Here is a 55,800-nt window from a genome sequence, read left to right as displayed (position 1 = left end):
GCACAGGTCTGCGCAGCGGTCGCGGCGCGTCCTCCGTGCGGAGACTGATCGAGGGCTGACGGCGCCCCGTCCCACCGTCTACGGTGCGCCTATGTCCCGCGTGAGTCCCGAGCACGTCGCGAACGTCCGCGTCGTCACCGCCGCCGCCGTCCTCGCCGAGGAGTGCGACCTGGCGGCGTACCCGCACCGGCACCTGGCGATGGTCGCCCACGCCGGCTTTCACGGTGAGAACCTGGCTCAGCTACTTGCCGCCGCCGACCTGCTCGCCGAGCACGGCTGGGACCTGCTCACCGTCAGCCAGCTCGGCGGCGGCCTGCACGCGTTCCTGCGCCGGCGCGAGGGCATGCCAGGTCCCCGTACGCCGGCCTGATCAGTCGAGAGTGCGGCGGGCGGCGGCGAGGACCTCGGGGTCGACGCAGCCGGCGGCGTAGCCGGCGATGCGTCGGCGGATGTCCCGGCGCAGCAGCCACGTCCCGACCCGGTCGGCGAGCGGACGCAGGTACGCCGGCCGGCAGCGGAAGCTGTACCGCCAGGTGGCCACGGTGTGGCCCGGTTCCGCGGCGGGCGCGAACCGCCACCCGCCGGCGAACATCTCGAAGAACCACGGCCCGCGCACCATCTTCATGCCGACGTTGGTGGGAGGCGCGTACGAGACGTACTCGCTGATCATGATCAGCCCGTGTCGGGATCGGGTGAAGGTGCGGACACCCTTGCCGGGACGGGTCGCCCCACCGGTGAAGTGCTGCTCGCGGACGAACGGATCCCACCGGTAGCGGACCGGCGCCGTCGTCTGGGACACGGCGAAGGCCACGTCCGGGGGGACCGGAACGGTGACCGCCGCCTCGACGACCGGCATCAGCGGCGGGGGGTGACGGTGGCGAGCAGTTCCGGTTGGCGACGGTCGAGGACGTCTCCGGCGAGGTACGCGCCGAGCAGCGCCGCACCCAGCCCGTACGCCGCGCCGACCGGCAGGGCCAGCCACAGCCACAGGTCGCCGAGCAGCGCGGCGGCCACCACCATCGGCACCGCCGCGACGGCCGAGGCGAGCATCGACAGCAGGGTGAGGAAGCTGCGGGCCACCCCGGCGCCGGAGTTCATGGCGAACGGGTTGCTCGTCTCCGGCAGGGAGTACGCGCCGAGCACCGACAGGAAGGTGTTCACCGCCAGCCCCGCGCCGTACGTGGCGAGCAGGCTGCCGGCGGTCAGCCCGATCCAGCCCGGCTCGCCGAGGATCAGGGCGAGCGCCAGCGAGATCGCCACCACCAGCGGCAGCACGTAGAGGGAGAACGCGGCCATCCGGGCGCGCAGCTCCACCTGGCCCGGTACGCCCGCGACCACGTTCGCCGCGTACGCGCTGCCGTCGAAGCCGAACTGGTTGGCCAGGGTGACGGCCGCGAGCACGCCGACGAAGACCATCGAGAGGCTGACCAGCACGGGCGACGACTCGCCGGTGGTGGTGAAGCCCTGCTCGTCGACGGTGAAGCCGGAGCCACCGAAGTTGACCATCGCGGGGACGAAGAGCCCGACCACCGCGAGCGTGATGAGGTTGGCCCGTCGCCGTGCGTCCCGCCACCAGTAGCGGGTCTCCCGGGCGACCAGCGCGCCGAAGCGGTCCCGCCGCAGCCAGCCCACCGCGCGGGGGAAGAGCTGGGCGACGGGGCCGCCGGTGGCCGTCCGGGCGGCCGGGGCCGGACCCGAGGTGGCCGCGCCGACCATCGCCGACTCCAGGGACCGGGACCACCAGGCGAGCAGTGCCACGATCGCCGCCACGGTGATCAGCAGCTTGACCGGGGCGGCCCAGACCCGGCCCTGGGCCAGGTCGATGCCGGCGGTCCACGGTGCGCCGAAGGGCGTCCACCCGATCACCTCGGCGACGGGGGTCAACCGGTCCCAGTCGGTCTCCTGCATCGCGGCCACGCCCGCCAGCTGCAACGGCCCGAGCAGCGCGGCGAGCACGGCCAGCAGGACGGCGGCCAGGTCACGGACCCGGCGGGACCGCAGCATGCTCGCCAACGCGCTGGTGACCGCCCGCGCGGCGGCCACGCAGAGCAACAGCCCGGCCACCACCCCGACCGCCTGCACTCCGGCCGCGGACCAGCCGCCGAGCGCCCCGGCGGTGACCACCAGGCCGGCGAGCGCCAGCAGCACCGCCACCGTCGGCACGCTCACCAGAGCCGCCGCGAACAGGCCGGTCACCAGCGTTCGGCGGGACAGGGGCAGCAGCGCGAACCGGGCCGGATCGAGCGTCTCGTCCACGCCGAAGAAGACCAGCGGTAGCAGCAGCCAGCCCAGCACGATCAGCCCGCCGCCGAAGGCGGCGACCAGCTGCGCGGACACCTCCCCGTCGGTCAGCCCCGGCAGGGCGAAGAGGAGGAACCCGACGGCGGCGAACTGCAACCCGACCAGCGAGCCGACCACGAACATCGCGATCCGCCACCCCTGGCCGCGGAAGTTGTTGCCCAGCACCCGCAGCTTCAGTCGGACGAAGTGCCGGGCCGAGACCGGGCGGGTCGTCTCGGCCGGCGCGTTCACCGTGACAGCCACGCCAGCTCCTCGCCGGTCGCCGTACGGCCTCCGACCACCTCGACGAAGACCTGCTCCAGCGAGCGGTCCCCGCGTACCTCGGTCAGGGTGCCGACCCGCTTGATGGTGCCGGCGGCGAGGATCGCCACGTGCGTGCAGAGCCGCTCCACCACCTCCATCACGTGGCTGGAGAAGACCACCGTGCCGCCACCCGCCACGTACCGCTGGAGGATGTCGCGGATCAGCGCGCCGGACACCGGGTCGACCGCCTCGAACGGCTCGTCCAGCACGAGCAGCCGGGGGCCGTGCAGCAGCGCGCACGCCAGGCCGATCTTCTTCTTCATGCCCGCCGAGTAGTCGACCACCAGGGTCCGCCCGGCGTCACCGAGCGCGAGCACGTCGAGCAGCTCCGCCGCCCGCCGGTCGACGACCGCCGGGTCCATGCCGCGCAACAGACCGTGGTACGCCAGCAGCTCCGCGCCGCTCAGCCGGTCGAAGAGGCGTACGCCGTCCGGCATCACGCCGAGCAGCTGCTTCGCCCGTACCGGATCCGCCCACACGTCGTGACCGAGCACCGTGGCGGAGCCGGCGTCCGGCCGGAGCAGGCCCACCGCCATCGACAGGGTGGTGGTCTTGCCGGCCCCGTTCGGGCCCAGCAGCCCGTAGAAGGAACCGGCCGGCACGTCCAGGTCGACGCCGGCCACGGCCACCTTGCTGTCGAAGCGCTTCGCCAGGCCCCGTAGCGCCAGGGCGGGGTGCTCACCAGTCATGTGTCAGACCGTATCCGGCGACGACCACCCTTCGATCCGGCCGGGGGATGATCCGCCGTCATCCTCGCGGCGTACCGACGACCGACCGCGGACATGATCGACTCGACTTCATTGAAGTCGGGGTGTCCGCCTCACGTTTTCAGCCCGACTTCAATGACATCGAGTGGATCTACCGCCCGATGACCGGATGCGGCCGACCATTCTCCTTCTCCCACTCGGCGAACGCCCGGTCCCGGTCCGGGTCGTCGGTGAGCAGCCGCCAGTACTGCTCCACGACCCTCTGCGTCTCCCGGAGGGTGTAGTGGGCCTTCAGCACGTCGCGCCAGAGGTTCTGGAGGTCGACGCCCTCGGCGCTCAGCTCGGCGGCCCAGGCGTTGCCCTCCCAGCTCTCTGCCTCCTTGCGACCGTTGGCGATGTCGTCCAGGTCCGCCAACAGATCGAGACAGAAGTGGTGGTCTGTCTGGATGTCACCCACCAGCCACATGCCGAGGCAGTCGAGGCGATCCTCGCCAGTCCGGTACTCGGCCCTGCCACGCTCGGTCCAGTAGAACTCGATCGTCACGCTCAGCGCCCGACGACCGGATGCGGCCGACCGTTTTCCTTCTCCCACTCGGCGAACGCCCGGTCCCGGTCCGGGTCGTCGGTGAGCAGCCGCCAGTACTGCTCCACGACCCTCTGCGTCTCCCGGAGCGGGTAGTGGGCCTTCAGGTCGTCCACGTAGAGGTTCTGGAGTTCGACGCCCTGGGCGCTCAGCTCGGCGGCCCAGGCGTTGCCCTCCCAGCTTTCGTGTTCCTTGCGGCCAATCGCGATGTCGTGCAGGTCGGCCAGCAAATCAAGACAGAGTTCGTGCACGACCTGGACGTCTCCGGTCATCCACATACCCAGGCACTTGAGCCGGGGCTCTGCACGAAAGGCGGCGTAGCCCTCGCTGTCCCGGTAGAAGTCGATGCCCTTCACCGTCGCCCCCATCAGTCCTTCAGTACGGGATAGCCATGCCGCAGTTTGTCGGTGTCAGGATCGTAGAACCCTTCCACCCTGATACCTCTGAACCGGCCGATCCAACGTCGCTCGTCCGGGATCTTGACCACGTCGGATGAGTGGTACGCGCGAGTGATTGCATTGTCCACCTGGGCCGGCGTCCAGTCGTCGGGGAAGAAGGTGCTAGCGCCGCGCTTCTCACGCCACTCGCCGGTGCGGCGGTTCTGCATCGCTACCCGCGCGTTGTAGACGCCGGTGCGCCGGTCGCGCCGGATCACCTTGATGACCTTTGCGCCGGGTGGGTCGATGCCGCCGGGCCGGTGGTGCCAGCCGGACGCGCGGCCATCCCGCTCGCCGACCATGGTGTGCCGTAGTCGTTCCGGAGTCATCGCGTCGCGCCGCTGCCCGGTCCTGGCCCGCCTCTTCTGCTGCCGCAGGTAGGACATCGCGGTCCGGATGACGCCGCTGCGGGCCCGCCTACCCATCGAGCAGCATGGTGATCACCTGGTCGATCAGCAGACCGACGATCTCCCGGGTGATCATCTGGAAGACGGGGATCTCGGCGAGGGTGGCTCCGAAGCTCACGGCGGCGGTCGCCACCGCCTGGGCGATCTGGATCGCCAGGATGGCCAGCTGCACGATCACCTGGATCTTCAGCGCCAGCACGATCGCCCCGGTGATCATGAGGCCGGTGCCGGCCAGGACGGCCGCGAGGGCCCCGTCCTCCAGCACGGGGATGGGCCCTTCGTGCTCCGTCCAGTAGCCCTGGAACGCGTCGATGTCGGCACCGGCGTTACCGGCGGTGACCTGCGCCGCCGCCTGCTGGGCCTGCGCGGTCAACGTCTGCATGGTCCCGCTGAACTCCAGCCAGCGTTGCCCCATCTCGAACAGTGCCGTCTCGTCCGAGCGCGGCCAGTCGTACCCGATCATGCCGAGCACGGTGATCAGCTCTCCCGGCAGTTGCAGCCCCACGTCAGCTCACCCCAGCCCCTGGCCGAGCCCGGTGAACCCCTCGGCGATCGCCTGCTCGTTCACCTCGTGGAGGTACGCCATCCGGTTCAGGTCGACGCCGACCACGCCCAGTTCCTCCATCACCGACTCGAAGCACTCCGCCGCGTACGCGGTGACCTCCTCGCACGCCGCGCCGATCAGCCCGCCGATCTCGTCGTCACCCCAGGGGGCGCCCAAGGCGGACAGGTCGGCCAGGAACGTCCGCAGCTCGGTGAGGAACTGGTCGGAGACGTCCTGCAGGCTGGTGCCGGCGGCGCGCAACCCGTCCGGGTCGATGGCGCGCACCACGTCAGGGCCGCCGACCGGAGGCAAGCCGTTCCTGCACGCCGGTCAGCGCGTCGATGAAGCCCTGCAACTGCGGTACGGCGGTGCGCTGCACCTCCTGGAGCTGGGCGAGCACGGCCGCCGTGTCCGGCGGCGTGACCGCACCGGCCAGCGCCGTACGCAGGTCGGCGAGCGCGGCGTTGGTGGCGAGCCGGATCTCCTCGGCGAGGGTCTCCGACGGCGTACGCATGAGGCGCGGGTCGATCCACAGGCTCTCGACCTCGCCACCGGGCACCGCCACGACCCGGACCATGCCGTCCGCCGCCTCGCCCACACCGCGCACCTCGGCCGAGGGCTCGGGAGCAGCTCCAGGGCCGTCCACGGTGGAACGCCCGAGCGCGGCCAGCATGTCGCTGATCGATCTGTTGAGTTCGGAGGGGTGCGTCACGCCCGGGAGTGTAGCCATCGCCTCACACTTCGTTCAGCCCCTGAGCGGTCCCCTGTGGATGCAACCGGTCACGCCGGTCGGGGGTGACAGGGGCAGGATCCGATCGGGGGAGGGCCGTTGGACACAGACGACGGGTTCGGGGAGTTCTACCGGACCAGCAGGCACCGCACCGTGACGGTGCTCTACGCGCTCGGCGGTGACCTGGGGGACGCCCAGGATGCAACGCAGGAGGCGTACGCGCGAGCCTGGCAGCGCTGGTCGACGATCAGCACGTACGGCGACCCGGAGGCGTGGGTCCGCACCGTCGCCTACCGCCTTCTGGCCAACCGTTGGCGCAAGATCCGCAACGGGCTCGTCGCGTACCGCCGGCACGGGGCCGACCCGCACGCCGGCCCACTGCGCCGGCACCGACGCCTGCTGACGAGTGTTAACCAGGGGCCCTTCCTCTACCGGAGGCGTTAAGAAGGTGCCCTTCCTTGCAGGCGGAGGGCTTCGGGGGCGTGCAGGCGGAGCATCGTGGGGCCGACGTCGGACGGGACGCGGCGGCGGGTCACCATCGACACCGCCACCATCACGGTGAACGCCAGGGGCACCGTCCAGGCGGCCGGCTGCGTGGTCAGTGTGGCCGGCCACCCGGACAGCGGTGGCCCCAGCACCGTCACCAGCACGGCCCCGACCGCGGCGCCGCCGCCGACCAGCACCCCGGCGGCGGCGCCGAGGTCGGTCAGACCCCGCCACCAGATCCCGAGCACCAGCAACGGGCAGAAGCTGGACGCGGCGACGGCGAAGGCCAGGCCGACGACCTGCGAGACGTCCAGGCCCGAGACGTTCAGCGCGAGGACCGCCGGCACCAACCCGGCGATCACGGTGGCCAGCCGGAAGCCCCGCACCGAGCCGCGCCCGAGCACGTCCGTGGAGATCACCCCGGCGACGCTGGTGAGCAGCCCGGACGAGGTGGACATGAAGGCGGCGAACGCACCGGCCGCGACCAGCGCGGCGAGCAGCCGACCGGTGGTGCCGTCGCCGAGGGCCGCGCCCGGCAGGAGCACCACCACCGCGTCGGTCTGCCCGGTGACGAGCAGTTGCGGGGTGTAGATCCGGCCGAGCACCCCGTAGATGGTGGGCAGCAGGTAGAAGGCGCCGACCAGGGCGAGCACGACCAGCGTGGTCCGGCGGGCGGCGGCGCCGTCCGGGTTGGTGTAGAAGCGTACGAGCACGTGGGGAAGGCCCATCGTGCCGAGGAACGTCGCCAGGATGAGCGAGTACGTGGCGAAGAGCCCCCGGTCGTCGTCCCCCACGGTGCTGGGCAGCAGCCAGTCGGCGGCGTCGGTCGCCACGCCGGAGACCTCCGGCACCGGTTCCCCGGCGGCGAAGGACACCTCGTCGCCGGGGCGTACCTCCTGGACCCGGCCGTCGGGCAGGGTGAGGGTCGCGCGGTCGGAGACCACGACGGTGGTCGCGGTCCGGAACGTCGGCCCGTCGGGCGGGGTCACCGCCGGGCGGGCGTCGGCCTGCCACTGCAATGCCAGGAAGATCGCCGGTACGGCGAGCGCGGTCAGCTTCAGCCAGTACTGGAACGCCTGGACGAAGGTGATCGCCCGCATGCCGCCGAGCGCCACGTTCGCGGTCACCACGGCGGCCACCACCAGGGCACCCACCGGGTACGCGGCCCCGGTCAGCGTGGCCAGCGTCAGTCCCGCCCCCTGGAGCTGCGGCACCAGGTACAGCCAGCCGATGAAGATCACGAAGACGGTGGCCAGGGTGCGCAGCCGCCGCGAGCCGAGCCGCAGCTCGCAGAAGTCGGGCAGGGTGAACGCGCCGGAGCGGCGCAGCGGTGCGGCCACGAACAGCAGCAGCGCCAGGTAGCCGGCGGCGAAACCGACCGGGTACCAGAGGACGTCGACGCCGTACTTGAGGATCAGGCCGGCGACGCCGAGGAAGCTCGCCGCCGACAGGTACTCCCCGCCGATCGCGGCGGCGTTCCATGTCGGGCTGACCGTCCGGGAGGCGACCAGGAAGTCCGACGTGGTGCGGGCCAGTCGTAGACCGTAGAAGCCGATGCCGACCGTGACGAGGGTGACCGCCACGATCGCCGGGACGACGTACTCGTTGTCCATCTCAGCGTTCCGGCCGCTGGACCAGGTCGGTGAAGTCCTGCTCGTTGCGCTCGGCCCACCGCACGTACGCCCACCCCACGAGGACGAGGAACGGGAAGGACACCACCCCGAGCAGCAGCCACGGCAGGTTCACCCCGAGCACGGTGACCCGGCCGACCGAGGGCGCGATGGCGAAGAGCCAGGGCAGCCCACCGAGACCGATCAGCACCACCAGCGACAGCCGCAACGCGAGCGCCAGTTGCGCGCGGACCAGTCCCCGGACCAGCGTCTCGCCGATCCGGGTCTGCTCCGCCAGTTCGGCGCGGGTGCGTTCCGCCCGGTCCTGCCGTCGGGACACCTCGGCCAGCACCACCCGCGTCCTCGTGACCGCCTCGTCCCGGTGCGGCCGTCGCTGGTCCGGCGCTCCCGGGCGGTCTGCCGCGCGGGGCGCCCGGACGGGATCGTCGGCGGCGGCCACCCCGGCAGTCTCGCCCGACCAGCGCGATTGTCAAGGGCGGGGCGCCGTCACCAGCGCGGGTACGGGCAGGTGACCACGTTCCCCCGCGGTGGCTCGGCGGCGAGCAGCGCCCGCGCCCGTGCCCGCCCCAGGTTCCACGTCCGGATCCCGTCGTCGGGCAACTCCCCGGCGATCTCCCGCAGGGCGCACGAGCGCAGCGGCTCGGGCAGCCGGTCCAGGGCGGGCACGGCGTCGGCGGAGAGCCCGGCCAGGTAGCCGGCGTCGACCCGGCCGGTCTCCCGGTGCCGGTCGACGTTGCGCTCGGCGATCAGGTGGTCCGGGTTCACCACCGCGAGGCCCAGCAGGGCGAGCACCGCCGTGCCCAGCACCAGCCGGGGAAGCCACCCCGCCCGGAGCCGGAGCACCGCCACCCCGACCAGCACGAAGAGCAGGCCGAGCCAGAGTTCCACCGCCGCCACCACCAGTCGCAGCCGCGTCGCGCCGTACGCGTCGGCGTAGACGTTCATCCGGTAGAGCGCCGATGCCACGATCACGAGGCTGAGCAGCGTGAGCCCACCCAGCAGGACCCGGATGAGGGTTCGGTCGGCGGTGCGGTCGCGCGGTGCCCAGCGGACCGCCCCGCCGATCACCAGCAGGGTGAGGGCGGAGACCGTCAGCAGTTGCCAGAACCCGCTGCGGGCGTACTGGGCGTAGGTGGGCCCCGCTGCGCCCAGCACGTGGTCCGAGCCGCCGAACAGCACGGTGATCTGCACCAGCACGAACGCGGCGAAGAGCGCGTCGAGAAGCGCCAACGGCAGCACCCACTCCGTCCGCCGGACCGGCCGGGCCGGCGCCGCCCGCAGGCCGCCGAGGTCCGGTGGCCGGGCCAGCAGGTACGCGCCACCGAGCAGGCCCGCCCCGATGACCAGGAACCGGAAGGCCCACGCCACCACAGCGGGCGGGGAGACGTCCGGCAGCACGTCGGCGACCAGGTCGGCGAAGACCGCGTCGGCCGAGGAGAACAGCAACCCGAACAGGACCAGCAGGCCGAGTGACACGGCAACGCTGGCCAGGCTCCGGGCCACACCGCCCCCGCCGCCCGTGCCGGCCCGCCGGTCGGCGAGCCCCCGCGCCGCCCAGGGCAGTGCGCGGAACGCCGCCACCGGTGGCAGCAACGCCGCCATCAGCATGCCGAGTGGCGTACGTCCACCGCTGACCGCGAGCGTGGCCGTCGCCGCCGCGGCCAGCAGGCAGAGGACGAACAACCAGCCGGCTGACCGGACCGTACCGACGGAGACCAGCGCGACCGTGGCGAGAGCCCACACCAGCCGTGCCGTCCGCCCCGGTGCCCCCGTGGCACCGGGACGGACGGCCGGTCCGGAGGCCGGCCGGTCCACCTCGACCCGTGGCGGGTCCAGCACCGCCGTGGACCCGCCCGCGCCGGTCGGGGTGGGTCCGGTCGGCCGGGTGCCGGCGTCGGTGCCGTCCGGCGTGGCTGCCGGCCGGCCCGGAGCGGCAACGGCGTCCGGACCGGACCGGGTGGCGGGCCGGGCGGTCGGCTGGGTGGCGGGCGTGGGCCGGGCGGCGGCCACCGTGAGGAGGGCGCCCGCACAGGCCAGGGCGGCGATCGTCCACCCGAGACCGGGGCGGGTCGGGGGCACCGCCGAAGCGGCGACGACCGCTCCGGCGGTGAGCGCGCCGAGGACGAGTGGCCGGGGTGCGCCGACCGGGCCCGGCCAGCGCCCACCGAACAGCGGGGGCGGTGGAGAGGCGGGCGGCCCGGGGTACGGTCGCCCCGGCGGCGGCACCGGTCGACCCGGGCCGACCGCGCCGGCGTACGCGGGCCGGGGTGGCGGCGGCGTGACGACGGCGACGGGCGCGGCCGGGCCCACCGTGCCGGCGGCCTGGGCCGCGGGGTTCGGGGTCGCGGTGGCGGGCTGGGTGGCGGTGGGTGTGGGCGTGGCGGCGCGCGGAGCCGGTGCCGGCGCGGCCGGTGTCTCGTGGTCGGACGGGTCCGGCTGCTCAGCCGGGGTGGGGGCGGTCATGCGGTCACGTCTCCGATCGGTGTGGTCCGGGGCAGCGACACCCGGATGCGGCAGCCAGGGGCGGGGGTGAACTGGTCGAGCACCTCGATGCGGCCGCCGTGCAGTTCGACGACCCAGCGGGCGATGGCCAGGCCGAGACCGGTACCGCCGCCGGCCGCCCGGTCACCCCGGGTGAACCGCTCGAAGACCCGGAACCGTTCGGCCGCAGGGATGCCCTCGCCCTCGTCGGTGACTTCGAAGCGGAGCTGGCCGGCGTGCTGTTCGGCGGAGACGCGGACGGTGCCGCCGGCCGGGCTGTGCCGGGCGGCGTTGTCGAGCAGGTTCGCGAAGACCTGGTGCAGCCGCCCGGGGTCGGCGTGCACGTCGAGCCCGGCGGGCAGCTCGTCGAGGTGGAAACGGACGTCCAGCCCGGCCCCCGCCGCCGTCACCGTGGCCTGCTCCACGACCTCGTCGAGGAAGTCCGGTACGTCGATGTGGACGCGGCGCAGCGGTACCACCCCGGCGTCCAGGCGGGACAGGTCGAGCAGGTCGGCGACCAGGTGACCGAGCCGCTCGGTCTGGGCGAGTGCCGCGCGCAGCGTCGCCGGCTCCGGATCCGCCACCCCGTCGACCATGTTCTCCAGCACGCCCTGCAGGGCGGTGATGGGCGTGCGCAACTCGTGCGAGACGTTCGCGATCAGTTCCCGCCGGCGCAGGTCGGCGGCGTGCAGGTCGGCGGCCATCTTGTTGAACGCCTGGGCCAGTTCACCGACCTCGTCGCGGGAGGTGGCGCGGACCCGGCGGGTGTAGTCGCCCCGTGCCATCGCGCCGGCCGCCGCGGTCATCTCGCGCAGCGGTGACGTCATTCCGTGCGCCAGGACCTGGGAGGTCAGCAGCGCCAGGAAGATCGCCGTACCGGCGGTCCTCGGGGGGAACCACCCGATGGCGTACCAGAAGTAGGCCAGGCCGGCGCTGCCCGAGGCGACCAGCAGGACGCCCAGCTTCACCTTGATGGACCGGACCGGGTCCAGCGGCCGGGGCAGCAGTTCCAGGACCCGGTCGACGCGGGTGAGCAGGGTGGTGGTCACGCCGGCACCTCCAGCGCGTACCCGACACCGTGCACCGTGCGGATGAGATCCGCGCCGAGCTTGCGGCGCAGCGCCTTGACGTGGCTGTCGACCGTACGGGTGCCGGACCCCTCGGCCCAGCCCCACACGTCGGCGAGCAGGCGCTCCCGGGGCAGCACCGTGCGCGGCCGGCCGGCGAGGTGCACCAGCAGGTCGAACTCCGTGGGCGTCAGGTGCACGTCCGCGCCGCCCTGTCGGACCCGCCGTTCGGCCTGGTTGATCTCGATGTCACCGAGCCGCAGCGTGGCTGTGGCGGCCACGGCGGCCCTGTCGACCCGGCGGAGCAGGACGTGCACCCGTGCCGCCAACTCCCGCATGGAGAACGGCTTGGTCAGGTAGTCGTCGGCGCCGACCGCCAGGCCGACGAGCAGGTCGGTCTCGTCGTCCCGGGCGGTCAGCATGAGCACCGGCACCGGCCGCTCGGCCTGGATCCGTCGGCAGACCTCCAGGCCGTCGAAGCCGGGCAGCATCACGTCCAGCACGACCAGGTCCGGCTGCCCGCTGCGGAACCGTTCCACGGCGCTCGGGCCGTCCCCGGCCACGTCGACGGTGAAGCCCTCGGCGCGCAGCCGGGCGGCCACCGACTCGGCGATGGTCCGCTCGTCCTCGACGACCAGTACGCGACGTTCCCTCATGCGGCCTGACTGTAGGGACCGGGCGTGGAGATCGGTGGGGCGCGTTGTGAACAACCTGTGGAGAACTGCTCAGGCCTGTGGATAACTCACTCCCGGACCGATCCGCTCCGGGCGGGCGGAGGCGGAGCCGAGCCAGGTGTGCGGGTTGCCCCACCAGCACCAGCCCAACTTGGGGGCGCCCTGGCTGATCCACAGCGCCGGCACCCGCTTGTCCCCACAACGGGAGCCGACCAGCGAGAAGCACCGGTTGGTGGCGAGGGCGGCCGGATAGAGGGTGACGAGGGCGAGGCCCTCGTCGATGCTGATCGGCAACCGGTCCCGGCCGGTGATGATCTCCATCGCCGCCGACGGGGCGAGGTTGCACAGATCCGCACCCCGATCGACGTCGAAGAGCAGGTACGCCGGGCCGGCCGGCACGTCCAGTTCCTTGATCGGGTCGAACCGGCCGAGGTCGCCCTCGGCGTAGTGCCGGTCGACGATCCCGGTCTTCCGCTTGCCCGCGAGGGTGGTCAGCGCCACCCGTTCCTCCACGGACACCAGCTCACGCGTGATCACCAGCAGGAACGGCACGCGCCCCTCGGTCGGCGCGGGCAGGCCGGACGCCCCGGTGACGGCCGCCGCGCGCAGCGGGGCCACCAGGTCGCGGAAGTCGTCCTCGGAACGGCCGGCGAGGGCCGGGTAGCCCAGTTTCACCAGGGTGTCGACCTGGCTGTCGAACTCGGCGGCGGGGTCGAAGGGTACGGTCACGGCGGCCTCCAGCTCTCGTACGGTCTACCGTACAGCGTACGGTTCAACGGGTCTATTCCCGGATCGCCGGGCTTTCTCCGCGCGGCCCTCCGGGCGGGCGGGCCACGGCTACCATCCGGCCCGTGCTGCTCCCCCTCGTGGTCCTCGCCGCCCTCGCCGGGGCCGGATGGGGACTCCTGGTCCCCGGGCTGGTCGACCGGTACGCCGTCGAGTGGCCCGACGGCACACCGCAACCACCCTGGCGGGCCGCGTGCCCGCACTGCCATGCGGACCGTGCGGCCTGGTGGCGGGCCACGCCGAACTGCGCCGGCTGCGGTGACCGCCCCCGGCCGGGTCGCCTGCTGACGGTGCCGCTGTCGGCCGCCGCCTGCGGACTGGTGGCGTACGCGATCGGCCCGGACCCGGTGCTTCCGGCGTTCCTGCTGCTCGCCGGGATCGCCGTCCCGCTCGCCCTGGTCGACCTGCGGGTGCTGCGGCTGCCCGACCCGCTGGTGGGTGCGGCGTTCCTCGGCGGGGTGGTGCTGCTGGTGGTCGCGACGGCCGCCGCGCAGTCCGTCACGTCCCTGGCACGTGCCGGCGCGGCGGGCCTGGCCTGCGGCGCCAGCTATCTGACCCTGGCTCTCCTGCCCCGCTCGCAGCTCGGCTTCGGCGACGTGAAGCTCGGCGCGGTGCTCGGGCTCTACCTCGGTTGGCTCGGCTGGCCGGTCGTGGTGACCGGCGTTCTGCTCGCCCCGCTGGTCAACCTGCCGCTGGTCGTCGGCCTGCTGATAGTCCGGCGGGCGGGCCGGCGAACGCTCGTGCCGTACGGCCCGGCGATGCTCGCTGCCGCCGTCGCCGCGGTGGTCGTCGGCGCGGTGCGATAGCCCCGGCCGTCGCAACCGTTCGGCGCGGGGGCTGGTACCGCGGTCAGCGGCTCCAGTCCTGCTTGGCTGCCCGGACCAGCTTGTCCTTCAACTCCCGGGTGTGCCGCCGGCTCACCGGCAGTTCGGTCGCGTCGACCACCACCACGTAGCCGGAGTTGACCAGCCGCAGCTCGGCGATGAGCTTCAACTGCACCAGGTACGACCGGTGGATCCGGACGAACCCGGCGTCCGCCCAGCGCTCGGCCAGGGTCGCCAGCGACACCCGCACCAGGTGCGAGCCGTCGGCCGTGTGCAGCCGCGCGTAGTCGCCCTGTGCCTCCACCCACCGCACCGCCGAACGGGGCAGCATCCGCGTGGTGCCGGCCAGCTCCACCGGGATGGTCGGGTCCTCCTCCGCCCGGGCCAGCGCCGCCGGATGCGCCGGCACCACCCGCGAGCCGATCACCCGGCGCAGCGACTCGGCCAGACGATCGGCCCGCACCGGCTTGCGCACGTAGTCGGTGGCACCCAGGTCGAACGCGTCCACGGCGCCGTCGTCGTAGGCGGTGACGAACACGATCGCCGGGGGCCGGGCGAAGCGGCGCAGCACCCGGGCCAGCTCCATGCCGTCCAGGCCGGGCATCCGGATGTCGAGGAAGACCACGTCCACGTCGTCGTCGCGGAGCACCCGCAGCGCCTCGGTGGCGTCGCCCGCCGTGTGCAGCCGGGCCACCCGCGGGTCGGCCCGCAGGTGGTACGCCAGCTCGTCCAGCGCCGGCAGCTCGTCGTCCACCGCCAGCACCCGCAGGAACCCGCTGCTGATGAGCCCGCTCCGCTCGCTCATGAACCCGCCCGTACGCCCGGGTGGAACTTCGGCACCCGCATGCTCACCTTCGTGCCGGCGCCGAGGCCGGTCTCGACGACCAGGCCGAAGCCGTCGCCGAACACCGACCGGAGCCGCTCGTCGACGTTGGAGAGCCCGACGTGCCCGCCCGGGTCGTCGCCCGGGTCGCCGGTGGCACCCGCCAGCTCGGCGATGCCGGCGGTCAGCGCGGTCGGATCCATCCCCACCCCGTCGTCCTCCACCGTGATGTGGCACTCGGTGCCCGCGTCCCGGGCCTCGATGCTCACCATGCCTGTGCCCGGCTTCCGGGACAACCCGTGCCGGACCGCGTTCTCCACCAGCGGTTGCAGGCAGAGGAACGGCAGGGTCACCGGCAGCACCTCCGGGGCGATCTGCAACCGCACCTGGAGCCGGTCGCCGAAGCGGGCCCGCTCGATCGTCAGGTACCGGTCGATCGAACGCAGCTCCTCGGCCAACGTGGTGAATTCGCCGTGCGCCCGGAACGAGTAGCGGGTGAACTCGGCGAACTCCAGGATCAGCTCCCGCGCCCGGTCCGGGTCGGTCCGGACGAACGAGCCGATCGCCGTCAACGCGTTGTAGATGAAGTGCGGGCTGATCTGGGCTCGCAGCGCGCGTACCTCGGCGCGGGCCAGGCGTTCCCGGGAGGAGTCCAGCTCGGCCAGGGCGAGCTGGTTGCCGGCCCAGTGGGCCGTCTCCAGGGTCGCCTGCACCAGCCCCGGAGCCGGCGGGCCGTCGGCGACCGCGATCAGTGCCCCGGTCGCCCGGCCGTGCGGCCCGTCCAGCGGGGCGACGACCGCGCCGCGTACCGGGCAGTCCACCCGGTCGCACTGCAGCTCCGACTCGCCGAGCACCGTCGAGCGGCCGGTCGCCACCGCCCGCCGGGCCGCCGCGACCAGTTGCGCGTCGTGGTGGGCCCCGCGCCCGTCCAGGGCCAGCAGCCGGTCGGTGTCGGTGAGCGCCAGCCCGGCCGACCCCACGAGGGCCCGTAGATGGCGTACGGCCTTCGCCGCGTGCGTGGCGGTCAGCCCGGCGCGCAGCGGCTCGGCCGCGAGTCCGGCGGTGTGCAGCACCTCGTACGTGGCCCGTTGGGTGGCCGTGGCGATGCCCCGCCGGCCACGCAGGCGCGCCACCGCGTACAGGGCCGCGGCCAGCGCGGTGACCAGTGAGACGACGCCGAACACGGCGGAGAGGTTGCCACCCACGCAGCGATCCTGACGGGTGGCCGCCCGGTGCGCTAGTACGCGCCCTTGCGGGCGAGCACCACCCCGACGGTCCGCCACAGGATGCTGAGGTCGTACGCGAGCGACCAGTTGTCGACGTAGTAGAGGTCCAGCCGGACCGCCTCGTCCCAGGACAGGTCGGAGCGGCCGGACACCTGCCAGAGGCCGGTCATGCCCGGCTTGACCAGCAGCCGCCGCCGGACGTCGCCGAGGAAGTCGCCGTCGTCGGCGGGCAGCGGGCGGGGCCCCACCAGCGACATCTCGCCCTTGAAGACGTTGATCAGCTGCGGCAGCTCGTCCAGCGACGAGGCACGCAGGAAGCGGCCCACCGGGAAGACCCGGGGGTCCTGCTTCATCTTGAACAGCATGCCGTCGGTCTCGTTCTGGTCGACCAGGCCGGCCAGGCGGTCCTCGGCGTCGACGTACATCGTCCGGAACTTCCACACCCGGAACGTCCGCCCCTCGTGCCCCACGCGGGGCTGGCGGAAGAAGACCGGGCCGGCGTCGGAGAACCGGATCGCGATCGCGATGACCAGGAAGAGGGGAACCAGCAGCAGCAGGCCCAGCCCGGCGGCGAACCGGTCGAGGAGGTTCTTCGCCAGCAGCGCCGGCCCGGAGAGGGTCGGCTCCTCGACGTGGAGCAGCGGCAGACCCTCGATCGGCCGGATGTGCACGCGGGGGCCGGCGATGTCGGTGAGCTGCGGGGCGACGACCAGGTCGACGCCGGAGCCCTCCAGCTGCCAGGCCAGCCGGCGCAGCTCGCCCGGTTCGGCGCTGGCCGAGCCGCAGACCGCGATCGTGTCGCCGCCGACCTCCCGGACCAGGGCGAGGACGTCACGGCCGGCGTACACCGGGACCGGGGTCTCCATGCCCCGCACCGCGGCGTAGCCGTCGGTGATGTGGATCGCGACCGGGACCAGGCCCGCGGACGGGCTCCGGGTGACCGAGCGGTACACCTCCAGGCACTCGGGCAGGGTGCCCACGAGCACCATCCGGTGCCCGGCCTGACCCACGTTGCGCCGGATCACGTGCAGCACGAACCGGGCCAGGATGCGGCCCAGCAGGACCAGCAGGAGGGCGCCGAGCAGCGCGGTGCCGACGGTGTAGCGGGACAGGTCGGTCTTGGTGGCGAAGGCCAGGAACGAGACCGTCGCGGCCACCGCCACACCGGATCGCATGACACGCTTGTACTCGTCCGGCCCCAGGCCGAGGTAGCGCCGGTCGTAGGCCCGGTTGAACCAGAGGCTGATCACCCAGCCCAGTGGCAGGAGTATGAACGCCACCGTGTAGAACCAGGTCGGGTCCTCGTCGGCCTTGTAGAACCCGGACCGCGCCTGGTCGAAGGTGTGGATCGCCGTGAAGCTGGCGAACGCCGCCGCCGCGAAGTCCAGCAGCAGCAGAACGACGGTGTAGGGCCGGTGCCAGCGCGACACCCGGCGCCGGGCGCGGGCCCACGCCGACCGGGGCACGCCGTTGTGGGATGGCGACGTCGGCGGCTGGATCTCGAAGCTGTCGACGTGCCGCACGAGTTTGCTCCGGCCTGTGTTGGTTACCGGGCGCTGGAGGCTTGCCGTCACCTCACCCATGTCCTCCCGCATGACTCGCGCCGCTCACTCACCGTGAGGGCCCAAGTCGCCCACCGTTCCAGTCTCCCACGCGGCCACCGGACGGGTGCGCGGACCCGAAGGACCTTTGCGTACGACCGGTGTCGCCTGGCAACTGGCCGGCTCCGAGCCAATTCGGAAGCCGGGGACCGAGCCACTATACCGATGGATGGCGACCAGGGTAGAGCCGCGACTCTGACGTTCGGCGCAGGCCGGCCGATTCCTCCCTGTAATCGAGAGCGACGTCACTCACCGTACCAATCGGGACAACCGTCGGTCAGCGAGCGGTTTGCCGCCGGTCTGGCAGGTCGGGCAGTACTGCAGGCTGGAGTCGGCGAACGACACCTCCCGGACCGTGTCGCCGCAGACCGGGCAGGGCAACCCGGTCCGGGCATGCACCTTCAGGCCGGACCGCTTCTCGCCCTTCAGTTCGGCGGCCCGCTGGCCCAGCGACCGGGTCACCGCGTCTCCGAGCACCTGCCGGGTCGCCGCGTGCAGCGTCGCCACCTGGTCGTCGGTCAGCTTGTTGGTCAGCGCGAACGGCGACAGCTTCGCCGCGTGCAGGATCTCGTCGGAGTACGCGTTGCCCACCCCGGACAGCACGGTCTGGTCCGTGAGCACCCCCTTGACCTGGCCCCGGCGGCTGCGCAGCCGCTCGGTGAACGTGGCCAGGTCGGCGGCGAGGGCGTCCGGGCCCAGCCGGGCCACCCCGGGCACCGTCGCCGGATCGGTCACCAGGTAGACCGCGAGGCTCTTCTGGGTGCCGGCCTCCGTCAGGTCGAAGCCGGAACCGTCGTCGAGGCGTACCCGCAGCGCGATGGGACCCTTGCCGGGTCGCAGCGGCATGGCGGACGGGAACGCCTCCCGGTAGTGCAGCCAGCCTGCCCGGGCCAGGTGGATCACCACGTGCAGGTCGCCGTCGAGCACCACGCCGAGGAACTTTCCGTGCCGCCGCGCGTCCGTGACCGTTCGCCCGACCGCGGCCGTCGGGGCCGGGTCGTACGTCTTCAGGGCGCTGATCGCGGCGACCTCCAGCCGGTCGACACGCCGCCCCACCGCGCGCTGTCGCAGGTAACCCGCGAGCGCCTCAACCTCCGGTAGTTCGGGCACCCGCCAACGGTAGCCTTCTTTCCCGTGAGAGTGGTGGTGGCGCACAACCGGTACCGCGAGGCTCAGCCCTCCGGTGAGAACACGATCGTCGACGCGGAGATCACCCAGCTCACGGCGGCTGGGGTGGAGGTGCTGCCGTTCATCCGCAGCTCCGACGAGATCCCCTCGATGTCGAAGGCGGCGAAGGCGCTGCTGCCGATCTCGCCGATCTGGGCCCCGAAGGCCCAGCACGACCTGGACCGGCTGCTCACCGAGCACCGTCCGGACGTGCTGCACCTGCACAACCCGTACCCCCTGCTGTCGCCCTGGGTGGTGCGGACCGCGCACAGGCGTGGCGTGCCGGTGGTGCAGACGGTGCACAACTACCGGCAGGTGTGCTCGTCCGGGCTGTACTTCCGCGACGGCATGATCTGCCAGGACTGCCGCGGTCGGGCGCTGGGTGTCCCGGCGGTGGTGCACCGCTGCTACCGGGGCTCCCGGGCGCAGAGCGCGCTGATGGCCACCACGCTCGCCGTGCACCGACCGACCTGGAAGTCGGTGGACCGGTTCGTCGCACTGACCACCGCCGTCGCCGACCACCTGCGCGACTACGGCATCCCGGACGACCGGATCGTCGTGAAGCCCAACGCGATCCCCGACCCGGGCCGCCCCGCCCCGCTCGGCGAGGGCTTCCTCTTCCTCGGCCGCCTCTCCCCGGAGAAGGGGCTGGACCTGCTGCTGGACGCCTGGCGGCGGCAACCGGACGGCGCGCGCGGGCCGCTGCGCATCGCCGGCGACGGTGAGCTGCGCCCCCTGGTGGAGGCTGCCGCCGCGGAACGCTCGGACGTGACGTTCCTGGGCCCGCTGGACCGTACGGGTGTCCGCGCGGCCCTGGAGGCGAGCGCCGTGGTGCTCGCCACCTCCACCTGGCACGACGTGCTGCCCACGGTGATCATCGAGGCGCTCGCGGCGGGCCGGCCGGTGCTCGGCACGGCCCTCGGCGGCATCCCGTACCTGGTCGGCGCGGACACTCCCCGCGAACCGGCCGGCACCGGCCCGGCCGTCAGCGCCTCGGTTCCCGGCGTGCCGGTCGGCGTCGTGGCCGGTGAGGCGGGCTGGGTCGTGCCGCCGGAGCCGGCTGCGCTGGCCGCCGCCCTTCCGGTGGCCGCCTCCGGAGCCGCGGGCCTGGCCCCGGCCGCCCGGCTGCGTTACGAGCGCACCTTCCACCCGGACGTGGTCACCAAGCGCCTCGTCGACATCTACGCGGACGTCGTCGCCCGGTCCCGGGCGGCGTGAGACACCGGCCGGCCCGTGCTTCGGGCCGGCTGCGTCTCTGCCACGGGCCGTCCGGTCCCCGGCGGCGGGAGGTGCGTGAGACGCGATATGGCCGCCAGCGGCGATGACTACGGAAAGTTGCCTAGCGCGTCCGTGACGATGGGTGACCGAAGCGCCCGGAGAGTGCCTGCGCCGGCGAGGACTGGACCAGGGGTGGTCAGCGGAGGGAGGCTCGGGCGGAGAAGGCGATGCTGGCCAGCAGGAAGCCGCCGTTGACGACGGTGAACGCGACCACCACCCACAGGGTGAGTGCGGGCGCGAAGAGCAGCACCAACCCGGCCACGAAGATCACCGCGCCGTAGTCGCGGACCAGCTTCGCCAGGCGTACGGGCAGCGAGGTCGAGGTGACCATGCTGGCCGCGTTGGGGCCGGACTGCATCACCGAGGTCACCAGGTTCACCATCCAGGTGCCGGCGAAGGTGGCGACCAGCCAGGTCGGGGTGGACTGCGCCTGGGCCACGGTGGTCGCGGTGAGCGCCGCCACCAGGGCGATCTGCGCCGCCACGTCGCAGAGCACGTCGACTCGCGCGCCGGCCGCGCTGCCCTGCCCGGTGACCCGGGCCAGCTGCCCGTCCGCGCAGTCCAGCGCGTACGCGACCTGCCAGCCGACCAGCGCCAGCACGCCGACGATCCAGGCCGGCACCCGGCCGGCGGCGACCGGCTCGGCCAGCGCGATCACGGCGACCGACGCGCTGAGGCCGATCACCAGGTTGGTGATGGTCAGCGCGGTCGGGCGCAGCCCGAGCCGGTGCCCGACGACCGCGAAGCCGGCCCCCAGCCACTGGCTGACGGACTCGCTGAACAGACCGCCGCCCCGGTTGACCCGGTAGAAGTCCGACAGCGTCGGGTGGGAGGGCTCAGCCAAGGTGGTCACGGAGGGCGTCAACGTAGTCTCCCAACCGGTGCCGGACATCGTCGGCGGACAGGGCGAGGTGTTCGAGGATCGTGTAGCGGTCCGGGCGGGTCCGCGGCGCGAACAGCACCGCGTCGACGAACTGGTCGTCGGCGAGGCCCAACTCGCCCGGGGTGGTGGCCAGTCCGTGCCGGCGCAGGCAGCGGGCGAGCTGACCGAAGCGTTCGGGGTCGCCACGGAGGAACGTGCAGAACAGCGCGCCGAGCCCGACCTGCTCACCGTGTGAGCCGGTGCCCGGGAAGAGCCGGTCGATGGCGTGCGAGATCTCGTGGTCGCCCCCGCTGGCCGGGCGGGTCGACCCGCACACCGAACTCGCGATCCCGCCCAGGATCAGCGCCTCGGCCAGCGTGGTGAGGAAGCCGTCGTCGGTGATCTTGCCAGGGTGGTTGATCAGCGCCTCGGCCCCGGTACGGGCCAGCGTGACCGCCAGGCCGTCGATCGGCTCGCCGCGCACCTGGTGCGCGAGTTCCCAGTCGGCGCAGGCGTTGAGGTTGCTCACCGCGTCGCCGATCCCGGCCTGCGTCTGCCGGTCCGGGCCGCTCTCCACGAAGTCCAGGTCGACGAGGACGGCGATCGGGATGTGCACCCCGTACGAGCCCTTGCCGCCCTCGTGGTCCAGCGAGGCGGTCGGTGAGGCGATGCCGTCGTTGGCGAGGCTGGTCGCCACGGTGACCATCGGGATGCCGTACCGGCTGGCGGCGTACTTCGCGGTGTCGATGGTCTTACCGCCACCGATGCCCACCACCGCGTCGTACGGCCGGCGGCGCAGCCGGTCACCCAGCTCGTTCGCGGCGTCGATGGTGCCGCCCACGACGGTGAAGACGTCGGCCGCGCCGAGCGACGGTCGGCACAGCTCGACGATCTTCTCGCCCTGCCCGGGGCCGACGACGACGGCGACGTCCCCACCCGCCGAGATGCGCCGGTCGGCCAGGAGCGCGCCCAGGTCGGCCACCGCACCCCGCCGGACCTCGATGGCCAGCGGGGTGTTGACCGTACGGGCTAGCAGTGGCACGCGATCTCCCGCGCCCGGGCCAGGTCGGCGTGGTTGTCGACCTCGACCCAGGAGACGTCACCGATCGGCGCGGCCCGCACCTCGCCACCGGAGTCGGCGAACTCCTGGTAACCGTCCTCGTAGTAGAGGTTCGGGTCGCGTCGCCAGGTGGTCTCCAGCGCGTCGGCGAGGGCGTCGGCGACGTGCGGCTCGATCAGCGTCGCGCCGATGTACTCCCCGTACGCCTCGCCCGGGTCCATCAGCTTGGTGATCCGGGTGAGCTGGCCGGCCGCGTCGAAGGTGGTCTTCATCTCCTCCTCGGCCAGCGGTTTGATCGTGTCGACCGCCAGGAGGACGCCGGGACCGCGCTCGGCGAGCAGGGTCTTCTCCACGCTCACCGGGTGCACGGTGTCGCCGTTGACCAGCAGGACGCCCCGGGCGAACCACTCCCGCGCCAGCCAGAGGGAGTACGCGTTGTTCCACTCCTCGGCCCTGTCGTTGTGCACGAGGGTGATCGTGACGCCGTGCCTCTTCTCCAGGTCGGCCTGGCGCTGCCGGACGGCGTCGGCGGCGTAGCCGACCACCACCACGACCTCGGTGAGCCCGACCTCGGCCAGGTTGCGCAGCGCGATGTCGAGGATGGTCGTCTCCCCGTCCACCGGCACCAGGGCCTTGGGAAGGGTGTCGGTGTACGGGCGGAGCCGGCGGCCCGCGCCCGCTGCCAGCACCATACCGACCATGCTGGCATCGTTTCCTGTTCGTCCGGCGTTCACCGAAGGAGGATAGCTCTGCCGGCCCGTCGCCCCGTCGGCAACGCCGGTCAGCCCGGCAGCGCCGCCAGGTCGGCGAGGACGCCCAGCCGTTCCTCGGCGGTGAGCACCAGGTACGGCCCGGCCGCCCGGCGGTCGGTCTCCAGCTCGATGGCCAGGAGTTCCGCCCCCGGCACCAGCTCCGTGATGCTCGCCGGGCTGTGCCCCGCGGCCGTCCACGCCGCGGCATGCGCGTCGGCGCGGTGGAACCGGACCGCGCCGAGGCGGTTGAGCAGCAGCACGCCGGCCGGGGTCCCGTCCGGCTCGTGCGGCGGCGCGACGGCCGTGAACGCGCCGTTCGGCTCGCCGCCGTCCTCCGCGAGCACCAGCGCGTACGCGAGCACCCGTCCGAAAGCCTCGACCAGCCGCCGTACCCGGTCCTCGTGCCCGGCCCACAGCTCCTCGGTCACCTCGGCGTGCACCTGGTACAGCTCGGTGAGGAAGGCCAGGCCCCGTTCGGTCGCGGACAGCCCGCCGTCGGGCCGGCGGTGGATCATCCCGTACGCGACGTGCTTGTCCAGGGCGCGTTGGCAGCTGGCCGGGTCCCGGTAGCGGGTGACTGCGGCGAACCCGGCTCCGTCGACCGTTCCGCCGGGCACGGCGAGCCGGGTCCGCAGCTCCAGCAGGAAACCGGTGGCTGCCGGCCCGCCGTACCGCTGGCTCAGCTCGGCACCCCCGCCGTCGCGGCCGGCGAGAATGCCGGCGACGAACGCCCGGTCGACCGCCGGGGCCACCAGGCCGGCGAAGCGGTGCGGCGCCAGCTCGACGGTGTCGTTCACAGACCGATCGAGCGTAGGGCGGCGAAGGCTTCCGCCGCGATCCGCCGGATCAGGCCGTCGTTGACGTCCCGGTGCTCGTCGAGCAGGTCGAGGTCGTTCTCGGCGAGCCACCGGTACTCGGTGTGCTTGCCGGCCTCCAGGATCGGACGGGAGAGGTCGCCGTCGACCCGGATCAGCCAGTCGCTCTCGATCCGGGTGAGCCCGTCGTCGCCGACGTAGGTGTACTCACCGACTGGGCCGAGCACGTGCGACACGGTCCAGCCGGTCTCCTCGGTCACCTCGCGGCGCAGCGCGTCCTGGACGTCCTCGCCCGGTTCCAGATGTCCGCCCACGATGTCCCAGCAATTGGGAAAGAGGCGCCGGTCCGGGGACCGCCGCTGGAAGAAGAGGCGGCCGTCGTCGTCGACGATCAGGGCGCCGGCACAGCGCAGGGGCTCGGAGGACACGCGTCGACAGTAGCGAGGGACGGGCCGTCGCGCCGATGCCCGGTCCCGTACCGTAATGATGCCCGGCCTTGTACCGGAAACGCACCGGGCGCACGATGTCCTGTACCGGGTCCCACCGTCCCGAAGGGGTGATGCGTGATGCAGGTTCGGGAAGCGATGTCCAGCCAGGTCCTCGTCGTCGGTCCGGAGCACACGCTCCGGCAGGCGGCCCAGATGATGTCGGCCCGCGGTATCGGGTCGGCGGTCGTGATCGACCCGGACTCCGAGGGAGTCGGGATCATGACCGAGCGAGACGTGCTCAACGCGATCGGCGCGGGGTTGGACTGCGACGTCGAACGCACCGGCGCCCACCTGACCTGGGACGTCGTCTACGCCGGACCGGAGTGGACGGTGGAGGAGGCCGCCGCCGCGATGGCCCGGGGAGGTTTCCGGCACCTCGTGGTGCTCGACGGCCGCGAGGTGGCCGGGGTCATCTCGGTCCGGGACATCATGCGGGTCTGGGCGCGGGACCACCACGCCAGCCGGGTCTGACCCGCCCGTACGACGACCCGCCGTACGACGATGGCCCGGCCGTTTCGGCCGGGCCATCGTCGTAGCAGGGCTCAGATCACGGACCGACGAAGACCGTGGTCGACCGCCAGTCGACATTGTCGACACCGGGGCCGCTGAGCAGCGTGGCGGCACCGGTCGGCGCGCCGAACGACCACGCCATCGAGGAGAGGTTGCCAGTCGTCCGGTCGACGACGTACAGCTTGCCGTCGTCCAGGAAGATGCCACCCGCCGTGGCGAAGGCCGCCGTGCCGGAGGCGGTTATCCGCTCCGCCCCGACGGTCCCGCTGTCCGGGCTGAACCAGCGCCAGAACAGGCGGCTCTCGCCCGCCAGCGTGTACCAGAGGCGGCCACTGCTGTAGAACGCACCGGTGACGTTCGGCAGCTCGGCGAGGAAGGTCGACGCCATACCGGCGTACGTCTGCCCCTCCGGGCCGGAGCCGGTCACCACGAGGTCCCACTTGGCGTCGTGGTACGGGTCCAGCTTCGTCGGGGTGCCGAAGGCGCTGCCGTCGAACGACCGACGGTAGAGCTCGCCGCCCTTGCCGTAGAAGAGGTCACCACCGACCCAGAACGCGCCCCTGACCGTCGACCAGTCGGTGTCGTCCGGGTTCGGGACCACACCGGCCGGACCGACCTCGGTGGCGCCGTCGTACGACCGGCGGAGCAGGCTGCCCGCGGTGCCGACCGGCGCCGGCGGGAGCTTGACGATCTCGATGCCCTGGACGAGCGGGTTCTCCAGCACCCGGCCGAAGTCGATGTCCACGTTGCCGTCGCTGGTGATGGGGAAGGACCGCATGGTGCCCCGGTTGGTGCCGCCGGCGCCGGCGACCGGGTCGAAGTCGTCGAGCTTGACGACCCCGTCGATGCTGACGTCGAACTTCCGCATGCCGACGCTGGCGGTGCCGGCGAAGCGGTTGGCGAGGTAGAGGCGTACGTCGACCTTGGTGCCGGCCGGGACGGGGAGGTCCCACTGCATGTCCGGGTCGGTCGCGTAGTCCCAGCGCTCGCTGTTGAACAGCGCCACCGGGGTTCCGGACGGCACGGTCGGGTCCAGCGTCGCGTTGGTGCTGTACGCCGCGGTGGTGCTGCCCTCGTTGTGGAGCGGGCTGGGCGCGGCCAGGGTGTCGGCGGACCAGGCCGGCCCGCTCGGTGCGGCCAGCGCCGGCCCACCGGCGTTGACGCGGTGGAGCACCTCGGGAGCCGGCGGCGTGTGGACGATCTCGATGCCCTGGACGAGCGGGTTCTCCAGCACGTGGCCGAAGTCGATGTCCACGTTGCCGTCGCTGGTGATGGGGAAGGACCGCATGGTGCCCCGGTTGGTGCCGCCGGCGCCGGCGACCGGGTCGAAGTCGTCGAGCTTGACGACGCCGTCGATGCTGACGTCGAACTTCCGCTTGCCGACGGTACCGGTGCCGGCGTAGCGGTTGGCGAGGTAGAGGCGTACGTCGACCTTGGTGCCGGTCGGGACGGGGAAGTCCCACTGCATGTTCGGGTCGGTGGCGTAGTCCCAGCGCTCGCTGTTGAACAGCGTCACGGGGGTGCTGGACGGCACGGTCGGGTCCAGCGTCGCGTTGGTGGTGTACGTCGCGACGGTGCTGCCCTCGTTGTGGCGCGGGCTCGGCTCCGCGATGGTGTCGGCGGCCCAGTGCGGGCCACCGTCGGTCGCCGCGATCGTCGCCCCGCCGGCGTTGACCCGGTACAGCACGTTGGTCGGCGTGGCGCCGCTGACCTGGTACACGTCGCCCGGCAGCCCCTTCGTGCTGGTGGAGTGCGGGGCGTTGCCGCCGGTGAGCGGGAAGAAGGCGATACGCGCCCGCTTGTAGTCGAAGTCGCCGATCCACTCCTGGTCGCTGCCGAGCCAGAGGCCCTGCGGGGTCACCAGCATCTCGGTGACGCCGTATCCGCGCGGGTGGCGGCCCGGGTTCCAGGACAGCGGCAGACCGTTGGCCGGGTCGAGAGCCGCGATGCTGGCCCTGCCGACCGCGCCGGCCGCTGCCTTGTCCGCACCCAACGGGTTGTTCAGCCAGCGGAAGTGGCCGCCCACGTAGACGGCCTTCTCGCTGATGCCGGCCGAGAGGAAGGTGTCGCCGCCGCTGGAACTGATCCAAGTCGGCTGCTGGCCGCCGCCGCTCGTGTTGGTGTTCCAGCGGGCCACCGTGTCGCAGAGCGTCCCCGCGTACGGCGCGCCGGTGGTCACGACGACGAAGTAGTCGCCGTTCGGCGAGTACGCCACGTCGCGCACGTACGAGTCGAAGGAGATGTACCTGCAGGCCGGCGTGTAGCGGTCGGTGTTCCAGTTCGCCACGGAGGCGCTGGCGTCATCCAGGTCGATGCGCACGATCTGGTCGTGCACGACGCCGTTGGCCTTCTTGAAGTTGCCGATGACGACCAGGTCGCGGCCGTTCGGCGACACGGCCAGCTTCTCGACGCCGACGCCGGCCTTGGCGCCGCCGTTGGTGCTGGTCCAGTTGTGGTTCTCGGTCAGCGCCACGGTGAGGTAGCTGTCCAGCGCGCCGGTGGTCGCGTTGAGCGAGGCCAGGCCGTTGCGGGTGGCGGTGCCGGCGGTCGTGAAGATGCCGCCGACGAGGAGCCGGTCCCCGACCAGGACGACGTCGTTGATCGTGCCGTTGAAGGCGGGAGCCTTGAAACCGGCGACGGGGCTGCCGTCCGCGACGTTGAGCAGGGCGAGCTTCCGGAAGCCGTTCTGCCCGTCCAGGGTGGTGAACTCGCCGGCCACGTAGACGGTGCCCGGGACGGGCCCCGCGATGATCGCCGTCACCGCCCGGTCCAGCTGCGGGACGAACGCCGGATCGATCTTCCCGGTGGCCTTGTCGAAGGCCAGCAGGAAGTTCCGGGTGACCTCGACCGTCGACGCGCCACGGTCCTGGGCCTTGGTGAACGAACCGCCGACGATGACCTTCGTGCCAGCGTCGTAGACGGCCACCACCCGGCCGTCGTTGATGTTCGGCGTCTTGTCCGACGGCAATTCGCTGACCACGGTGGTGTGGTCCGGTGCGGCCGCGGCGAAGGCGGGCACGGGATGGAACAAGGTGGCGATGCCGAGGGCGGCGGCGCCGAGTACAGACACCGAGCGGTGTCTCAGGGATGAGGAAGCCACAGGCAACTCCGGTCAGAAGGTCGGAGACGCTGCGTCGGCGCCGGTGTGGGACGCGTGAGGACGTCGACCGGCGGACACAGTCGTGAGGGCAACACCTTCTCGCATTCACGTCCCGCCCGTCCACCCGGGAAACGCCTTTTTGGCCGAGAAACCGTCCGTGGCCACACGAAAAGACGAGGTGGAGATCACCGGGTGGGCAGCGGAGGGCTGAAGTACGGGTCCGTCGCCATCTCGCGGAACACCGCCGCACTCTCGGGATCGTTGCCGAAGGTGCTGTCGTACAGCGGCTTGGTGGTCTGTTTCGCCGCGAAGTAGACCGCGGCCTTGATCTGCGGATGCTTGCGGATGTACGGGCCGACCTCGCGCATCCAGTCGGCCCGCTGGCCCGGCCGTCCCTCCTGCGTGAGACCGAACTCGCCGATGATGACGGGCCGGGGGTGCTTCTGCGCGAACGACATGAAGTGGTCCATCCGGTTGCTGAAGCTCGCCCAGTCCGGGCCCGGGTAGACGTCGGCGCACAGCCAGTCCACCTCGTCGTCGCCCGGGTAGTAGGCCGCCGCCCGCCGTTCCGCTTCGGCGAAGCCGTCCGCGTGCGGGCACCACACCCAGCCCGCGTTGGTGACACCGACCTCCGTGAAGATGCCGCGGACGTGCTTCCAGGCGGCGACGTAGTCCTCCGGTGAGTGGATGCTCGCGGCCAGGTTCGGTCGATCCATCTCCCACCGGTAGCGCAGCAGCACCGGCGCCCCGAAGGCCTTGACGTCCTCGGCGCGCTGGCGGATCAGCGAGTCGTAGATCCCACTGACCGTCGAACGGGTGTCCGTACCCTGCCAGGAGATCAGCAGCAGTTTCCCCTGGGCCTGGAGAGCCTGCTCGTTGGCACCCGGGAACGGCTCGTTCCACTTCTGGAACATGTGCGCGATGCTCAGTCTGCCTCCGGCCGCACGGTCGAACTCCGCCAGCGCGGCGGCCCGTCCGGACGGGTTGTGGTACTCCGGCTTGACCCACGCGCCCAGCCAGGCACCCGTCTCCGGCGGCTCCGGTCCACGCCCGGTGGTCCGTACGGGGGCGGTGCGCGGTGTCACCGTGGGCGGCGCCGACACCACCCGCGGCGACTCGTCCGCCTCGGGGGCCGTTCTCCACTCGCAGGCCGTCGCCGCCGGGGTCAGGCAGGCCAGGGCGAATACGGCCGCCATCGTCCGTCCTAACCGTCGTACCACCGCAACCCTCTCCCCAGGAAGGCCGCCGGCCCCACGGTCGATCAGCGTGGCGGCCCCGTCACCGGGTGCACACCACATGGGCGGGCGACCCGCAGCACTCTACCCGCTGACACCGGTCACCCGGTGTAGCCGAGCTCCGTGAGCAGCGGTTCGGCCTGGCGCAGGACATCGGTGAGGTCCGTGGAGTCCAGTCGCTGCCGCCAGCGGCCGACCGAGTCCGGGCGGGCCTTGCCGAAGCGGGCGTGCAACGCCTGTCGACCCGAGGGATCGCCCACCTCGAGGAAGTCGGCCACCACCTCGGCGGCCTCGGCCGGCCGACTCACGATGTCCTCGTAGCGCAGGTGGCGCACCCGCTCGGCGGGCAACTCGGCCAGCTGGGCCAGCGCGCTGCCGGTGAAACGCCGCCACATCCACGCCGACCGCCCCAGGTCGGAGACCTGGGTGAACTCCGTGCGTCGCTCGGGCTCCACCCAGAACCGGGGCGTGGCGCCCCACGGCGTACCGCCCCGGCCGCTCCGGCCGCTGCCCGTCGACGCCGCGTTCAGCCACGGCTGCTCGGCGTGCGAGACCGCCACGTCCCTGCCGTCGCGGCAGATGTGCAGGAAGACCGCGTCGGGAAAGACCTCCGCGAGGAACGGCACGATGAAGCAGTTCTCCGGGTCCTTCTCGGCGAACCGCAGTCCACCGTGGCCGGACGCCGCGAGCAGCGCCCCGTAGTAGCCCCGGAAGTAGCGGGCCGCCCGCTGCGGGCTCCAGCTGCCCTCGTACACGCAGCGGGCCACGGCCTTGGTCAGCCGCGGCTCGAAGTGGTACGAGACGTCCGGCAGCGCCCCCACACAGCTGCCCAGGAACGTGGTGCCGGAGCGCGGCGCGCCGAGGATGAAGATCGGTCGCTCCACCTTCAGGCTGAGCTTCCGGCTGGCGGGCTCCGCCGGCCGTTCCAGCTCACGGCGTTCCTTCCGGTCCGCCAGCAGGCCGACGGCGGCGAGCTTGGCGGCCTTCACGGTGGACAGGCCGGTGTGCGGGGCGAGGGGCGTGCTGCTCGTCATCGGTGTCCCATCGGTGTGCGGGTGGGGATCAGGACCGGGCGTCCGGGGCCGTGGCGGCGCGGTTCCTGCCCCGTCGCAGCGCGCGGAGCGCGTCGAGGTTCAAGGTTCGGCGCCAGCGCGCGGCACCGGCCACGTACGCCGCCGTGCCCGCCACCGCCACCAGAGTGAGCACCGGCAGCCCGGCGTCGAACAGGCTGGCGGCTCCGAGCGGCAGGCCCAGGGTGGCGACGGCAAGCGCGGCGGCGGTGCGCGTGCCACGTCCGAACGGGTGCAGCCGCAGCGACCACCAGAGTTGGGTCAGCGGCACCAGGTTGGTGACCAGGATGGACACGGTCCACGCCACGGCGGCTCCGAGGATGCCGTACCCGGGGATGAGAGCGACGTTGGCGACCACGTTGAGCGCGGTGCCCGCCATCGCGTTGTAGAAGGTCCAGGCGGTGCGCCCGGCCATGTTGAGGACCATGTCGACCATGCCGCAGCCGGTCGCCACGAGCATGGTCAGCGCGAGCAGCACCACCACCCGGCGACCGCTGTCGTAGCCGGGGCCGAAGAGCGCCAGCATCGGCTCGGCGAAGGCCGCGAAGAGCAGGTAGGCCGGCCAGGAGAGCAACACCAGCCAACCGGTGGCCGTCTGGTAGAGCTGCCGCGCCTCCTCCTTGTCGTCCCGGGCGAACGCGGCGGCCAGCCGGTGCTGGACGGTGCTGGACAGGGCGACGCCGGAGAGTTGGCCGAGGGCGAGGAACCGGGTCGCCGCCGTGTAGACCGCCGCGTCGGCCGGCCCGCGCAGGGCGCTCAGCAGCACGATGTCCAGCCGCTGGACGACGATGGCGGCCAGGCCGCTCAGCGCGCGCGGGCCGGTGAACCGCCAGAACGGCCCCGCCAGCTCCCCGGCGGGCACGGGCCGGGTGACCTGCCGGCCGGCCCGGTCGACCAGCCGGCTGAGCCAGGCCAGCGCCACGGCCGCGGCGAGCAGGTACGGCACCGCCCAGGCCAGCGGGAGCGCGGTGGTGGCGGAGAGGCCGAGCCAGGCGGCCACGGCCACCGCCACGAACTGCACCAGTGTGCGTCCGAGCCGTTCCACGGTGAGCAGCGGTCGCATCTGCCCGAAACCCCGGCAGGCGGCCAGGGCGTAGTCGTTGAGCGCCGCGAACGGCACGAAGACCAGCAGGATGCGCAGTGCGGTCACCGCGTCGGGGCCGGCCCCGGGCATGGTGAGCTCGGCGAGTGCCGGAGCGGCCAGCCACCCGGCGACGCCGAGCAGCGTCCCGACGGCCAGCACCGGCAGCAGCCCGACCAGGATCGTGCCGCGGATACGCTCCCGCTGGTCGAGGGTGCGGTGCCGGCTGACGAAGTAGACGGTGCCCACGTCGGTGCCCAGCCGCGCCGCCGTCGCGGCGATCATGAACGCGCTGGTGGCCGCGAAGAACATGCCGGCCTCGCGTACCGACCACCCCCGCGTGACGACCACGTTCAGGCCGAAACCGGCGACCGCCGCCAGGGCGACCCCGGCGAGGTTGGCGAAACCCTGCCGGGCCACGCCGTCCAGGCCGGCCCCGCGGGGGGCGACGTCCGTCGTGGTCACCGCCGCCACGAGGGCACGCGTCCCCACCAGGTGGCCAGCCGCTCGTCGTACGGGGCGAAGTGGGCCTCCAGCCGGGCTCGCAGCTCCGCCGACATGGGCGAGCGGGAACGCGAGTTGTGCCTGCCGAAGGAGATGTCCGCCCAGCGGGGCAGGCCGAGGAAGTCGCAGACCGCGTCGAAGGACGGACGTGGGTCGGCGAAGAAGTCGTCACTGTCGATCACGTGCAGCCGTTCCCGGCCGACCAGCGCCTCCAGCCGCTCCAACTGCTCGACGTACCGCCCGCGGGCCAGGTACGCGTTGTGCTGGAGATGGTGGCTCGCGTACGTCGGGTCGGCGAGCATCCGCTCCCACTCGCCGGCGGTCCGCTCCTCCTCCAGTTCCAACGCCCGCTCGAACGACGACTCGGGCTCGTAACCCCGGGCCAGCTCGTGCGAGTGCGCCGAGTACGCCCGCTCCACCGGGTCCCGCAGCAGCACCAGCAGCTTCACCGAGGGCAGATCCTGGGCGATCCGCTGCCCCGCCAGCGGGTGGAACATGTAGTACGGGCTGGACTCGCCGGTGATCCCGCGTACGCCGAGCTGCGCCTGGACCGCCTCCGCCTTCGCGGTGGTGGGGAAGTGCCCGAGGTACCAGTTGCCCCCCCGGTGGTAGTCCATGTCGAAGTAGTGCACGCCCTTGTGGTAGGCGGGCGGCAGCACCCCGGGGTGCTGCGAGAGGGTCTTGAACAGCGACGTGGTGCCGCAGCGCTGCGCCCCCACGATCAGGAACCCGGGCGTCATCCGTGAACCGGCGGTCAACCGACCCACCGTCCGGCTCACCGACTTCACCGCACGGAGCGCCTGCTCCTTGGCCAGCGTCACGTCCCCACTCCTCACTCTTACCGGGCCCGCCGGGCCAGGTGCTCCTCCACGGCGGGCAGCAGCCAGGTGTCGACGTGCCCCAGCCGCACACCCGCCTCCGCCTGCCGGTCCCGCAGATAACGCGCTGCCAGCTCCACCAGGTAGAGCACGGCGACCAGGTCGGCGTCCCGGCCCTCGGAGTCGAACGGCGCGAGCGTCCGGTCCGCCCCGGCGACCAGCGCCCGCGCCGCCTCCGTTGGGTCCACCCCGTGGTTGCCGATGGCGGTCTGCACCGACCGGTGCAGCGCGTCGTAGCCGGCCGGTACGTCCGCCTCGAACCGCTCCCAGTCCCAGACCAGCACCCGGCCGTCGGCGAGCACGGCACTGTTGCCGCCGTTCCAGTCGCCGTGCCAGGCGCCGATGGCCACCGTGGGACCGGCCTCCGCCACGGACTTCACCACCGCGCGCAGCCGCTCCGCCTCCGGCCGCGGGCCCAGCGCGTCCACCGCCCCGGACAGCCGTGCCGCGTGCCCGCTCGCGGCCCACGCCTCCCGGCGTACGCCCAGACAGCCGGCGACCGCCACCATGGCCGCCTGCTCGGCTGCGACGGCGGTGGCCGGGGCGGCCCGGGGCAGCCGCACCGGCAGCGCCTCCTGAACCAGCAGCGCGTGCCCGTGCCAGACGCCGTGGTGCCGTACGTCGGCCACGGTGACCGGACCGAGCGGCAGGTCGGCGAGGCGATGCAGGGCGGCGGCCTCGGCGTCGACCAGGGCCCGGGTCAGCGGGTCCACGCCGAGCTTGGCGTACCCGAGCGCGCGCCCGTCGGGCGCGAGCAGTTGCAGCACCGGCTTGCGGTTCGCGCGGGCCGGACCGATGTGCATGCTGACCATGACGCGCTCACCCAGCACCTCGGTCAGGTACGCGTCCAGCCCGGCGCCGGTCACCGCCACGCGGTCGCGGAACACCAGCGGGCCCAGGCCGAGCCGGAACGTGGCGGCCAGCCCCTGCCGGACCAGCCGGGCCTTGCGGCCGACCGCCTCGGTGGAGTGGCGCACGGCGTTCGCCGCGGCCCGACCCGAGCCGGTGGGCACCAACAGCCGTGGCCGGGCCGCCGACGGCACCACCACCCAGCCGGTGCCGCCTCGGCGCAGGGCGGGCGTGGCCGGTTCCGGCCAGATCAGTCCGGCCAGCTCACCCAGGTACGCGGCCCGGCCGTTTCCGCCCGGGGGTGTGTGGGACACCATCAACGCTCACCGCCGGTGACGAGTCGGGGCCGTAGCCCGGGGAAGCTGGTGGGAGACCGGTGCGTCGCGACGGTGCGGCGCAGCCGGTCGTTGCGCGCGAGCAGGGCGACCGTGATCAGGCCGTAGGCGAGAGTGGCTTCCATCGCGCCGTAGGTGAACTGGAAGAAGAGCATGAGGATGAGCACGAGGCTGCCGGCGATCCCGATCGGGCTGTGGTCCCGCCGGTAGCGCCAGAGGCTGTAGAGGAAGAACCCGTTGTAGCAGAGCGCCCCGACGTAGCCCTGGCCGACCAGCAGTGCCCAGAACTGGCCGTTGCTGCCCAGTTCCCGGTTGCCGCACTGCGGACAGTCCTCGGACTTGCCGATGGCGATCGACCGGTTGCTGCCGATCAGTGCCCGGTTGCCGCCGTACCCGAGGACGGGCGAGTGGTTGGCCGCCTGGACGGCGCCCTGGGAGAGGGTGGTGCGGATGTCGTCGCTGTGCCCGTTCGCGAGCCGGTCGTCGAAGGTACGCCCGAGCGGGGTGGCAATGATGAGGACGCCGATCAGCCCGACCGCCAGCCCGAGCCCGCCGAGAACCAGCATCCGGCCGCGCAGCGCCAGTCGGATCGCCACGTACACCGCCGAGATGCCGAGCCCGATCCAGAGGCCCCGGTTCAGCGAGTAGATGATCGGGAAGATCGCGGCGAGCGCGATCGCGATGCCGAGTGTCCGCCGCAACGGTCGGCCCAGCACGACCCAGCCCACGATGAGCCAGATCAGCAGGATCGCGGTGTTCTCTCCCCAGGAGTTCGTGTACTCGAAGGGCGCGGACGGGCGAGGCGAGCTGGCCTCGCCCTCGATCACCTGCTGGACCTGGGCGAACTTGACGTTCATCAGCGAGGCGACGAACGGCTGGCTGGCGATCGAGTCCGGCAGGACGAAGCGCAGCGGCGCGGCGAACCCGAGGGTGGGGAAGAGCGAACCGAGCCAGCCGCCGATCACGACGACGACACCCATGAACCCGAACAGCCGGACCACCCGCCGCCGGGACAGCTCCCGCTCACTCAGGTTGAGCACGTAGAGCATCACCACGGTCATCGCCACGTAGTTGGCGACGCGGATGGCCCAGCCGATGTACCGGCCGCCGCCACCGGGAGGGAGCGTGTTGGGCGAGGTGAGGTCGAGCATCAGGGCGGAGAGCACGACCCAGAGCAGCAGCACCAGCCAGATGCCGAAGCCGGGTGGCACCCGGACCGGGCCACGGCGCCACAGTTGCACCGCCATCGGCACGGCGAAGACGACGAAGACGAAGCTGGACAGCCCGAGCGCCCACCACACCGGCCAGAGGACGAAGAGCGCGATCAGGGGCCACGCGGTGGGCAGCCGCAACGACCAGGTGCGCGGCTGGTACACGGGTGGAACGGGCCGGATCGCGTCGCCTCCCCGGGCGTCCCCGACGATCGGGGACGCCCCGACGCCGGAGCGCTGCGGGGTGACCGTGCTCATTTCACGGTGACCTTGGCGGTGGTCGGCGCGTAGATCACCCAGGCGCTGCCGGGCCGCGGGTGCATCAGGTCACCACCGGCGTCGACGATGTTGCACACCAGCGGGAGGCCGGGCTTGCGCCAGGTGCCCTTCGCGCCGGCCGGGCCGGAGACGACCACCGCCGCACCCTCGCCGAAGACGTTCGAGGAGGGCAGTGACCGCGGCGACGGGTTCCGGACGTCCAGCGTCCGGTACTCCACGGACAGCACGATCACCGAGGTGGCGGTCACGGTGGTGGTGCCGACCTTGCCCACCCAGAGCGACTTCTGCTGGTCGTGGCGCCAGACCATGGGCGGGCCGCCGGAGACGGCGACGGTCAGCTCGGTGGCCGGGGCCAGGCCCTGGGAGGCCAGCGCCGCCCCGTCGGTGGCGTGGTCGAGCAGGGGCGTGGGCGGCTGTGCCCCCTTGGGCGCGGCCTTCCACAGCGCCGCCGTGGACGTGTTGTCGGAGTCGAACACGTCGCCGTCGTCCGCCGGAGTCACCCCGGCCAGACCGGAGTTCTCGAACTGGGTGAGGAAGCCGGTCGGGCCGCCGTCGTAGGCGACGAACGGGCGGAGCACGGCGACGGACCGGATGTCGACCGGTCGGATCTCGGCGACCGGCCCGATCCGGGCGGCGTCGCGCGAGTGGAACACCGCCGTCAGGTGCAGGGTGTCGGACTCGGCGAACTCGGCGAATACCAGGTCTGCCTCGGCCAGACCGGACGGGGTGGTCGACGGGCTGACCCGCAGCGGCACGGCGAGGGCGGGCCGGGTGGCGACCGGTGCGGCGCTCACCGGCTGGCCGGTGAGCGGCGCGGCCGGCAGGGTCGGGGTCGGGCTCGGCGCGGAGGTGGCCAGGGCTCCCGGGTCCACGACGTCGGGGCCGTCCGGCTGGGGCTGCGGCTCACTGCACGCCGTGGGAAGGGTGAGCGCGAGGACCGAGGCGGGGATGGCGCGCAGCAGGTGCCGGCGGTTCACTCCAGGTCCTCGCCGGACTCCATCGCGTAACTGCGGCCGGTGCCGTCGGCGTCGCCGCCCCGCGACCGGTACGTGCCGCTCGCTCCGTTCACCGGTACCGGCTTACCGGGGCTGGCCGGCTCGACCGGCACCACCGGCTTCGCCGACCCGGCTGCGGAGGTCGAGCCGGACGGCTTCATCCGCGGCAGCACCATGGTCGACTCGACGGACGGCCCGGGGCCCGGCCGCGGCGTGGGCCGGCTCGCCGGCACGGCGGGGCGGGGGGTGGCCGGGGCGGTGTGTGCGGGCAGCCGCGGTGCCAGAACCGCGCCGAGAACCGGAGCGTTGACCTGCTCGAACTGCTGGAGTGCGGCGGTGATCTCACCGCTGCGGGTCCGGCTGTTCTCGGCCACCACGATGACCGCGTCGACGTGCCGGCCCAGCGCCTGGGCCTCCACCGCCACGTTCGGCCGCCCGGTCTCGATCAGTACGTGGTCGAAGCGGGCGGTGAGTTCGGCGAGGATCTCCAGCAGGCCGGCAACGGGCAGCTCGACGTCGGTGTCCAGGTCCCCGGGCAGCAGCACCCGGAGCTGGCCGAGCCCGGGCACCGGTGCGAGCGCCTTGAGCGCCGGCACGTCACGCCGGAGCGCCGACGCCAGGCTGTGCCGACCCTCGGCCACGCCGGTCATGGTGCTCAGCACCGAGTCCGGCTTGGTGGTGACCAGGGCCACCTGCTGACCGGCGCGGGCGTAGGCGGCGGCCAGGTTGGCTGCCACGAATCCGGCTGCCACGCCGGCCGACCCGTCGCAGATCAGCAGCTGGCGTCCCCGGCCCGCCTCCCGTGGCTCGGGCACGGAGGCGAGCAGCACGTTGCGCAGCCGGCCCAACTCCCGCGAGATCCGGTGACCGGCCGGCAGCACGGTCAGCGACGAGGTGCGCGCCGGCAGCTCCAGCAGCAGCGGCAGGCCGACCCGGTCGGTGATGTCCCGGCCGCGGCGGACCCGGGTGTCGAGCCGGTCCAGCAGCAGCGCCAGCACCATGCCGAGGAGCAGGCCGGCGCCGAGGCCGCTGGCCAGGTTCAGCGTGCGGTTCGGCGAGCTGGGGCTCTCCGGGAGCCGGGCGTCCGAGATGATCTCGCCCGGGTTGGTGTCGGTGGAGATCAGCGGGCTGAGCCGGTTGTTCAGCGAGTTGAGCTGGTTGGTCAGCACGTTTTGGTCGGCCTCGGCGCGCTCCCGCTCGACCGAGTTGCTCGGTGCCGCGACGATCCGCCCGGTTACCACGCTGAGCTGCTTGGTCACGTCTGCGATCTGCTGCCGTAGCGCCGTGGTCTCGATCTCCAGCGTCTTCTGCGCGGTGGCCTTGCGCAGGTCCAGGTAGGCCTGGGCGAAGGCGTGCGAGCCGGCCTGGGCCTGGGCGGGGGTGTCCGCCTCGTACGCCACCTGGAGGACCTGGCTGTTCGGCGGCACGGTGATGGTCACCGACCGGACCAGCTGGTCGGCCGGGGCCCCGCTCTTCATCAGCTCGCGGGCTCGCTCGGCGACGACGAGCGAGCGGACCACCTGCGCTTCGGTGTCGAGGTTCACCTTGGCGTTCGGGTTGTCACCCGTGGCGCCGACGGGGCGGACCAGCAGCGAGGTGTTCGACGTGTACCGGGCCTGCTGGAGCTGGTTCACCGCCAGCCCGCCGGCGGTGCCGAGGATCGCGGCGAGCAGCAGGATCCACCAGCGCCGGCGCAGCCAACCCAGATAGGCCGTCAGGACAAGGCCGTCGGGCTCGCTCTCGGCCACGTGGGGTGAGGGCATCAGATTCTGTCGCTCCCTTTCGACCGAGCCGGGCAGTCCACGGTGCAGCTGGACCTGACCGTGTCCTTGAGTGTCGCCGATCCGAACGAGGAGGGAAAGCCCGCCCACGTTTCGGTGAGCCCGCCGGATGTGGACAGCCGGCGTCGAGATGGCTCGTCTCCGTTGGCCATTCGGCGGGTTTCCCGGCTCCGGGCCCGGCCTTTCCCCGGAGCGGCGCCGTCGTCGACCCCGGTCCGGAGCGGTGACGGAATACTGACACAGTCCGGCCGGGCCGGGTTGCCCGGGCCGTGTCGCCCCGCGCACCGGCGTTGACCTGGCCGATCGACCGGACAGACACTCCTGGCGTTGGGATTCCCGGATCGGTCCCATCGGTCGGCCCCGAGCCCGTCCAACGGCCCCTTCATTTGTCCACCCCGCGCCAGTAGGTTGTCATGGCGCGTCCGAAGGTCATTCGCGACATCGTGACGCGGTTGCCGGGAATGGGAGGGACGTTGGTGAGCGGGTCAACCGAGGGCTCGGGCCAGATCCTGCTGGTCGGATCCAGTGGCGGGCATCTCGCCCAACTCGTGGCTCTCGAGCCCTGGTACCGGAACCGGAGCCGGGCATGGGTCACCTTCGACACGCCCGACGCCCGCTCGCTCCTCCCGGGCGAGGAGGTGGTCTGGGCCCACCATCCGACCACCCGCAACGTGGTGAACCTCATCCGCAACGCCTTCCTGGCGCTCAAGGTGATGCGCCAGCGCCGGGTGGACGCCGTGATCACCACCGGCGCCGGGGTCGCCCTGCCGTTCGTGGTCGCGGCCCGACTGCGCGGCGTGCCGACCGTCTACATCGAGGTGTACGACCGGATCGACAGCGCGACCCTGACCGCCCGGCTCTGTCGTCCCTTCCTCTCCGCGATGCTCGTGCAGTGGGAGGAGCAGCGCCGGATGTACCCGGAGGCCACCGTCGTGGGGAACCTGCTGTGACCGCGTTCGTCCCCCAGCCGCGGGAGGGGCACGACCCCGCACCGTCCGTGCTGGTGGTGGTCGGCACCGACGTGCACCGGTTCGACCGCCTGGTGGACTGGCTGGAGCGGTGGCACGCCGGCCGCCCGTCGGTCCGCGTCGTCCTCCAGTACGGCCACAGCCGTGTCCCGCGGCTGCCCGGGGCCACCCCGTTCCTCGGCCACGAGGAGCTCCAGCGCGCCATGGCCGAGGCCACGTTGGTGGTCAGCCACGGCGGTCCCGCCACCATCACCGAGGCCCGGCGCACCGGCCACCTGCCGATCGTGGTGCCTCGGGACCCGAACCACGACGAGCACGTCGACAACCACCAGCAGCTCTTCGCCCGGCGGCTCGGCACCGCCGGGCTGGTCCGGCTCTGCTGGTCCGAGGCGGAGCTGGTCGCCGCCCTCGACGAGGGTCTGGCCGACCCCTCCCGCTTCGCCCTCGCCGATCCGGACGGGCCGGACCCGCGCGCCGAGGCGGTCGCCCGGGTCGGTCAGGTGATCGACGACCTGGTCGCCCGCCGGGTACGTCAGCGGGCCGGGGGGCGCCGGTGAGCGCGGCCCCGGTGGAGAACCCCCGTGTCCTCTTCGTCGGAGGGCTCGGCCGCAGCGGCTCGACGCTGCTGGAGCTTCTCCTCGCGCAGAGTCCGGACGTGTGCGCCGTGGGTGAGGTCGTCCACCTGTGGGAGCGGGCGCTCGGCGCGGACGAGCGGTGCGGCTGCGGCGAGCAGTTCACGGCCTGCCCGTTCTGGCGGCAGGTGGGCGAGCACGCGTTCGGCGGCTGGTCCGCGGTCGACCGGGACGAGGTGCTGGCGCTCAAGGACCGGGTCGACCGCACCCGCCACATCCCACGGCTGGCCAGGAACTCCCTCTCGGCGGCGCAACTGGCCGACGTCCGGCGATACGCCGACCTCTACACCCGCATCTACCGGGCGGCGCTGGCGGTCAGCGGGGCGCGGGTGGTGGTCGACTCCAGCAAGCACGCCTCGCTCGCCTTCGCGCTGCGCTGGGCGGACGGGCTGGACCTGCGGGTGCTGCATCTGGTCCGGGACAGCCGCGCGGTGGCGTACTCCTGGGGCAAGCAGGTGCGCCGTCCCGAGGTGGTCGACGGCGAGGACTTCATGCCCACCTTCTCGCCGATGGAGGTGAGCAAGCTGTGGACCGCGCAGAACGCCGCCTTCCACCTGCTCGCCACCCGCGCGCAGGTGCTGCGCCTGCGCTACGAGGACTTCACCGCCGACCCGGCCGGCGCACTGCGCCGGCTCCGGCTGTTCGCCGGCCTGCCGGACGACCCGGAGGCGCTGCGCCTGCTCGGCGCACCCGGCAACGGCTCCGGGTCGGCCCGTCCGTCGACGCACGGTGATCCGGCGCCTCCGCCGGCCGTGCCGATCCGGGCGCACAGCGTCGCCGGCAACCCGCTGCGATTCAGTGGCGGCCCGTTGACGGTACGACGGGACGAGGCGTGGCGCACCCGCCTGCCCCGTCGCAGCCGGGCCGTGGTCAGCCTGGCCACCCTGCCCTTCCGGGTCCGCTACGGCTACCTGGGCCAGCGGCGTTCCTCCGATTCCGTGGAGACTTCATGAGCGGCCCGAGCATCTCCGTCGTCGTACCGACACGGGACCGTCCAGAGCTGCTGCGCGTGGCGCTCGACGCGATCATCGGTCAGGCGCACCCGGGCCCGATCGAGGCGATCGTGGTCTACGACCGTTCCGAGCCCGACCGGTCGCTGGAAATGGAGCGGGGCAACCGGCGGATCCGCGTCCTGACCAACACCCGTACGCCGGGGCTCGCCGGGGCCCGCAACACCGGCATCGAGACGTCCACCGGGGACCTGGTGGCGTTCTGCGACGACGACGACGAGTGGCTGCCCGGGAAGCTCGCCGCCCAGCTCGGCGCGCTCGACGTGCACCCGGACGGCGCTCTCGTGAGCTGCGGCATCCGGGTCAGCTACGACGACCACACCGTGGACCGTTCGCTGGACCGGTCCCGGGTGTCACTGGAGGCCCTGCTCCGCGACCGTCTCACCGAGCTGCACCCGTCCACGTTCCTGATCCGCCGGGAGGCGCTGGTCGACGCGATCGGCCTGGTCGACGAGCAGATCCCGGGCAGCTACGCGGAGGACTACGAGTTCCTGCTCCGAGCGGCCCGGTACGCCCCGCTGGTCAATCTGGAAGCTCCGTACGTGCTGGTCCGGTGGCACAAGCGGTCGTACTTCGCGCAGCGCTGGGACACGATCTCCACCGCGTTGCAGTGGCTGCTGCGCCGCTACCCCGAGTTCGCCACCGTCCCGCACGGTGAGGCCCGGGTGGCCGGCCAGATCGCCTTCGCCCAGGCCGCCATGGGAAACCGGCGCGACGCGCTCCGGTGGGCCCGCCGTACCCTGGCCCGCAATCCGCGCGAGCCGCGGGCCTACCTGGCGCTGGCGGTGGCGAGCCGGGCCGTGCAGGCCGACCGGGTGCTGCGCACGCTGCACAAGCGCGGCCGGGGCATCTGAGCCGTACGCGACGGGCGGGCGACCGAATCGGTCGCCCGCCCGTGCCGTGCGGTTGATCAGGCCCCGTTGAAGGACCGCCACGCCTGGATGCTCGGCTGGTCCATCAGGCGGAAGTCGCCCTGGTCGACGACCTGGTTGTAGTACGCCACGAACTCCGGCCGCTGCCCGTTGAGGAATCCGGTCATCGAGCGGATCCACGCGGCCCGCCCGGCACCCGAGTCGCCGGGGACCAGGTCACTGCCGGTCTCGGCGAGGCCCCACGGCTTACCCAGGGCGCGGGACTTGTCGATCATCCGGTTGTAGATCTCCTGCGGCGGGGCGTACCGCTTCCATCTGGCGCCCCAGTTGTAGCAGTCCCAGCCGAGCGTCTCGATGACGTCGCCACCGGGATAGAAGGCGTCGAAGCTGCGCCCGGACTTCGGGTCGAGCGTCCAGCACATCAGGATCAGTGTGTTGACCAGCTTCGGGTTGCCCGCACGGTTGGCCAGGCCGGCCACCCGCTTCCAGGCCGTCCGGTACGCCTCGGGGGTGAAGGCGCCACGCTCGACGTCGTCCTCGGGCTCGTGGAAGTACGACCAGTAGACGTTGTGCTCACGGGGGATGGAGGCGAACCAGGAGGCGAGCCGGGAGTCGTGCTTCCCGGAGTTGATTTCCTGCGGCGAGGCCTTGAAGGAGACCACGACGGTCCGGTCCACGACGTCGCTCCGGCTGCCGTTCCAGGCCGGCGGCAGCCCGGGGTAGAACACCCGGGCCATCCGCAGCCGGCCGAAGGTCCGGTCGGAGCGTTGCAGGGCCTGGTTGAACGTCTCCCCGGTCTGGACGCCGATCGACGCCCCGGGCAGCGTCAGCCGTGCACCGCTGAAACCGGGGACCGATCCGGCTGTGGCCGACGACTGAGCGGACGGAGAGCCGCCGATGCCCTGGGCCGCGCTCGGGGTGGTGCTGGGCAGGCCGCCGGACGGGGTGGGCGCTCCGGCGGACGGCGCGGCGGACTGTGGTGGCGTGCCCGCCTGCGGCACCTCACTGGCCGGTGGCTTGGGGTCGGGCTGCAGTGTGGCCACGGCGACACCGGCGCTGGCCAGGGCGAGCGTGACCGCCCCCGCGACTGCCAGTCGCCAGCGGCGCCGGGGCGGTGCGGCGGGGGACGGCGGCAGGTCGGGATCGGTGGGTGGCCCGACCGTCGGCCCGTCGGCCCACGGGCCGTCCGGCGGTCCCGCCGCGGCGGCGGTGGTGGTGGTTGCCCACGGGTCGACGACGCCGTCGGTCGGCCCGCCCTGCTGACCGGGAGTGTCCTGACCCGGCCAGGGGCCGGTCGGCCCCACCACGGCGTTGTACTGGTCTCGCTCGGCCGGCATGACCCTCCCTGGCTGGCGGCGGCCCGTCTCGGGCGTAGGTCGGCGGTGTCCGCCCGACACTATGCCCCGACCGCGTCCTCTGTGCCTACTGCGACATTCAGCCGAACGCCCGACCGGTGCCGGCCGGAGCGGGCATCTCGACGCCGGTCCGGGCGATCGCGTCGAGCAACTGGTCGGCCAGTTCCGGACGGCACACCAGCAGGTCCGGCAGGCGTGGATCAAGGCGGTTGTAGCGCAGCGGCGAGCCGTCCACACGTGAGGCGTGCATCCCGGCGCCCAGGGCCACCGCGACCGGGGCCGCGCTGTCCCACTCGTACTGGCCGCCGGCGTGGACGTACGCGTCGACCTCGCCGGTCACCACCGCGCAAACCTTGACCCCGGCGGACCCCATGGGCACCGCCCGGGCGCCGAGCAGTTCCACCAGTTCCCCGACGAAGGCCGGCGGGCGGCTGCGGCTCACCGCGATGCGGACCGGCCCGTCGAGCGCCGCCGGGGTGGGGTGTCCGGTGCCGAGGACGAGTTGCCGGCCGTCCGGGGTCGACCGTGCGGGCATGCCGACCGCCCCGGCGACCAGCGCGCCGTCCGGCCCGGCCGAGCGCTGCCAGAGGGCGACGTGCACCGCCCAGTCGGTGCGTCCGGACTCGGAGAACTCCCGGGTGCCGTCGAGCGGGTCGATGATCCAGACCCGGTCGGCGTCGAGGCGTGCCGCGCGTTCCCCCGTCGACCAGGCCCGACGCGAGTCGGCCTCCTCCTCGGAGAGCACGGCGTCAGCCGGGCGCCAGCGGGCCAGGGCGGCGGTCAGCAGCTCGTGCGAGGCCTGGTCGCCCGCGGCCTTCAGAGCGGCCGCGTCGGCGAAGCCCTGCCGATCCCGCAGCCCGGTCAGCGCCGTGCCGGCCTGCTCGGCCAGCCACTCGGCGAACGCCTGGTCGTCGAGTCGTCCGACCTCGTCCTCGGTCACGCCCTTCACCCCTGTCCCCTGGTTCCTGCGACCCGCAATGATCCAGCGGCCGGCCCCGCCGGCGCCAGCGTCCGGTCAAATGGTGGACAGCCGGCGGGGAAGTCCTGGGTCTTCCGGGTGAACCTGGTGGACGTTCGGCCCTGCGCGTGGCGAACATCGGCTGACCGGACGGGTTGACCGGCGGATCGACGGGTAAGGATCCGGTACGGGCGCGGACCGGCCGTGGCCGCCGGGGAGGTCGTCATGCGCGCAGCGGATCGGCTGGTCGAGCAGCAGTACGAGATGCTCCTGCGGCGGGACGTGGCCCGGCTGCCGGAGCTCTACGCGGCGGACGCCTTCTACTCCATGCCGGGCGTCACCGTGCGCCCGATCGAGCTGCCGGCGCTGCTGCGCACCTGGACCGGAGCCTTCCCGGACCTCTACGTCGACCGGACCGGCGCCGTGCAGACCGCCGGCGGGGCCGCGGTCGAGATGCGGCTGACCGGCACCCAGACCGGTGTGCTGCACACTCCCTTCGGCACGGTCTCGCCCACCATGCGGACGGTCAGCTGGGACGTGGCGGACGTGGTGCGGGTCCGCCGGGGGCGGATCACGGCGTGGCGGTCCTACTTCGACTGGGGGCAGCTGCTGGCCGCACTCGGCCTGCACCTGGAGGGGCTCTCCCGGGAATCGCAGCACGACCCGCTCGGCCTTCCGGTCTGATCTGCCGCCGTCCGGACGAGGGGGGTCACCCGACCCGGTGGCTCAGGATGCGGACATCGCCGTGCCGACCGCACGCACCCCACCGGCTTCCGTACGCTTCGAAGCCATGACCGCCGAGCAGCTGATCTCCTTCGCCCGTGGGGCTCCCTCGCTGGACATCGTCGATGTCGAGGGGCTCAAGGCCGCCGCCGTCCGCGCGTTCGACGCCGATCCCGCCGGGGTGACGGCGTACGGCACCTCCGTCGGCTACCTTCCGCTGCGGAAGTGGATCGCCGAGAAGCACGGGGTCGAGGCCGACCAGGTGCTGATCACCAACGGCTCGTTGCAGGCCGACGCGTTCCTCTTCGACCACCTGGTCCGCCCCGGCGACGCGGTCGTGGTGGAGCGACCGACGTACGACCGGACCCTGCTCAACCTTCAGCGGATGGGCAGCGAGCTGCACGGCATCTCGATCCAGCCGGACGGCCTGGACACCGCCGAGCTGCGCAAGCTGCTGGAGTCCGGCGTGCGGCCCCGGCTGGCGCACATCATCCCGAACTACCAGAACCCGGCCGGCGTGACGCTGAGCCTGGAGAAGCGGCGGGAGCTGCTCGACCTCGCCGCCGAGTACGACTTCACGATCTTCGAGGACGACCCGTACGCCGACATCCGGTTTCGGGGCGAGGGGCTGCCGTCGATGCTCTCGATGGACACCCGGAACGTGGTGGTGCACGCCTCCAGCTTCACCAAGACCGTGTGCCCCGGCGTGCGGGTGGGCTACCTGGTCGGCCCGGCGGACCTGATCGCCGACATCGCGCGGAAGGCCACCAGCCTCTACATCTCCCCGGGCATGGTGTCCGAGGCGATCGTGCACCAGTTCTGCGTCTCCGGGGACATCGACCGCTCGATCGAGACGGTCTGCCGGGCGCTCGGCGAGCGGGCCCGGGTGCTCGCCGAGTCGCTGCGCCGGCACATCCCGGAGGCCCGGTTCGTCGAGCCGGACGGCGGCTACTTCCTCTGGGTCGAGCTGCCCGAGGACGTGGACGTCGACAAGCTCGCCCCGGCGGCCGCCGAGCGCGGCGTCGCGGTGGTCAAGGGCAGCGACTTCGTGGTGGACGGCGGGCGGCACGCGCTGCGGCTGGCGTACTCGGCGGTCACCGCCGACCGGATCGACGAGGGCGTCCGGCGCCTCGCCGAGGCGATGGTTGCCATCCGCGGGTGACTTTTTCTGTCGGGTTTACGACAGTAAGGCGGTAACGGCCGCTCCGGGGCTCCCGCCGGAGCGGCCGACGGCCCACAATGCTGCGAGCGTCACTCACCACCTGTAGCGCAGCTCACGTCCGGCCCCGGCCCCCACCGACCGGTGACGAGTGCGACCGCCGGCCCGCCGGCGACAGCGTGAGGGGCGCGAGCAGCACAACCCCCGCCCCCAAAGGGCGCCGGGTGGGCCGTGTCGTCCCCTCGACCCCCCTTACGGCTCGGCCCACCCGGCGCCACCCCCCTGCAGCGATCGTCACGCGCGGTGAGCGCCGCAGCGGCGTACCCTGCAACGCGCGGCGCGAGCCGGAAGGGGGGCGTCATGGCGGACCGGGTGGAGCGCGGACGGACGGCGACGTCGGGTGGCGGTGGGGTGCTGAGCCCGCGGGCCTGGGCAGCGCCGGTGCGCGCGATGACCCGGCGGCTGAACGCCGACGGCTCCCAGCGCAGTCCCGAACCGACCGGGCCCCGGCGGGCCGCCGTGGTCGACTGCGCACTGTACGTCGACGGCCGGCGGCAGCCCGGCGACTGGCACTACGCCGAGGCGCTGGCCGCGGCCCGGCGGGACAACGGCTTCGTCTGGCTCGGCCTGCACGAGCCGGAGCTGGAAGAGATGTCCGCCATCGCCGCCACCTACGGGCTGCACGAGCTGGCCGTCGAGGACGCCGTCAAAGCCGAGCAGCGGCCCAAGCTGGAGCAGTTCGGCGAGGTCAGCTTCCTCGTCCTGCGTACCGCCCGTTACTGCGAGCACGCCGAGCTGACCGAGACCTCCGACGTCGTCGAGACCGGTCAGGTGATGCTCTTCATCGGACCTAACTTCCTCATCAGCGTCCGGCACGGGGACGCCTGCCGGCTCGCGTCGGTCCGGGCCGACCTGGAGGCGAAGCAGGAGCTGCTGCTGCACGGGCCGTGGTCGGTGGCGTACGCGGTCACCGACCGGGTAGTCGACCTCTATCTGGAGGTCGCCGACCAGCTGGAGGACGACCTGGACTCCCTGGAGGTCGAGGTCTTCGACCGGCAGAGCAGCGGCCGGATCCAGCGGATCTACCAGATGAAGCGGGAGCTGGTGGAGTTCAAGAGGGCGGTCGCCCCGCTGCAACGCCCGCTGCTGACGCTCACCGCGCAGACCAACCGGTACGTGCCGAAGGAGATCCGCCGGTACTTCCGGGACGTGCAGGACCACCTCAGCCGCACCGTCGAACAGGTCAACTCGTACGACGACCTGCTCAACTCGATCCTCCAGGCGCGGCTGGCCCAGGTCACGGTCGACCAGAACAACGACATGCGCAAGATCGCCGCCTGGGCGGCCATCGCCGCGGTCTGGACCGCGATCGCCGGCATCTACGGCATGAACTTCGAGAACATGCCCGAGCTGCAGTGGACGTACGGCTATCCGGGCGTGTTCGCCATCATGCTCGCGATCTCGCTGGGCCTGTACCGCTGGTTCCGGCGCAACGGCTGGCTGTAGCCCCTACGGGGACGGGACCGGGACGGGGGCGGCGCGGGGGAATCCCCGCGCCGCCCCCGGTCGGACTGACCGTCGGGTCAGCGACGCCCGTTGGTGCGGGCGGTGTCCTTGCCCAACGCCTTCGTGAGGTCGTCGGCCGGACGCCCGGAGACGTCCTTCGCGCCCTGCGCGACCGACGGCACCTTGTCGGTGGCGTGGACCGTGGGCTGCTTGCCGGGAGTGGTGGTGGAGGCACTCGCGCCCCCCGCCACCGCCGAGCTGCCGGCGCCGGTCGGGCCACCGGCCACGCCCGAGGTGCTGGACATGGTGGAGGCGTCGGTCACCGGGGCGTCGCCCCGGCCGGAGGTACGGACCTCCAGCGTCTCCACCTCGTCGCGCATCGGCTCCAGGGAGCGGGTCGGGTCGTACTCGGCCCACTCCTGCTGCTCGCGACGCCGGCGCATGGCCATCGCGCCAGCCAGGCCCGCCACCGCACCGGCCGCCAGCAGACCGGTCATCATGGACCCGCCGCGCCGCGACTTCTTCTTGGACTTCGCCTTCATGTTCTTCGCCTTGACCTTCCTGGCCACCGCGGCCTGCTTGGCGGAGGCGGCCTTGCCACTGGCGACGGCCCTGCCGGCCGCCCCGGCCTGGGCGTTGCGCACCGCGAGGGCCACCGGCGCGAGCGCCGCGACCGTCGACGCGAAGCCGCTCGACGTGCGGTCCCGCACCAGCACGGCGGTCGGCGCGACCGCACCCCGGGCCGCCTGGACCCGCGGGCCGACCGTGGCGCCGGCACCCTTCGCCGCGTACGTCGCGGCCTGCCTCAGGTGACCGATGCCCTGGTTGAGCTCCACCTTCGCGAGCTGCCCCTGGGTCTTGCGCCGCCCGATTCCAAACACGGTCCCACCTCCTGGGAGTTGTTCCTTCGTCATCCTCCACCTTCGGATGCCTCCGCACTGCCAGATCGGGCACATGGGAGGATCCGCATGGAACTGACCAACGAGTGAGGAGTACCCGTGGCCGAGGCTGTCTACGCCACCCTGCACACCAACGCCGGCCCGATCCGGCTGGAGCTCTTCCCGAACCACGCTCCGAAGACCGTCCGCAACTTCGTGGAGCTGGCCGAGGGCACCGCGCAGTACACCGACCCGCGCACCGGTCAGCCGGGCAGCGGGCCGTACTACGACGGCACCATCTCGCACCGCGTCATCAGCGGCTTCATGGTCCAGATGGGCGACCCGACCGGCACCGGCCGTGGTGGCCCGGGTTACAAGTTCGGCGACGAGTTCCACCCGGAGCTGCGCTTCGACCGGCCGTACCTGCTGGCGATGGCGAACGCCGGGCCGGGCACCAACGGCTCGCAGTTCTTCATCACCGTGTCGCCGACCCCGCACCTGAACAACCGGCACACGATCTTCGGCCAGGTGGCCGACGAGCAGTCCGCGAAGGTCGTGGACTCGATCGCCAACACCCCGACCGGTCCGAACGACCGGCCGCTGCAGGACGTCGTCATCGAGCGGGTCGAGATCGAGCGCGGGGCCGCCTGAGCCACCGCGAGGTACCTTTGCTCGCATGACTGAGCGCCCGGGCACCCGGAGTTTCCGGTGAGCGAGTCGCCGCCGACGACCGCTCCGGTCTGCTACCGGCATCCCGGCCGGGAGACCTACGTGCGGTGCACGCGGTGTGACCGGCCGATCTGCCCGGACTGCATGCGTGACGCCTCCGTCGGGTTCCAGTGCCCCGAGTGCGTCAGCGAGGGACGCCGCAGCGTACGGCCGGCGCGTACCGCCTTCGGTGGCGGTGCCGCCGGCCGACGCGGCTACGTGACCAAGGCGTTGATCGCGCTCAACGTGCTGGTCATGCTGCTGTCCATCGCCTCGGATCGGGGTGGCGACGCGGTGGCCGGCGGCACGGGCTTCGGCGGGCTGCTCGGCGGTGGCACCCCCGTGACGAACTGGGGCGCGGTGCTGGGCTACGCGATCCTGCCGAACGGGACGATCGGCGGCATCGCCGACGGCCAGTGGTACCGCCTGGTCACCGCGATGTTCCTGCACTACGGGGTGCTGCACCTCCTGCTGAACATGTGGGGGCTGTGGCTGCTCGGCCGGGCGCTGGAGGCCCAACTCGGGCCGCTGCGGTTCGCCGCGCTCTACCTCGTGTCCGGCTTCGGCGGGAACGTCGCCGCGTACCTCCTCACCGAGCAGAACCGGCCTACCGCCGGCGCCTCGACCGCCATCTTCGGCCTGTTCGCCGCGGTGATCGTCATCGAGCGTCGGATGGGGCGGGACATCTCGCAGTTCCTGCCGGTCCTGGTGATCAACCTGGTCTTCACACTCACCGTGCCCGGCATCTCGATCCCCGGTCACCTGGGCGGCCTGGTCGTCGGCGGGTTGATGGCGCTCGTCCTCGCGTACGCCCCGCGGTCGCGACGGACGCTGGTGCAGGTTGCCGGTGGGGCGGTGATCGTGGTGGCGCTGCTCGGCCTGGCGCTGGTCCGCACCGCCGTGATCCTGGGCGGCTGATCCGGCGGCGCCGGGGCGGGCGGTGCCCGCCGGGCGGCGGGAGCGCCGTCAGCGCGGGCGGGCCTCGTGCAGCGCCTCGGCCACCTCGACCGGGTCGGCGCCGAGGTCGGTGCGACCGAAGAGGTGCAGGGACTCCCCGGCGTCGATCTCCAGCACCGGCCCGGCGAGCCCGCGACGGTTGCGGCGGTCGACGGTGACGGCCTCGACGGCGGACCAGGGCAGGCGGCGGCGGCCCGCGAAGCCCCGGACCACGGTGATCCCCTCTGGGTCGACCGCCAGCCGGACGGGAGCGAGCACGTCCCGCGCCGCCCAGCCGAGCAGGACGGCGGCGGCCAGTGCGGCCAGCACCAGTTGGACGATGTCCCCGCCGGCGAACAGCAGGGCGATCGCGACCAGGACGACCGCGCCGGCCGCCTTCGCCGCGGGGAGGGCCGGAGGCACCCGCCACTGCCGGGCCGGGGGCTCGGTGGGAAGCATCCGTCCAGCATGCCAGCGGGGGCGGACGACCGGCCGCCGAGGACGTACGATCGAAGCCAGCCGAGGTTACCGGGGAGTAGTCATGAGTGACGCAGTCATCGTCGGCGCGGTACGCACCCCGGTGGGGCGCCGGAAGGGCAGCCTGGCCGGCGTGCACCCGGTCGACCTGTCGGCGCACGTGCTGCGTGCCCTCGCCGAACGCACCGGCATCGACCCCGCCCTCGTCGACGACGTGCTGTGGGGCTGTGTCTCCCAGGTCGGTGAGCAGTCGTGGAACATCGCCCGCAACGGCGTGCTGGCCGCCGGGTGGCCGGAGTCGGTGCCGGGCACCACCATCGACCGGCAGTGCGGGTCCAGCCAGCAGGCGCTGCACTTCGCCGCCGCGGCCGTCGTCTCCGGCCAGGCCGAGCTGGTGGTGGCCGGTGGCGTCGAGTCGATGACCCGGGTGCCGATGGGGTCCAGCGTGGCCGGCGGGCTGCCGTTCAGCGACGCGATCCTGGAGCGCTACCGGGGCGTCGAGGGCGTCGCGCAGGGCTCCCCACTGCCCTTCAACCAGGGTGTCGGTGCCGAGCTGATCGCCGAGCGGTGGCGCTTCTCCCGGACCCAGCTCGACGAGTTCGCCCTGGCCAGCCACGAGAAGGCGGCCGCCGCGCAGGACGCCGGCGCCTTCGAGGAGGAGCTGGCGCCGGTCGCCCTGGCCGACGGTGGGAAGTTCGCCGCCGACGAGGGCATCCGGCGGGAAACCTCCCTGGAGAAGCTGGGCGAGCTGCCCACCCCGTTCCGCCCGGACGGCGTGGTGACCGCCGGCTCGGCCTCGCAGATCTCCGACGGCGCGGCGGCCCTCGCCGTCACCACCAGCGAGTGGGCCAGCCGGCACGGCCTGCGCCCGCTGGCCCGCATCCACACCGCCGTCGTCGCCGCCGACGACCCGGTCGCGATGCTCACCGCGCCGATCCCGGCCACCGCGAAGGCGCTGCGGCGCGCGGGGCTGGGCATCGAGGAGATCGGGGTGTACGAGGTGAACGAGGCGTTCGCCCCGGTGCCGCTGGCCTGGCTGGCGGAGACCGAGGCGGACCCGGAGCGGCTCAACCCGCGCGGCGGCGCGATCGCCCTCGGCCACCCGCTCGGCGGGTCCGGTGCCCGCATCATGACCACGATGCTCGGCCACATGCGCGACAACGGCATCCGCTACGGCCTCCAGACCATGTGCGAGGGCGGCGGCATGGCCAACGCCACCATCGTCGAACTCCTCTGACCCGCGGCGGAAATCGGTTCGCCCGGTGGTCGGGCGGCGGGCTACGGTCCCCGGCGTGGGTGGCGACGTCGTAGGTGCGCAGTGGGACGGGCCGGGGTGGCGGGAGGCCGCGCGGGGCTGGGTGACCGACCAGCTCGGCCGGCACGGCCGGCGCGTCACCGGGCCGGTGGAGGAGCGCGTGCGCCCCTGGTCCCTGGTGTGGCGCGTGCCCACCGACGCGGGGGACGCCTGGTTCAAGGCCAACAGCGACGGCACCCGGTACGAGGCGGGCGTGCTCGCCGCGCTGGCCCGGCTGACGCCCGACCGGGTGCCGGACCCCCTCGCGGTGGACGCCGGGCGGGGCTGGTCGCTGCTGCCCGACGGCGGTGAGACCCTCCGTGACCTGCTGGGCCGGCACCGCGACCCGGGCCGGTGGGAGCAGGTCCTCCCCGAGTACGCCGACCTTCAGCGCACCGTCACCCCGCACGCCGGCGAGTTGCTCACCCTCGGGTTGCCCGACCACCGGCCGGATCTGCTGCCGGAGCTGTTCGAGGCGCTGCTCCAGGACGACGAGTCCCTGCTGGTCGGCCGGGAGGGCGGGCTCACGCCCGAGGCGTACGCCCGGCTGCGCGGCCATGCCGGCCGGTACGCCCAGGACTGCCGGCGGCTGGCCGACCTGGGCGTCGAGGCCAGCGTGCAGCACGACGACCTGCACGACGGCAACGTCTTCGCCGGCGGCGACGGTCACCGCTTCTTCGACTGGGGCGACGCCTCCCTCGCCCACCCGTTCGGCACCCTGCTGGTGACGCTGCGCTCGGTCGCGCACACCTTCGATCTGCCCAACGGCGATCCGGTGCTGGTCCGGCTGCGCGACGCGTACCTGGAGGCGTGGACGGACCGGTACGACCGTGCGACCCTGCGGGAGGCGGCGGCCCTGGCGATGACGGTGACCGTGGTCAGCCGGTCGCTGTCGTGGCGGCGCGCCCTGCGGACCACCGATCCGGCCCGCGCCGAGTACGCCGCCGCCGTCCCGGGCTGGCTGGAGGAGCTCTGGGAGCCGGTCCCGCTCTGACCGAGGTGGTCCGCGCGACGTGGGCATGACGGGGATGTCGCACAGGCGGTGCGACTCCGTGGCGTGGAACTTCCAAATGTTCCGAGTGACCCACGTCACCCCAGGTCACCGCTCGTTGGGCCAGTCATGGACGTCTTCTCCCGAACGTTCCTCCCGGCCGCCACCGAGGCCGGTCTCGCAGTGCAGACCGCCACCCGACACATGCCGGTGTTCCGTGGCTGCGTCGGCTCCGGCGACGCGACCATCCTGGTCACCCGGTGCAGCCGCCCCGACCGTCCGGCTTCCGGCGAGTACCTGCTGCTCCTCACCCACCGTCGGCTCGTCGTCACCCAGCAGACCCGGGTGCTGCACCGGCTGCGCCTGCACCTCAACACCGAGCTGCGCGAGCTGAGCAACGTCACGTGGAGCCCGGACCCGCGCCTGCAGGCGGTCGAGCTGGCCGCCACGGCCATCGACGGCATCCGCGAGCGGTTCCTCGTCCGGACCCGGCACCCGAAGCAGGTGTGGCAGCTCGACGCCCTGCTCAACCACGCCTTCCGCACGCGCCTGCGCACGTCGCGCGAGCGACTGGTCAAGACCATCGGCGACCTGCCCGCCGCCGCGCGACCCGCGCCGCTGCGCCCCGCCGTGATCCGCTGACGCGTTCCTTACCGAACCCGAACACTGTCCTGACGTCCGCCCGACCCGCGGGTCGGCCATCATGGGCCGGTGACCGCCGACGCCCCGACCCGCGGCCTCGTCCTCGTGGTCGAGGACGAGCCGGCCATCGCCGACCTGGTCCGGCTCTACCTGAGCCGGGACGGTTTCGGCGTACACCTGGAGCGGGACGGCACCGGCGGCCTGGCCGCCGCGCGGCGGCTGCGCCCGGTGGCCTGCGTCCTGGACATCGCCCTGCCCGGCATGGCCGGCACCGAGGTCTGCCGCCGGCTGCGCGAGGCGGGCGACTGGACGCCGGTCATCTTCCTCACCGCCCGCGACGACGAGGTCGACCGGATCGTCGGCCTGGAACTCGGCGCCGACGACTACGTCACCAAGCCGTTCAGCCCCCGTGAGCTGGTCGCGCGGGTGCGGGCGGTGCTGCGCCGCACGGCCGGTCCGCCGGAGGGCGTGGGGCGCCCCCGGGTCGTCGGCGCGGTCGTGCTGGACCCGGCGAAGCGGACGGTGACCGCCGCCGGCGCCCCGGTCCAGCTCACCTCCACCGAGTTCGACCTGCTCGCCCACCTGATGGCCCGACCCGGGCGGGTCTACACGCGGGAGGAACTGCTGGCCGGCGTGTGGGGGTACGCGGCACACGCCGGCACCCGCACGGTCGACGTCCACGTGGCACAGGTCCGCGCGAAGCTCGGCCCGGCCAGCGTGATCCGCACCCACCGGGGCGTTGGGTACGCCGCCGATGGCTGAGCACCCCGCCCCCGCCGGGCCGATCCGGCCGGAGCAGCCCACCGTCGCGCTCCCGGTGATCGGCCGCCGGCCGGCGCCGCCGCCCCGACGCTTCGGTCCCGTGCGTACGCTGACCGCCCGCGCGGTGCTCGTCACCTGCGCCGTCGCGCTGGTGTCGGTCCTGGTCACGGCCCTCGTCGCGGTGCCCCTGGCGGTGCGGGGAGTCGAGCGCCGCGACGCCGAGGCGCTGGCCGCCCAGGCCCGGCTCGCCACCGAGGTGCTGCGGTCGCGTCTGGACACGACCCGCACCGTGGACGAGGAACGGCTCCTGCGCCAGCTGCGCGCCCAGGGCGTCGGCGCCTACCTGATCCGGGACGGCAGGGCGGACCGGCCGGGCCTCCCGCCCCGGGTGGTGCAGCGGATCGCGGAGGGGCGCAACGTGTCGGTCCGCCGCCCCCTGGACGGGCGGCGCACCCTGATCGAGGGGCGGGCCCTGCCGGGCGGCGACGGACTGGTGCTCACCCGCCCGCGCGCCGCCGGCCTGTGGCGGCAGGTGCTCCTCAGCCTGTGGCTGCCGCTGCTGGCCGGGCTCACCGCCGGGGTGGTGGCCGGCCTGCTGCTCGCCCGCCGCCTCGCCCGACCGATCCGGGTCGCGGCGACCGCCGCCGCCCGCCTGCGCGCCGGTGACCGGGCGGTACGCGTACCAGTGGAACCGCCGGACGAGGTGGCCGACCTGGCGGACGCGCTGAACGGGCTCGCGGCGGCGCTGGCGACCAGCGAGGGACGGCAGCGGGAGTTCCTGCTGTCCGTGTCGCACGAGCTGCGTACCCCGTTGACCGCCGTCCGGGGGTACGCGGAGGCGCTCGCCGACGGCGTGATCGGCGCCGGCGACGTCCCCGCCACCGGTCGGACGATGCTCGCCGAGGCGGAACACCTGGACCGGCTGGTCAGCGACCTGCTGGCACTCGCCCGCCTGGAGGCCGCCGACTTCCCGCTGGAGCCGGTGCCGGTGGACCTGGCCCGGCTGGCCGCCGACGCCGAACGGACCTGGGCCGGCCGGTGCCGCGCCGTCGAGGTGGCGTTCCGGCTGGAGATCCCGGACCGGCCGGTGCCCGCGTACACCGATCCGGGTCGGATCCGGCAGGTGGTGGACGGGCTGCTGGAGAACGCGCTGCGGGTCGTACCCCCGGGGGCGCCGATCGTGCTCGCGGTCCGGCCGGCCGGTGCGGACCCGTCGGCCGGCGGTGTCGTGGAGGTCCGCGACGGCGGACCCGGCTTCACCGACGACGACCTGGCCGTGGCGTTCGAGCGCGGCGCGTTGCACCAGCGGTACCGGGGGGTGCGCAAGGTGGGCAGCGGTCTGGGACTGGCGCTCGCGTCCGGCCTGGTCCGGCGGCTGGGCGGGGAGATCGTCGCCGGGCACGCTCCGGAGGGCGGCGCGGCGATCACCGTCCGGCTGCCTGGCGATCCTTACCCGACCCGAACATCGGCCTGACGCTCCGCTCGCCGTCCCGGGGGAGTCTGATGCCACACCGGAACCGACGAGAGGGAGAGTCATGGCACGTTGGGGAGTCGCCGCCACCACGCTGCTCACGGCGGTCACGCTGGGCCTGACCGGATGCGGTACGACCCGCGTCGGAGCGGAGTCGGCGCCGGAGGCGGCCGTCGAGGTCGCCGCGGCCATGGGCGCGGAGGGCCAGGCGCTCACCGCGATGGGCTTCGACGCCGCCGAGCTGGACGTGCTGACCGTCGCCGCGCCGGCGTCGGCCACGCCGTCACCGTCCTCCTCGGCGGTCGCCGAGCCGGGCCGGCGGGAGCGCGCCGAGGAGTGGCGCAAGCGCCGCCAGGCCCGGGTGCTGCTGCGGCAGAACACCCTGCACGGTGAGGTGGTCGTGCAGACCCGGGACGGCGGTACGAAGACCGTCGCGGTGCAGCGCGGCGAGGTGACCGCGATCGACGGCGGGAAGATGACCGTGAAGTCCACCGACGGCTTCACCATGACCTGGACCTTCGGCCCCGAGCTGCGGGTGCTGGAGCGCCGCCGGACGGTCCAGCCCGAGGCGGTCGAGGTCGGCAGCGTCCTCGGCGT

The 55,800-nt window shown here is 73.0% G+C and carries 56 protein-coding genes and 1 pseudogene (1 of these 57 cut by a window edge); 20 read left to right on the top strand and 37 right to left on the bottom strand.

Features of this window, described 5'->3' with window-relative positions; all coding sequences use genetic code 11:
* Positions 1-91: 91 nt before the first annotated feature.
* Positions 92-370 (top strand): transcriptional regulator, encoded by a 279-nt coding sequence (locus ACIBR0_RS06110; protein ID WP_396712942.1) that lies wholly within the window; start codon positions 92-94, stop codon positions 368-370.
* Here the strand turns inward: ACIBR0_RS06110 and ACIBR0_RS06105 are convergent, their stop codons facing one another.
* From ACIBR0_RS06105 to ACIBR0_RS06065, 9 genes are all read right to left on the bottom strand, one after another.
* The gene (locus tag ACIBR0_RS06105) at positions 371-856 is read right to left on the bottom strand and encodes an SRPBCC family protein (protein WP_396712941.1); all 486 of its coding nucleotides are present in this window, start codon (positions 854-856) and stop codon (positions 371-373) included.
* A complete protein-coding gene (locus ACIBR0_RS06100) occupies positions 856-2,544 on the bottom strand; it encodes an ABC transporter permease (RefSeq protein WP_396712940.1) in 1,689 nt (562 codons plus the stop codon). Before ACIBR0_RS06100 ends, ACIBR0_RS06105 begins: the two co-directional genes overlap by 1 nt.
* On the bottom strand, positions 2,529-3,293 hold the full coding sequence (locus ACIBR0_RS06095) for an ABC transporter ATP-binding protein (RefSeq protein ID WP_357029270.1): 765 nt from the start codon (positions 3,291-3,293) through the stop codon (positions 2,529-2,531). Before ACIBR0_RS06095 ends, ACIBR0_RS06100 begins: the two co-directional genes overlap by 16 nt.
* Before the next feature lie 169 nt (positions 3,294-3,462).
* The gene (locus tag ACIBR0_RS06090) at positions 3,463-3,855 is read right to left on the bottom strand and encodes a hypothetical protein (RefSeq protein ID WP_396712939.1); all 393 of its coding nucleotides are present in this window, start codon (positions 3,853-3,855) and stop codon (positions 3,463-3,465) included.
* A 2-nt stretch (positions 3,856-3,857) separates the two neighbouring features.
* Complete coding sequence (locus ACIBR0_RS06085; RefSeq protein ID WP_396712938.1) at positions 3,858-4,262, bottom strand: hypothetical protein; 405 nt, start codon at positions 4,260-4,262, stop codon at positions 3,858-3,860.
* A complete protein-coding gene (locus ACIBR0_RS06080; RefSeq protein WP_396712937.1) occupies positions 4,262-4,717 on the bottom strand; it encodes an EndoU domain-containing protein in 456 nt (151 codons plus the stop codon). The genes ACIBR0_RS06085 and ACIBR0_RS06080 overlap by 1 nt, the downstream gene beginning before the upstream one ends.
* A gap of 31 nt (positions 4,718-4,748) precedes the next feature.
* Positions 4,749-5,243 carry a hypothetical protein gene (locus ACIBR0_RS06075; RefSeq protein WP_357029282.1) on the bottom strand — a complete coding sequence of 165 codons (495 nt, stop codon included), beginning with the start codon at positions 5,241-5,243 and terminating at the stop codon, positions 4,749-4,751.
* A gap of 6 nt (positions 5,244-5,249) precedes the next feature.
* Positions 5,250-5,567: a hypothetical protein gene (locus ACIBR0_RS06070; protein ID WP_357029285.1), complete on the bottom strand. Its 318-nt coding sequence runs from the start codon at positions 5,565-5,567 to the stop codon at positions 5,250-5,252.
* Positions 5,568-5,571: 4 nt separating this feature from the next.
* On the bottom strand, positions 5,572-5,994 hold the full coding sequence (locus tag ACIBR0_RS06065) for a YbaB/EbfC family nucleoid-associated protein (RefSeq protein ID WP_396712936.1): 423 nt from the start codon (positions 5,992-5,994) through the stop codon (positions 5,572-5,574).
* Positions 5,995-6,111: 117 nt separating this feature from the next.
* On the opposite strand from ACIBR0_RS06065, the pseudogene ACIBR0_RS06060 reads away from it, so the two are divergent.
* Positions 6,112-6,372, top strand: a pseudogene (locus ACIBR0_RS06060) (sigma factor); the annotation flags it as partial.
* A gap of 80 nt (positions 6,373-6,452) precedes the next feature.
* Here the strand turns inward: ACIBR0_RS06060 and ACIBR0_RS06055 are convergent.
* From ACIBR0_RS06055 to ACIBR0_RS06030, 6 genes are all read right to left on the bottom strand, one after another.
* Positions 6,453-8,111 (bottom strand): cation acetate symporter, encoded by a 1,659-nt coding sequence (locus ACIBR0_RS06055; protein ID WP_396712935.1) that lies wholly within the window; start codon positions 8,109-8,111, stop codon positions 6,453-6,455.
* 1 nt (position 8,112) lies between these two features.
* Positions 8,113-8,463: a hypothetical protein gene (locus ACIBR0_RS06050; protein ID WP_357029305.1), complete on the bottom strand. Its 351-nt coding sequence runs from the start codon at positions 8,461-8,463 to the stop codon at positions 8,113-8,115.
* A 152-nt stretch (positions 8,464-8,615) separates the two neighbouring features.
* Positions 8,616-10,592 (bottom strand): DUF4153 domain-containing protein, encoded by a 1,977-nt coding sequence (locus ACIBR0_RS06045; protein ID WP_396712934.1) that lies wholly within the window; start codon positions 10,590-10,592, stop codon positions 8,616-8,618.
* Positions 10,589-11,659, bottom strand: a complete 1,071-nt coding sequence (locus ACIBR0_RS06040; protein WP_396712933.1) for an ATP-binding protein — start codon at positions 11,657-11,659, stop codon at positions 10,589-10,591. Before ACIBR0_RS06040 ends, ACIBR0_RS06045 begins: the two co-directional genes overlap by 4 nt.
* On the bottom strand, positions 11,656-12,333 hold the full coding sequence (locus ACIBR0_RS06035) for a response regulator transcription factor (protein ID WP_357038368.1): 678 nt from the start codon (positions 12,331-12,333) through the stop codon (positions 11,656-11,658). Before ACIBR0_RS06035 ends, ACIBR0_RS06040 begins: the two co-directional genes overlap by 4 nt.
* A gap of 69 nt (positions 12,334-12,402) precedes the next feature.
* Positions 12,403-13,080: a DUF5701 family protein gene (locus tag ACIBR0_RS06030; RefSeq protein ID WP_396712932.1), complete on the bottom strand. Its 678-nt coding sequence runs from the start codon at positions 13,078-13,080 to the stop codon at positions 12,403-12,405.
* A 122-nt stretch (positions 13,081-13,202) separates the two neighbouring features.
* Here ACIBR0_RS06030 and ACIBR0_RS06025 point away from each other — a divergent pair, with 122 nt between their 5' ends.
* A complete protein-coding gene (locus ACIBR0_RS06025) occupies positions 13,203-13,943 on the top strand; it encodes a prepilin peptidase (RefSeq protein ID WP_396712931.1) in 741 nt (246 codons plus the stop codon).
* Between the two features lie 43 nt (positions 13,944-13,986).
* Here the strand turns inward: ACIBR0_RS06025 and ACIBR0_RS06020 are convergent, their stop codons facing one another.
* From ACIBR0_RS06020 to ACIBR0_RS06005, 4 genes are all read right to left on the bottom strand, one after another.
* The gene (locus ACIBR0_RS06020) at positions 13,987-14,766 is read right to left on the bottom strand and encodes a LytR/AlgR family response regulator transcription factor (RefSeq protein ID WP_396712930.1); all 780 of its coding nucleotides are present in this window, start codon (positions 14,764-14,766) and stop codon (positions 13,987-13,989) included.
* Positions 14,763-15,989, bottom strand: coding sequence for a sensor histidine kinase (locus ACIBR0_RS06015; RefSeq protein WP_396712929.1), 1,227 nt, complete (start codon positions 15,987-15,989; stop codon positions 14,763-14,765). The genes ACIBR0_RS06020 and ACIBR0_RS06015 overlap by 4 nt, the downstream gene beginning before the upstream one ends.
* A gap of 32 nt (positions 15,990-16,021) precedes the next feature.
* Positions 16,022-17,593, bottom strand: a complete 1,572-nt coding sequence (locus ACIBR0_RS06010) for a sugar transferase (protein ID WP_396713252.1) — start codon at positions 17,591-17,593, stop codon at positions 16,022-16,024.
* A 267-nt stretch (positions 17,594-17,860) separates the two neighbouring features.
* Positions 17,861-18,721: an Fpg/Nei family DNA glycosylase gene (locus tag ACIBR0_RS06005; RefSeq protein ID WP_396712928.1), complete on the bottom strand. Its 861-nt coding sequence runs from the start codon at positions 18,719-18,721 to the stop codon at positions 17,861-17,863.
* A gap of 24 nt (positions 18,722-18,745) precedes the next feature.
* Here ACIBR0_RS06005 and ACIBR0_RS06000 point away from each other — a divergent pair, with 24 nt between their 5' ends.
* Positions 18,746-19,996: a glycosyltransferase gene (locus tag ACIBR0_RS06000; protein WP_396712927.1), complete on the top strand. Its 1,251-nt coding sequence runs from the start codon at positions 18,746-18,748 to the stop codon at positions 19,994-19,996.
* 196 nt (positions 19,997-20,192) lie between these two features.
* Here the strand turns inward: ACIBR0_RS06000 and ACIBR0_RS05995 are convergent, their stop codons facing one another.
* The 5 genes from ACIBR0_RS05995 to ACIBR0_RS05975 all read right to left on the bottom strand — a co-directional run bounded on the left by ACIBR0_RS05995 (position 20,193) and on the right by ACIBR0_RS05975 (position 23,973).
* Complete coding sequence (locus ACIBR0_RS05995; RefSeq protein ID WP_396712926.1) at positions 20,193-20,909, bottom strand: CDP-alcohol phosphatidyltransferase family protein; 717 nt, start codon at positions 20,907-20,909, stop codon at positions 20,193-20,195.
* Entirely contained in the window at positions 20,893-21,960 is a 1,068-nt protein-coding gene (locus tag ACIBR0_RS05990; RefSeq protein ID WP_357033269.1) for an iron-containing alcohol dehydrogenase family protein, read from the bottom strand. Before ACIBR0_RS05990 ends, ACIBR0_RS05995 begins: the two co-directional genes overlap by 17 nt.
* The gene (locus ACIBR0_RS05985; protein WP_396712925.1) at positions 21,948-22,679 is read right to left on the bottom strand and encodes a sugar phosphate nucleotidyltransferase; all 732 of its coding nucleotides are present in this window, start codon (positions 22,677-22,679) and stop codon (positions 21,948-21,950) included. Before ACIBR0_RS05985 ends, ACIBR0_RS05990 begins: the two co-directional genes overlap by 13 nt.
* A gap of 80 nt (positions 22,680-22,759) precedes the next feature.
* Entirely contained in the window at positions 22,760-23,527 is a 768-nt protein-coding gene (locus tag ACIBR0_RS05980; protein ID WP_396712924.1) for a hypothetical protein, read from the bottom strand.
* Complete coding sequence (locus ACIBR0_RS05975) at positions 23,524-23,973, bottom strand: NUDIX hydrolase (RefSeq protein WP_396712923.1); 450 nt, start codon at positions 23,971-23,973, stop codon at positions 23,524-23,526. The genes ACIBR0_RS05980 and ACIBR0_RS05975 overlap by 4 nt, the downstream gene beginning before the upstream one ends.
* Positions 23,974-24,111: 138 nt before the next feature.
* Between ACIBR0_RS05975 and ACIBR0_RS05970 the strand changes: the two genes are divergently transcribed.
* Positions 24,112-24,504 carry a cyclic nucleotide-binding/CBS domain-containing protein gene (locus ACIBR0_RS05970; protein WP_396712922.1) on the top strand — a complete coding sequence of 131 codons (393 nt, stop codon included), beginning with the start codon at positions 24,112-24,114 and terminating at the stop codon, positions 24,502-24,504.
* A 76-nt stretch (positions 24,505-24,580) separates the two neighbouring features.
* Here ACIBR0_RS05970 and ACIBR0_RS05965 read toward each other — a convergent pair whose 3' ends face one another.
* From ACIBR0_RS05965 to ACIBR0_RS05925, 9 genes are all read right to left on the bottom strand, one after another.
* The gene (locus tag ACIBR0_RS05965; RefSeq protein WP_396712921.1) at positions 24,581-27,613 is read right to left on the bottom strand and encodes a malectin domain-containing carbohydrate-binding protein; all 3,033 of its coding nucleotides are present in this window, start codon (positions 27,611-27,613) and stop codon (positions 24,581-24,583) included.
* A gap of 215 nt (positions 27,614-27,828) precedes the next feature.
* A complete protein-coding gene (locus ACIBR0_RS05960; RefSeq protein ID WP_396712920.1) occupies positions 27,829-28,839 on the bottom strand; it encodes a glycoside hydrolase family 26 protein in 1,011 nt (336 codons plus the stop codon).
* Between the two features lie 140 nt (positions 28,840-28,979).
* Complete coding sequence (locus ACIBR0_RS05955) at positions 28,980-29,912, bottom strand: sulfotransferase family protein (protein WP_396712919.1); 933 nt, start codon at positions 29,910-29,912, stop codon at positions 28,980-28,982.
* 28 nt (positions 29,913-29,940) lie between these two features.
* Positions 29,941-31,494: a lipopolysaccharide biosynthesis protein gene (locus ACIBR0_RS05950; RefSeq protein WP_396712918.1), complete on the bottom strand. Its 1,554-nt coding sequence runs from the start codon at positions 31,492-31,494 to the stop codon at positions 29,941-29,943.
* Complete coding sequence (locus ACIBR0_RS05945; protein WP_396712917.1) at positions 31,491-32,354, bottom strand: sulfotransferase family protein; 864 nt, start codon at positions 32,352-32,354, stop codon at positions 31,491-31,493. The genes ACIBR0_RS05950 and ACIBR0_RS05945 overlap by 4 nt, the downstream gene beginning before the upstream one ends.
* Positions 32,355-32,371: 17 nt before the next feature.
* A complete protein-coding gene (locus tag ACIBR0_RS05940; RefSeq protein WP_396712916.1) occupies positions 32,372-33,577 on the bottom strand; it encodes a hypothetical protein in 1,206 nt (401 codons plus the stop codon).
* Positions 33,577-35,064 (bottom strand): O-antigen ligase domain-containing protein, encoded by a 1,488-nt coding sequence (locus ACIBR0_RS05935; RefSeq protein WP_396712915.1) that lies wholly within the window; start codon positions 35,062-35,064, stop codon positions 33,577-33,579. The genes ACIBR0_RS05940 and ACIBR0_RS05935 overlap by 1 nt, the downstream gene beginning before the upstream one ends.
* On the bottom strand, positions 35,061-36,062 hold the full coding sequence (locus ACIBR0_RS05930) for a DUF3048 domain-containing protein (RefSeq protein WP_396712914.1): 1,002 nt from the start codon (positions 36,060-36,062) through the stop codon (positions 35,061-35,063). Before ACIBR0_RS05930 ends, ACIBR0_RS05935 begins: the two co-directional genes overlap by 4 nt.
* Positions 36,059-37,843 (bottom strand): Wzz/FepE/Etk N-terminal domain-containing protein, encoded by a 1,785-nt coding sequence (locus tag ACIBR0_RS05925; protein WP_396712913.1) that lies wholly within the window; start codon positions 37,841-37,843, stop codon positions 36,059-36,061. The genes ACIBR0_RS05930 and ACIBR0_RS05925 overlap by 4 nt, the downstream gene beginning before the upstream one ends.
* A 479-nt stretch (positions 37,844-38,322) precedes the next feature.
* Here ACIBR0_RS05925 and ACIBR0_RS05920 point away from each other — a divergent pair, with 479 nt between their 5' ends.
* Genes ACIBR0_RS05920 through ACIBR0_RS05905 form a run of 4 tightly spaced genes read left to right on the top strand, consistent with a single transcriptional unit; the run spans position 38,323 to position 41,325 of the window.
* Positions 38,323-38,811: a UDP-N-acetylglucosamine--LPS N-acetylglucosamine transferase gene (locus tag ACIBR0_RS05920; RefSeq protein WP_396712912.1), complete on the top strand. Its 489-nt coding sequence runs from the start codon at positions 38,323-38,325 to the stop codon at positions 38,809-38,811.
* Entirely contained in the window at positions 38,808-39,386 is a 579-nt protein-coding gene (locus tag ACIBR0_RS05915; RefSeq protein ID WP_396712911.1) for a glycosyltransferase, read from the top strand. The genes ACIBR0_RS05920 and ACIBR0_RS05915 overlap by 4 nt, the downstream gene beginning before the upstream one ends.
* A complete protein-coding gene (locus tag ACIBR0_RS05910) occupies positions 39,383-40,414 on the top strand; it encodes a sulfotransferase family protein (RefSeq protein ID WP_396712910.1) in 1,032 nt (343 codons plus the stop codon). Before ACIBR0_RS05915 ends, ACIBR0_RS05910 begins: the two co-directional genes overlap by 4 nt.
* Complete coding sequence (locus ACIBR0_RS05905) at positions 40,411-41,325, top strand: glycosyltransferase family 2 protein (protein ID WP_396712909.1); 915 nt, start codon at positions 40,411-40,413, stop codon at positions 41,323-41,325. Before ACIBR0_RS05910 ends, ACIBR0_RS05905 begins: the two co-directional genes overlap by 4 nt.
* A gap of 56 nt (positions 41,326-41,381) precedes the next feature.
* Here the strand turns inward: ACIBR0_RS05905 and ACIBR0_RS05900 are convergent, their stop codons facing one another.
* Entirely contained in the window at positions 41,382-42,680 is a 1,299-nt protein-coding gene (locus ACIBR0_RS05900; RefSeq protein WP_396712908.1) for a hypothetical protein, read from the bottom strand.
* Positions 42,681-42,777: 97 nt separating this feature from the next.
* Positions 42,778-43,638 carry a 3'(2'),5'-bisphosphate nucleotidase CysQ gene (locus ACIBR0_RS05895; protein WP_396712907.1) on the bottom strand — a complete coding sequence of 287 codons (861 nt, stop codon included), beginning with the start codon at positions 43,636-43,638 and terminating at the stop codon, positions 42,778-42,780.
* A gap of 243 nt (positions 43,639-43,881) precedes the next feature.
* On the opposite strand from ACIBR0_RS05895, the gene ACIBR0_RS05890 reads away from it, so the two are divergent.
* The 3 genes from ACIBR0_RS05890 (at position 43,882) to corA (ending at position 47,044) form a co-directional block, all read left to right on the top strand.
* On the top strand, positions 43,882-44,340 hold the full coding sequence (locus ACIBR0_RS05890) for a nuclear transport factor 2 family protein (protein WP_357031943.1): 459 nt from the start codon (positions 43,882-43,884) through the stop codon (positions 44,338-44,340).
* A 61-nt stretch (positions 44,341-44,401) separates the two neighbouring features.
* The gene (locus tag ACIBR0_RS05885) at positions 44,402-45,541 is read left to right on the top strand and encodes a PLP-dependent aminotransferase family protein (RefSeq protein WP_396712906.1); all 1,140 of its coding nucleotides are present in this window, start codon (positions 44,402-44,404) and stop codon (positions 45,539-45,541) included.
* Positions 45,542-45,898: 357 nt separating this feature from the next.
* Positions 45,899-47,044 carry a magnesium/cobalt transporter CorA gene (gene corA, locus ACIBR0_RS05880; RefSeq protein WP_396712905.1) on the top strand — a complete coding sequence of 382 codons (1,146 nt, stop codon included), beginning with the start codon at positions 45,899-45,901 and terminating at the stop codon, positions 47,042-47,044.
* A gap of 77 nt (positions 47,045-47,121) precedes the next feature.
* Here the strand turns inward: corA and ACIBR0_RS05875 are convergent, their stop codons facing one another.
* Positions 47,122-47,958, bottom strand: coding sequence for a hypothetical protein (locus tag ACIBR0_RS05875; protein ID WP_396712904.1), 837 nt, complete (start codon positions 47,956-47,958; stop codon positions 47,122-47,124).
* A gap of 84 nt (positions 47,959-48,042) precedes the next feature.
* Here ACIBR0_RS05875 and ACIBR0_RS05870 point away from each other — a divergent pair, with 84 nt between their 5' ends.
* Together ACIBR0_RS05870 and ACIBR0_RS05865 are read left to right on the top strand one after the other, a co-directional pair.
* Positions 48,043-48,573, top strand: coding sequence for a peptidylprolyl isomerase (locus ACIBR0_RS05870; protein WP_357031955.1), 531 nt, complete (start codon positions 48,043-48,045; stop codon positions 48,571-48,573).
* 57 nt (positions 48,574-48,630) lie between these two features.
* Entirely contained in the window at positions 48,631-49,548 is a 918-nt protein-coding gene (locus ACIBR0_RS05865) for a rhomboid family intramembrane serine protease (RefSeq protein WP_396712903.1), read from the top strand.
* Between the two features lie 48 nt (positions 49,549-49,596).
* Here ACIBR0_RS05865 and ACIBR0_RS05860 read toward each other — a convergent pair whose 3' ends face one another.
* On the bottom strand, positions 49,597-50,025 hold the full coding sequence (locus ACIBR0_RS05860; RefSeq protein WP_396712902.1) for a PH domain-containing protein: 429 nt from the start codon (positions 50,023-50,025) through the stop codon (positions 49,597-49,599).
* A gap of 82 nt (positions 50,026-50,107) precedes the next feature.
* On the opposite strand from ACIBR0_RS05860, the gene ACIBR0_RS05855 reads away from it, so the two are divergent.
* The 6 genes from ACIBR0_RS05855 to ACIBR0_RS05830 form a co-directional block, all read left to right on the top strand.
* Positions 50,108-51,280, top strand: coding sequence for an acetyl-CoA C-acyltransferase (locus ACIBR0_RS05855; protein WP_396712901.1), 1,173 nt, complete (start codon positions 50,108-50,110; stop codon positions 51,278-51,280).
* 55 nt (positions 51,281-51,335) lie between these two features.
* Positions 51,336-52,331, top strand: coding sequence for a phosphotransferase family protein (locus ACIBR0_RS05850; protein ID WP_396712900.1), 996 nt, complete (start codon positions 51,336-51,338; stop codon positions 52,329-52,331).
* Positions 52,332-52,457: 126 nt separating this feature from the next.
* Positions 52,458-52,970, top strand: a complete 513-nt coding sequence (locus ACIBR0_RS05845; protein ID WP_396712899.1) for a hypothetical protein — start codon at positions 52,458-52,460, stop codon at positions 52,968-52,970.
* Between the two features lie 69 nt (positions 52,971-53,039).
* The gene (locus ACIBR0_RS05840; protein ID WP_396712898.1) at positions 53,040-53,732 is read left to right on the top strand and encodes a response regulator transcription factor; all 693 of its coding nucleotides are present in this window, start codon (positions 53,040-53,042) and stop codon (positions 53,730-53,732) included.
* On the top strand, positions 53,725-55,206 hold the full coding sequence (locus ACIBR0_RS05835; RefSeq protein WP_396712897.1) for a sensor histidine kinase: 1,482 nt from the start codon (positions 53,725-53,727) through the stop codon (positions 55,204-55,206). The genes ACIBR0_RS05840 and ACIBR0_RS05835 overlap by 8 nt, the downstream gene beginning before the upstream one ends.
* A 61-nt stretch (positions 55,207-55,267) precedes the next feature.
* Positions 55,268-55,800 carry the 5' portion of a hypothetical protein gene (locus ACIBR0_RS05830; RefSeq protein WP_396712896.1) on the top strand. The gene runs 55 nt beyond the window's last position, so the window shows 533 of its 588 coding nt (coding positions 1-533); it begins with the start codon at positions 55,268-55,270; the stop codon falls past the right edge of the window.

The sequence above is a fragment of the Micromonospora sp. NPDC049497 genome (assembly GCF_044465805.1).
GTDB lineage: Bacteria > Actinomycetota > Actinomycetes > Mycobacteriales > Micromonosporaceae > Micromonospora.
This window is presented reverse-complemented; position numbering and strand designations above follow the sequence as displayed.

What these genes read in the sequence shown, in the direction of transcription:
- ACIBR0_RS06110 (WP_396712942.1), top strand. Translation starts at nt 92, where the DNA reads ATGTCCCGCGTGAGTCCCGAGCACGTCGCGAACGTCCGCGTCGTCACC.
- ACIBR0_RS06105 (WP_396712941.1), bottom strand. Translation starts at nt 856, where the DNA reads ATGCCGGTCGTCGAGGCGGCGGTCACCGTTCCGGTCCCCCCGGACGTG.
- ACIBR0_RS06095 (WP_357029270.1), bottom strand. Translation starts at nt 3,293, where the DNA reads ATGACTGGTGAGCACCCCGCCCTGGCGCTACGGGGCCTGGCGAAGCGC.
- ACIBR0_RS06085 (WP_396712938.1), bottom strand. Translation starts at nt 4,262, where the DNA reads ATGGGGGCGACGGTGAAGGGCATCGACTTCTACCGGGACAGCGAGGGC.
- ACIBR0_RS06080 (WP_396712937.1), bottom strand. Translation starts at nt 4,717, where the DNA reads ATGTCCTACCTGCGGCAGCAGAAGAGGCGGGCCAGGACCGGGCAGCGG.
- ACIBR0_RS06055 (WP_396712935.1), bottom strand. Translation starts at nt 8,111, where the DNA reads ATGGACAACGAGTACGTCGTCCCGGCGATCGTGGCGGTCACCCTCGTC.
- ACIBR0_RS06045 (WP_396712934.1), bottom strand. Translation starts at nt 10,592, where the DNA reads ATGACCGCCCCCACCCCGGCTGAGCAGCCGGACCCGTCCGACCACGAG.
- ACIBR0_RS06035 (WP_357038368.1), bottom strand. Translation starts at nt 12,333, where the DNA reads ATGAGGGAACGTCGCGTACTGGTCGTCGAGGACGAGCGGACCATCGCC.
- ACIBR0_RS06020 (WP_396712930.1), bottom strand. Translation starts at nt 14,766, where the DNA reads ATGAGCGAGCGGAGCGGGCTCATCAGCAGCGGGTTCCTGCGGGTGCTG.
- ACIBR0_RS06010 (WP_396713252.1), bottom strand. Translation starts at nt 17,593, where the DNA reads ATGGGTGAGGTGACGGCAAGCCTCCAGCGCCCGGTAACCAACACAGGC.
- ACIBR0_RS05985 (WP_396712925.1), bottom strand. Translation starts at nt 22,679, where the DNA reads ATGGTCGGTATGGTGCTGGCAGCGGGCGCGGGCCGCCGGCTCCGCCCG.
- ACIBR0_RS05970 (WP_396712922.1), top strand. Translation starts at nt 24,112, where the DNA reads ATGCAGGTTCGGGAAGCGATGTCCAGCCAGGTCCTCGTCGTCGGTCCG.
- ACIBR0_RS05960 (WP_396712920.1), bottom strand. Translation starts at nt 28,839, where the DNA reads ATGGCGGCCGTATTCGCCCTGGCCTGCCTGACCCCGGCGGCGACGGCC.
- ACIBR0_RS05955 (WP_396712919.1), bottom strand. Translation starts at nt 29,912, where the DNA reads ATGACGAGCAGCACGCCCCTCGCCCCGCACACCGGCCTGTCCACCGTG.
- ACIBR0_RS05940 (WP_396712916.1), bottom strand. Translation starts at nt 33,577, where the DNA reads ATGGTGTCCCACACACCCCCGGGCGGAAACGGCCGGGCCGCGTACCTG.
- ACIBR0_RS05935 (WP_396712915.1), bottom strand. Translation starts at nt 35,064, where the DNA reads ATGAGCACGGTCACCCCGCAGCGCTCCGGCGTCGGGGCGTCCCCGATC.
- ACIBR0_RS05925 (WP_396712913.1), bottom strand. Translation starts at nt 37,843, where the DNA reads ATGCCCTCACCCCACGTGGCCGAGAGCGAGCCCGACGGCCTTGTCCTG.
- ACIBR0_RS05920 (WP_396712912.1), top strand. Translation starts at nt 38,323, where the DNA reads ATGGGAGGGACGTTGGTGAGCGGGTCAACCGAGGGCTCGGGCCAGATC.
- ACIBR0_RS05905 (WP_396712909.1), top strand. Translation starts at nt 40,411, where the DNA reads ATGAGCGGCCCGAGCATCTCCGTCGTCGTACCGACACGGGACCGTCCA.
- ACIBR0_RS05900 (WP_396712908.1), bottom strand. Translation starts at nt 42,680, where the DNA reads ATGCCGGCCGAGCGAGACCAGTACAACGCCGTGGTGGGGCCGACCGGC.
- ACIBR0_RS05890 (WP_357031943.1), top strand. Translation starts at nt 43,882, where the DNA reads ATGCGCGCAGCGGATCGGCTGGTCGAGCAGCAGTACGAGATGCTCCTG.
- corA (WP_396712905.1), top strand. Translation starts at nt 45,899, where the DNA reads ATGGCGGACCGGGTGGAGCGCGGACGGACGGCGACGTCGGGTGGCGGT.
- ACIBR0_RS05875 (WP_396712904.1), bottom strand. Translation starts at nt 47,958, where the DNA reads ATGACGAAGGAACAACTCCCAGGAGGTGGGACCGTGTTTGGAATCGGG.
- ACIBR0_RS05860 (WP_396712902.1), bottom strand. Translation starts at nt 50,025, where the DNA reads ATGCTTCCCACCGAGCCCCCGGCCCGGCAGTGGCGGGTGCCTCCGGCC.
- ACIBR0_RS05855 (WP_396712901.1), top strand. Translation starts at nt 50,108, where the DNA reads ATGAGTGACGCAGTCATCGTCGGCGCGGTACGCACCCCGGTGGGGCGC.
- ACIBR0_RS05845 (WP_396712899.1), top strand. Translation starts at nt 52,458, where the DNA reads ATGGACGTCTTCTCCCGAACGTTCCTCCCGGCCGCCACCGAGGCCGGT.
- ACIBR0_RS05835 (WP_396712897.1), top strand. Translation starts at nt 53,725, where the DNA reads ATGGCTGAGCACCCCGCCCCCGCCGGGCCGATCCGGCCGGAGCAGCCC.